Raw genomic sequence first — 48,590 nt, 5'->3', positions numbered from 1 at the left:
AAACAATGTTACCGAAAGTAATCTGAATAATGTTGTACTTAATTAAGTGATAAAGCCCATGATTAATCGCTAATGTTGCAAAGAAGACGATTATTAAGGCGAGAATTGCCGAGAAGAACCCAATAAACATTGATTCAGAAGTAAATAACCGCCGAATATCCTTCTTTCGTTCTCCGAGTGCCCGCAAGATTCCAATTTCCTTCGTTCGTTCTGAAACTGACATGTACATCGTCACAATGATCATCAATGCTGAAACTAATAAAGAAATTCCGGCAATTGCTGCCAAGAGAGTTGATGCCAACTTAACATAGGTGTTAACAGTCTTCAAAATCGATCCGACCGTCATTGCACCAAGGATCCGTTTATTCTGACTATTACGTAAGTTATTAATCTTGTCAGCAACAGTTTGTACCTGATCAAGATCCTTAACATTTACTGAAAGAAAGTTTGGTTGAACACTACCGTTAGCACTCCGGATCATCTTAACTAAGGTTGCAGAATTAAGCGATGTTCGAACACTAGTACCATTCGAGATTCCAGATACTTTAACATTGCCTTGAGCTTGAACCGGTTTCCCCGCATTATCAACCCAATTAAAACTAATTTGAACGTTCTTGCCGATCAATTGTTTATAATTTTTAGCACTACTTAATTGAATTGCTTGTTGTTTAGTAAGAACAATTTCACCATTTCCTGGTTTATGTCCTTTGGTGATGCCTCGAGTAGTAGTCGAATCGGTCCAGCTATCCAATGAAGTCCCACTCTGTTGAAGGTTTTCATACGATAATCGGTAGCTCGGTAACATATATCCCTTTTCTACTGATGAAACCCCCGCAATCTTCTTCACACGGTCAATCTCACTTTGTTTAATAAACATTGATTGAGGATCAGCCATCATATTTTGAGCAGACATTTGTAGCTGGTCCTGTGTCATCTTTTTCCCGCTTGTATTCTTCAAAACTGTCATGCTCCGCGGATTGGCTAATGAGTTAATCTGATCTTGCATATAACCATTTACCCCATTTCCTAACCCGCTAAACAAAAGAACCGCAAAAATCCCAATTGCAGTACCAAGCATGATTAGCGAATTCCGCCAAAAGTTATACATTAAGTGTTTAAATGCAGTTCGGTAACTTGCTAGTGCCCGGAGGACCCGTGATTGAAGTCGCTGTGGATCATCAGGAATTGGATAAGCTGGTCGAAGTCGCTCATCACCATCAATCTTACCGTCAACAAGGTGGACAATCCGTGTCCCGTGATCAGCCACTTCTTGAGAGTGAGTAACGGCAATCACCAATTTTCCATCCTTAGCAATATCATCCAACAGGGTTAATACTTCCTTAGTGTTTTCAGAATCGAGTGCCCCTGTTGGTTCATCAGCAATGATTAATTGTGGATCACTAGCTAACGCACGAGCGATCGCCACCCGCTGCTTTTGTCCCCCAGATAAGTGATTAGGATGCTTGTTAACTTGGTCAGCTAAGCCAACTCGTTCAAGTAACTCTAGTGCACGCTTTCGACGAGCATTCTTGTCCAAAGTTGTCATATCAAGGGCAATTAAAACATTATCAAGAACCGTTAAATGTGAAATCAGGTTATACGATTGGTAAATATAGCCAACAGTCGACCGCCGATAAGTATCTAGTTGCTTTTCCTTGCTATGATCGACCATCTTTCCGTCAACAATTACTTTCCCGGTGAAATTACGGTCAAGTCCACCAATGATGTTCATCAAAGTTGATTTCCCACCACCAGATTCACCAAGAATCGAGACAAATTCGCCACGTTCAAAAGAAAGATTAATCCCCTTTAGAACCGGAAATGCTTGTTTATCTAGGTAGTACGACTTGTGAATGTCCTTTAATTCTAAAAAGGCCATGACTTCCTCCTCATTTTCTATCTAAACGCTTATTATTAAATGATTATACCAAGATTTAAGTTTTTTCATAATTCCCCAAAAGGAATCTAAATTAAATCTTATTAACATTTCCCGGGAAATTATTGGTTGGTTTCCTCTTGTTTCAGCTTTCCATCCTCTAATTGATAAATTTTATCGGCAAATTGTCGTAAGCGAAGATCATGGGTTACCACAATCACTGCTTTATTTCGCTTAACCGCTAACTTCTTCAATAACCGACCCACCAGCTCAACTCTGTCACTATCTAGAGCTGAAGTTGGTTCATCGGCTAAGACAATTTGTGGTTCAGTATACAATGCTCGAGCAATCGCCACCCGTTGATTTTGACCCCCAGATAATTCAGCCGGGTATTGCTTTAATAGTTTTTCAATTCCAAGTTCTTCTAGTAGTTCATGAAATTCCTTTGGCTCTAAGTTGCCCTCCTTCTTCACCTGTTGGACTAACTTAAATTGGTCAGCAATATTTAGGTATGGCAGTAAGTTATATGATTGAAGGACAAAGCCGATTTTATTTAACCGAAACTGATCTCGCTCTTTATTCGATAGACTCAGAAAATCCTGACCATCAACAATCACCTTACCACTATCGGGTGTTTGTAACCCTCCAGCGATGGTTAGAAAAGTACTTTTTCCTGATCCTGATGGTCCTAAAACCAAGCATAGTTCACCAAGGTTTGCTGCAAAGTCAACGTCTTTTAATACGTGAACCTTACCGATGCCCTTACCAAAGGACTTATTTACATTTTCTAATTTAATTGCTGTTGTCATTTCTACCTCCTAACCGAGTGCTTTAGCAGGATCAATTTTCAAAATTAGCCTTACGGGTAATAGTGCTCCAACCATCCCTAAAATCACCATCACTACTGCAAGTAAGCCGATTAGTGGCCAATTCATTAAGATTGGCACAGCAGTCGGCAATATTAGCGATGTAAGTTCAGTTAGGATAACACCTCCTACATAACCAACCACTACCAGAATCAATGCCTGAGCCATCGTTGCCTTAACTAAGTGCTTCGCTGGAACTCCTTGAGCCCGGAGAACCGCAAAATGACTCATCTTTTGCATTGTTAAAATATACAGAAAGACTGCAATAATAATCAATGAAATTACCATTAAGAAGCCAATCATAAAGATAAAAGTCGTATTCTGAGCAGTATACCCCGGTAATTTTTCAATAAACTTTTGGACTGAATAACGTTGAAGCTGTGGAAAGGCACCTGTTAAGAGTTCTTGATTACTAATAACACCACTAGCTACTACGCTGTTGTTAATTCCTTTTAAGTCTCTCCAATCACTTAAACTACCGTAAACTACGGGAGAAATATTTAATTTAGCCCCACGACTGAAGCCAACAATTTGATAATTTTTTGAAGAATTAAGCATAATCTTTTGGCCTAAACGGTAACCCTGATCCTGTAAACTTTCATCGACAACTACTTCCTTGTTGTTCTGTGGACGATGACCACTCACTAGGTTCAATTTCTTTTGATAGATATACTGAGTCTCGTCCAGGCCAACAAATTGGACATTTTGTTTATTTCTTTCGTGATCAGTCGTTTTCATCACTACCGGGGTCACACCAATTAAAGCTGTATCGTTATCATTAAAATTTTTTATTTGTTCGCGGTTAATTAATGATTGGCTAAGATTATCGTTACTATTTTTATTTAAAAACACGGTTTCAGTATCCCAGCTCTTTATTGCTGCGGTGTTTTCATTAGCGAGTCCCAGCATCAGCCCCATTAAAATTATTATCAAGTAACTGATTAAGATGAACATCGCTAAAATCAAACCATAGCGTAGTTTTTCATGCATGATTTCCTTAATCGCTAAGAACATTTAGTTTTCCTCCTTAGTTAGTGGAACAATTGCTTGATAGTAACGCTTCAAAAGCTTTACAGACTGACTGGGCTTCTCTAAACATTCGCGAATTGTTTCATGACTCAAAAGCATAATTGCCCATTCATTAGCACTCTTTGGTCTCAAGTTACGGTTGCCAGCAATCTCAACAAGTTGTTCATTGATTTCAAAGTGAAGCTTCATCATTTCGTGATACTTACTCCCGTTCACAACGTTTACAAATGAAGAAACCTGCTGATAATAGTCCTCTGCTGATAGTTTTTGCTTACCAACAATTCCGGTATGGATCTCAATAACCGCTTGTTGGTAGAGGTAAATGTATGCTGTCTGAATATTTTCAAAGTACTTATAAAATGCACCCCGCGCAATTCCAGCATCCTTTACAATTCTTGCTACTTGAGCATCTGCAAGGCTATGACTACTAAATTCCTTTAAGAGAGCAGCCTCTATTTTTAACTGTTTCTCTTTTGGTAAATGCTGATATGTTGTACTTGGCATTGTTTTACGCCTCCTCAGTGACATCGTGTCATTTTAATTAGTTTCATCTTATAATTTAAAGTGACACCGTGTCAATAACATGATCAAAAAAAGAGACTGGATCAATTTCCCAGTCCCTAAATAAAATTCTAATTAAGCTTCTTCACCGGCTACCTTAACAACAGCCTTAGAAACACCCTTGATTCGACCGTTAACAAAGTCATCAACGTCCTTGAAATCAAATTCGTGTGAAAGCAATGGCAATACGTCAACCTTGCCTGAACCCATTAATGCGATAGCGTCCTCGAAGCAGTAAGGGTTAATGAAGGCCCCTTGAATAGTTAATTGCTTTTGGAAGACTTCGTAACTGTTAATGGAGAACTTATCATCTGGGTTACCCACACCGAACATCAATACTTGGCCACCACGAGCAGCTGCTTCAACGGCTTGTTCTTGAGTTTGTGGACGACCAACAGCCTCGATAACGATGTCATAAGTATCACGAGGAATTTCTTCACCCTTAGCAGTGTTGATGGTCTTGGCACCAAACTTATCGTGGTTTAATTTCAACTTATCTTCGGAAAGACCACTCAAAGTAACTTCCTTAACACCTTGTGCCAAGAGAGTTTGTACGAACAATTGACCCATGAAACCATCACCAATAACCAAAGCCTTTTGGTATGGGTGAAGAGTAAGCAAGTCAACACCGTGAACAGCACATGAAAGTGGTTCAGTAACAGCAGCAGCCTTCAATGAAAGACTGTCAGGAATTGGGTAAACAACCTTAGCAGGAGCAGTGAAGTAATCTTCAAAACCACCATCACGGGTAACACCAACTGCATCAAGGTGTTCACATAATTCTGGGCGTGAAGTCCGGCAGTACTTACATTCACCACAGTAAATGTTAGGGTCAACAGAAACACGGTCCCCAACCTTTACATTAGTAACTTCTGAACCAACCTTAGCAACTACACCAGAGTTTTCGTGTCCTAAAACAATTGGTGGAACAGCATCTGCAGAACCTGGTAACCCAGCGTAAAGGGCATGGTCAGTACCACAGATACCTGCATAAGCAGTGTGAACTAACACTTCATCAGGCTTGATTTCAGGCATGTCAACATCTTTAACTTCTAAGTTCTTAACAGCAGTTAATACAAGAGCTTTCATCATTAATACCTCGCTTGTGAAATCCTTCTTTTATCTTATGCGTTTGATTATAAGGGAATAATCATTTCGCTGTCAACCGGTTAACATAAATTTGCCATATCTTTTATAAAACTCTCACATTCTATTGTTGTTTTAGAAAGAATTAATTATTTTTATTAATTTTAAATTTTATTTTTGCTTTTTTGAAAGCGGTTCGATCCTTGTTAGGCCAACCAAAATTTGTCTTTTGAGGCTCCTCACCTCCCTAATAAAGCCCGTCAAATCGGCAATCTTCCATTGTCGTACATTATTTTTTATGTTAACCTAAAAAAGTAATCAATTTAAGTTAACCGATCTGTTCAATTTGTGTTAACAAAAAAAGATGAAAGGTGGATTTGGCGTGGACAACACAAAAAATCAACACCGTAAGCATCATTTAATTGAATATGCTAACGGTAAGTCTCTTGAAGAGATTAACGGAACTGTTAAGGTTCCACATGGTAAAGGTTTCTGGCGAACATTATTCGCTTATTCTGGTCCTGGTGCATTAGTTGCCGTGGGTTACATGGATCCCGGTAACTGGGCTACTTCAATCACCGGTGGTCAGAGTTTCCAATACACCTTAATGACTACTATCTTGATTTCAAGTTTGATTGCGATGTTACTTCAATACATGGCAGCTAAACTCGGGATCGTGAGTCAAATGGACTTGGCCCAGGCAACACGGGCCCGTACCGGTAAAGCATTAGGTGTTATTCTTTGGATTATGACTGAATTGGCAATCATGGCAACTGATATTGCCGAAGTTATTGGTGCCGCAATCGCTCTTAACTTACTGTTCCACATTCCGTTGATTCCATCAGTATTTATTACTGTTCTTGATGTTCTTGTATTGCTCTTATTAACAAAGATTGGTTTCCGGAAGATTGAAGCAATCGTTGCTTGCTTGATTCTAGTTATTTTATTTGTCTTTGCTTACCAAGTTGCATTGTCTCACCCTAACTGGGGTGCTGCTTTTGCGGGCTTGTTGCCTTCTACTAGGGCAATTGCAAAGTCACCAGAAATTGGTGGAATCACTCCATTAAGTGGTTCTTTAGGTATCATTGGTGCGACTGTTATGCCACACAACTTGTACCTTCACTCCGCAATTTCACAAACTCGTCAAATCGATCACAACGACTTGGACAGTATTCGCCAAACTGTTCGGTTTACAACTTGGGACTCTAACATTCAATTGTCATTGGCCTTCGTTGTTAACGCCTTACTATTAATCATGGGGGTTGCCGTATTTAAGACTGGTGCAGTTCAAGATAGTTCATTCTTTGGTCTTTACGATGCTTTGAACAACACTTCAATGCTTAGTAACCCAATCCTAATCGCAGTGGCTAAATCTGGTGTACTTTCAACACTGTTCGCTGTTGCCTTACTTGCTTCTGGTCAAAACTCAACCATTACTGGTACCTTAACTGGTCAAGTAATCATGGAAGGGTTCGTTCACATGAAGATGCCTCTTTGGGCACGTCGTCTTGTTACCCGGATCATTTCGGTTATCCCTGTTCTGATCTGTGTTGGTATGACTTCAGGTGAATCAACTATTCAACAACACACTGCTTTGAATCTTTTGATGGAAAATTCACAGGTCTTCTTGGCCTTTGCTCTTCCATTCTCAATGTTGCCATTACTAATGATGACCAACAGTGAAGTCGAAATGGGTGAGTTCCGTAACCGTTCATGGGTTAAGGTTTGTGGTTGGATTTCAGTTATTGCATTAACTTTCTTAAACCTTTACAACCTTCCTTCAACTTATGAAGGTTTCGATATTTGGTCAAAGGGTACTTCAGATGTATTAGCCTACATCACTATCGTTATTATCCTTGTTCTCTTAGCTTGGACATGTGTTGAATTATACCGTGGTGACAAGCGTTTTGCTGCTGAAGGTCGTGGATTTGGTCAAAAAGAAGAAAAGATGGCTGGTAACCATAACGATCTCGCTGAAGATTAACGATTCCTTTATCTTTCACTCATAATTTCTTCAAATTTTACCTGTATATTAGGAAGCATAAGATAACTCCTATATCTTTTCCTCCCTAAATAAAAGTAAAGATTAAATTAGGAGCTGGGTTTATCCCCGGCTCCTAATTTTTTGGTTTCAATTGTTGCTAATCCAGCTGATTACTCGGTTAAATGTTATAATATATCTTTGAAAATATAAATCTCATCCTTAACTCTGAGGTGAACTCATTGAATAACCAAAACAACAACGAACGCCCAACCCGTGTTCAACTATATGACTCAAATAATAATCGCCGTTCCTACCTTCATAAGGGAACAAAGAAGCCGAAGATGCCTCACTTTAACGGTAAGAATCGTCTTTTTAAAATTCTTCTTGCAATTTTATTAGCAATTCTCGTGATAATGATCATCGTCTTTTTAATTAAGCAACGTGATCCTGTTAATACTGATACTAATGACACTACCGTTTCCACTAGTAGCAAATCATCATCCCATAAGAAGAAGCACCACAAAAAGTATCATTCTTCTAGTACAACTGATGATGATAACCAGGATACCTACTCCTTCTCATACTCAACTGGAAATATTGGTGGCGGTTCACGAACCCAACACAGTAACCAGGGCCAACACCAAACTAACAATGGCAATGGTAATACGCATGATAATCAACCAAGTGCTCCACAACCAAGCCAAAATAATAACAATGGCGGAGATAATCACCAACAACCAAGTAACTCTGGCAATAGCCAAAGTAATAACAATGAAGCTAATAACGGTGGGCATCCTGCTTCTACCCCAGCACCAGCACCTGCTTCAAGTCCTAGTCACTAAAAATTTTTAAAAAGGGGGTTGCGCTCCGCTCTCCCAGTGATATAATCATAGACAATTAAAGGATATGCGCTTTAGTTACCCTCTACCAGGGAGTCGATGCCTAGGCTGGAAGCATCGTTGAGGATCTAACTTCTGTTGTACCACCTTTACTTATCATTCACCGAAATAAGGTGAGTCGGGTCGTGTCCGTTAATACACCTTAGAGAGGACGCTATTAGTACGTCCTGAACATGGGTGGAACCACGCTAATTATGAAATAATTGACGTCCCTAACGCTATTTAATTTAGTAGCGTTAGGGACGTTTTTTGTTTAACTACAAAGAAGGAGAGATTGTTTATGGCTCAAGTCGCTGTTATGTCACCAGATGGATCAGTTAAGAAGATCGATCGGGATTCAAAGGAAAGTTTACAAGCATTACGGAAGCTTTCAGCATTAATGTTGAAGGCAGCTTTAAAGCAAGAATTTAAGGGAATTCGTCTTGGTGAAGCTGTTGCCGATGAAGATGGCTTCCACGTTGATTCTGACAAGGATAACCAACAAGTTTCTGCTGATGAATTACCAGCTCTTGAAGATGTTATCAAGGGTCTTGCAAAGAACGATGCAAAGGTTGAATTTGTTGAAGTTGATCTTGAAGATGCTCTTGCTGAAGTTGAAGCTGATCCTTATTCAAGTGAATTGATTAAGGAAAGTGCTAAGGATGGTAAAGTTGCAATGTACCAACTTGGCGATGTTAAAGCTGTTGCTGATGCCGATATCCTCGTTTACGGTGACGTTGTTAAGAACCTTCGTCTTCTTTCCGTTGCTGGGGCTTACTGGAAGGGAATGTCTTCTAACCCAATGCTTCAACGGATCTACGGAACTGTCTTCTTCAAGAAGGATGCCCTAGAAGATGACTTAAAGAAGCGTCAAGAAGCTAAGGATCGTGATCACCGGGTTATCGGTAACCAACTTGACCTCTTCTTCGTTGATCCTAAGGTTGGTGCCGGTTTACCATACTGGATGCCAAAGGGTGCTACTATTCGTCGGACAATTGAACGTTACATCATTGACCGTGAAGTTGCGGATGGTTACAAGCACGTTTACACTCCAGTTTTGATGAACCTCGACGCCTACAAGACTTCTGGTCACTGGGAACACTACCGCGATGACATGTTCCCACCAATGGACATGGGTGATGGTGAAATGCTTGAATTACGGCCAATGAACTGCCCAAGTCACATCCAAGTATTTAAGCACCACATTCGTTCATACCGTGACCTTCCATTGCGGATTGCTGAACTTGGAATGATGCACCGTTATGAAAAGTCTGGTGCCCTTTCCGGCCTTCAACGGGTTCGTGAAATGACATTGAACGACGGTCACACATTCGTTGCCCTTGACCAAATTCGTTCAGAATTCGCTAAGATTTTGAAGTTAATCATGAGCGTTTACAAGGACTTTGATATTACTGATTACAGTTTCCGTCTTTCTCTTCGTGATCCAAAGAACACCAAGAAGTACTACGCTAACGATGAAATGTGGGAAAAGTCTCAATCAATGTTGAAGGCTGCCATGGACGACTTAAATCTTGACTACTACGAAGCAGAAGGTGAAGCTGCATTCTACGGTCCAAAGCTTGATATTCAAACTAAGACTGCTTTAGGAAACGACGAAACAATGTCAACCATCCAACTAGACTTCATGCTTCCAGAACGGTTTGGCTTAACCTATGTTGGTAACGATGGTCAAGAACACATGCCAGTTATGATTCACCGTGGTGTTGTTGGTACCATGGAACGGTTCATTGCTTACCTTACTGAAATTTACAAGGGTGCCTTCCCTACCTGGTTAGCTCCTGAACAAGTTCACATCATCCCCGTTAATGAAGATGCTCACGGTGAATATGCTGATGAACTTGCTAAGAAGTTCAAAGCTGCTAACATCCGTGTCGTTGTAGACCACCGGAACGAAAAGATGGGTTACAAGATTCGTGAAGCTCAAACTCAAAAGGTTCCATATACTCTTGTTGTCGGTGACGAAGAAAAGAACAACAATGGTGTTTCTGTACGGAAGTACGGTGAGAAGGAACAAAACGAAATGAGCCAAGATGCATTTATGAACGAAATTCTTGCTGATATTGCATCATACTCACGCGAAAAGTAAAGTTTGTGTAATTAAACATAAAAGAACGGTCAGCGAAAATTCGCTGACCGTTCTTTTATACTTTAAATTCCCTGCCACTGGCACTGCTTGATATCAACATGATTTTCGTCTTTAAATGGTACTCCCTCAGCTATTAACATCGGACGTTGATCAGTCCATCCCGGTACTAGTCTGCCAGTTGCTGTTACTACTCGGTGACAAGGATGCTTACCATAGCTAACGGACTTCCCAAGTGCTTTACCAACTAAGCGAGCGTTTCGTGGTCGCTCAATTATCTTAGCAATTTGACCATATGTGGCTACCCGTCCAAATGGGATAATATCAACAATGTTTAATACAGAACGCATAAATTGCTCATCAATCTTTACCATTCTAATTACCACTTTCTCTGGTTAACCGTGGAAGGAGTAGAAAAATAACTAAACCAATCAAAAAGAGAATACTCAATGATGCTGCTCCTACAGTTGACTTCCCCGTTAATTGGGTTACAAAGCCAACAATTACCGGTTCAAGAATCGCGGAAAATTTACCCAGAATATTATAAAAGCCAAAAAATTCGCTGCTTGAGTCTTTAGGAATTAGTTGACCAAAATAAGAGCGACTTAACGCTTGAAGTCCTCCTTGACTCGCCCCTACTAACACTGCAAGAACCCAAAAATCAGCTAACGATTTTAAATGTAGTGCATCTAGACAAATAAACAGGTAAACGATGATTCCTAATAAAATCGCTAACCGGTTAGATGTCTTTTGCGCTAGGAACCCGTATAAGATCGAAAAGGGAAACGCAATTAATTGAACCATAAGCAATACCAGCATTAACATGGTCGTTTCGATTCCTAAATCTTTTCCGATCGCGGTTGCCATTGTAAAAATAGTATCAACGCCATCAATATAAAAGGAGTAGGCCACAAGAAACCAGGAAATCTTTCGGTACCGTTTTATGTGGTGAAGCATTCTTCCTAAACGATGAAAACTATCCCTTACTGGATCAGTAACTGCCTGAACGTTATGGCTTTGGTGGCCGTACCTTAACAATAGCCATGCAAAAATGACCCACCAAATTGCTGCAAGGATAAAACTAAACTTAGCAATCCCGTAACTACTGAGAAGGCCATTAAAGTCACCAGACACTTGTGCAATGAGAAAAATAATAAATACAATCACACCACCAAGGTAGCCCATTCCGTAACCAGTAGTCGAAACTGCACCCATCTGCTGATCATCAGCAACATCCGTAAGAAAGCCGTCGTAAAACAGGTTTCCACCAGAGTAACCAATAATTGAAAAAACATAAATAAGCAGCAATACTCCCCACTGCTTTGGTGGAATTACTGCTAGGGCAAACGTCATTATAATTCCGATCCAGGTAAAAAAATTTAACCAGCGTCGTTTTGAGTTTGGGTAATCCGCTAATGCCCCGAGTAATGGCGCCATTAAAGAAACAACCAGCATCCCAAAACTATTTGCATACCCCCAAAGTGCCGTCGAATTGGCTGCATTAATACTGTTTTCACCTGCAATTGCCTTGAAATAAACTGGAAGAACAGCAGTTACCACTAAAATTCCGTAACCCGAATTAGCCCAGTCATAAAAGATCCATTGTCATTGTTGCTTAGTAAATTTCAAACAATTAACCCCACTTCTTAATCACTCCTGGAATTACCCGTCCTGCTGTAGGGGTTGGATAATGAAGTCCTAATATTTTTGCAAATGTTGGTCCTTCATCAACCAAGTGGGCCGTCTCAACCATTTTCCCTTGATTAATACTTGGCCCCGCAAAGATAGCTGTCGTGAAGTAATTTGGTTGGTTAGGACCATAACCATGAACAGCACGATAGCGATCATGAGTTCCCAGTGAGTTAGGATCAACCTTTTCAACAACTGCCGGTCGATTAACTTCATCTGTAAAGTAGTAACCAGGTTTAGCTTCAACAAGAAACGCACATCGAGGATCAGCGCCTAGTTTTACTGCTTCCGCTCCATCATAAATTCGTTCTACTCCTTCAACACCAGCGATTAACTGTTTTAGCTTGCTGAGGTTAACATAGTCCTTAGCATAGACATAGGTCTCACCATCACAGGTCTTAGCAGTGACTTGCCAATTATTCTTGTAAGTTGTTTTTCCTTTAATTGGAGTTAGTAACTCATGTTCTGCAAATACCATGTTAAGGTGGATCATTTTCTCAACATTAATCTGGTAGTGGTCCCCAAGAATTACAAAATCCGTATCACTGTACGTTCCCGCGTCTCGGCTTGCCTGAATAATTTTTGCTACACGACTGTCCAGGCGTTGAAGAGCAGCTTTAGCTTGTGGCGAACGAACCCCATTGCGGTGACGCATACTATCCATATCAACTAAGTGAATCAGCGTTAAATCTGGACGCTTATTTTTGATTGTATCTACCGCACATGCAGTTATAAAGTCATCAAGCCACGGTTGCTTAATTCCCCGCCGCAACTTTCCATAGCGGTGATTCATCTTATAAAGAAATAGTGGTGAACTGGCTTTAAGTGAAACTAAAACTTGGTTTGTCCAAATCCGGTTAGGAAAGATTTCCGCTAAATTATAATCAATCTTACTTCCGGCAGTAACCGGCCATAAGAAAGCTGCCGTTGTCAATCCAGATTGGCGAGCAACATCGTAAAGTGGCATTGCTTTAATATCTTTCCGGTACCAATACCAGTCAGGTGATTCTCGCCGTGGTTGGAGTTTAGTGTTATTTACAATCCCGTGAATTGCTGGATATTGACCAGTGATAATTGAAGTATGTGATGGGTAAGTTAATGTTGGGAAGATTCCCTTAACTCGTTTGACCCAGGTCCCTCTTTTGATTAATTGATCCAGGTGGGGAACAAATTCACGTAGCTCATTAAGATCCCGAAAGCCCATCGAATCAAGAGAAATTACTACTAACTTATGCAATGCCATTAATCCCATCCACTTTCTTTTTAAAGTCTTCCCTTCTATTTTAAGATAAAAAAGGCTAAATACGTAACTCTAACTATAAAATAATAAAAGTAATTCTTTATGAATTGCACCTAAAGCAAGCGGTTACAAAGAATAGCAATTTGATTCACAGCGTTTTTTAATGTAAAATTAAGATTCAGTTTTCTGTATTTTTTTGAAAGGAATCATCATTATGCAAAATCAGTTACCAAAGGGTAAAGAGCATGAGAAAACTCTCGGTCTCTTTGACCTTTCCATTTTAGGTATCGGCGCAATTATTGGTACGGGAATTCTAGTGTTAACTGGAATTGTCGCCGCAGAAGATTCTGGTCCCGCGATCGTCTTCTCCTTTTTAATTGCCGCGTTAGCTAGTGGATTAATTGGCCTCTGTTATTCTGAACTAACAACCAGTTTACCCAATTCTGGAAGTGCGTTTTTCTATGCATGGGTATCCATTGGTAAGTTTGTCGCATTTTTGGCTGGCTGGACTCTAATTGGAGTTTACGTTACCACTACGGCAACAGTTGCTAATGGTTGGACTGGTTACGTTCAATCATTTCTGGAAGTTATTGGGATCAACCTTCCTCACCGCTTCTTAGTTACCCCAGCTGCAGGTGGCTATGTTAACCTTCCTGCTGTTTTGATGATCTTTTTAATGACAATTATCCTAACCCGGGGAACGAGTGAGAGTAAGTTGATTAACAACTTCCTTGTTGGGGTCAAAATTTTTATTATCCTCCTATTCATTATTGTTAGCGTTTCTCACGTTAACCCAAGTAATTGGCACCCCTTCCTCCCATACGGTTATAAGGGAATCTTCACTGGTGCCTCCGCCGTCTTCTTCTCCTTCCTCGGCTTTGATGCATTAGCAACCTCGGCTGAAGATGCAAAAGACGTCGATAAAAATATTCCCCGGGCAATAATTTTATGTTTAGTAATCTCAACAACTCTCTACATCCTCGTTAGTCTTGTGATGACTGGGGTTGTTTCCTACACCAAATTAAATGTTTCAGAAGCCATGTCCTATGTCTTAATCGTTAAGGGACACAGCTTTGTTGCTGAAGTGGTTTCACTTGGAGCAGTCTTAGGGATCATGGCCGTCGTGTTTGCCTTTATTTACGCTGGCTCTAACATTCTTAAATCAATGAGTCGGAGTGCCTTTCTTCCTAAGGGACTTGCTAAGGTAAACGCTAAAACACAAAGTCCTAATCGTGCAATTTGGTTAGTTGGGATCTTCTCTGCCATTTTAGCGGGAGAATTTGACCTCCACTACTTAGCATTAATTGCTAATATTGGTTCACTAATGGTCTTTGCCTTAATTTCTTTAATCGTTATTATTCTTCGGTTACGTTACCCAGAACTTAAACGACCTTTCAAGGTACCATTTGACAAGACAATTCCAGTACTTTCAATCATCATTTGTATCGTCCTCCTTGTCAGCATTTCACTTACTGCCTGGTTGACATACCTTATCTGGATTGCCCTTGGACTAATCGTTTACTTCTGCTATTCACTTCGTCATGCGGGCGAATTTAACTTCACAAAAGAAGAATAATAAAAATGGTCAGGAAAAAATTTTCCTGACCATTTTTATTATTCCTTTAATTTTCGTTTGACCATTGTTGGATCAGCTTTTCCAGGATTTAATTCTACCAACTTACCTGAACCGCTATAAATAATCCACTCTGCAAGGTTAACGATATGATCACCAGCACGCTCAAGATAACGAATAACTGAAAGATAGTCGCCATAAGTCTTAACGTTTTGTCCAGCTTTAACTAACGCATCCATAATCGCATGTTGCTGCTGGACATAAATCAAATCAACCTTTAAATCTTCATTAGCAACCTCATAAGCCTTTTGTTCATCCGTATAAACATATGCATCAAGGACTCGTTCTAACATCTCGCGAACAATCATCATCATCTTTTCGATCTGTTCTTCAATTTCTTCATTGTGTTGTCGTTTACTTAGGTTAATGGCAGCACGCGCAATATGAGATGCGTAATCACCGAGTCGTTCAATGTCACTACTTGCCTTTAAGATACTAATAATCTTCCGAAAATCACTAGCAACCGGCTGCTGAAGAGCCATAAGTTTAAGAGCCTCTTTTTCGAGGTTAATTTCTTCATTATTAATTTTTGGATCGGCTTTCAAGACTTTATTAGCTAACTCCTTATCACTCTCCGTAAATGCTTTGGTAGCTTGATAAATCTGTTCGCTAGCGTCAATCCCCATTTCCATAAAGCGGCTCCGAAGACGCTTCAATTCATCATTAAAAATTGCACCCATTCTTTTGTCCTCCTAACCAAACTTACCACTCAAATAATCAGCAGTTTTTTTCTCGCGTGGGTTCATAAAGATCGTCGCCGTTTCATCAAATTCAATTAAGTGTCCCTGGTGCATAAAAGCAGTCCAATCGGCCGACCGGGACGCCTGTTGCATATTATGAGTCACCATAATAATTGTAAACTGCTCTTTTAATTGTACTAGGGTATCTTCAATTTGCGAAGTTGAGACCGGATCAAGAGCACTTGTTGGTTCATCCATTAAGATAATTTCTGGTCGAACTGCTAGTGTTCGGGCAATGCAAAGTCGCTGTTGTTGCCCTCCAGAAAGTGCAAGGGCACTCGCTTTTAATTGGTCCTTAACTTCGTCCCACAGTGCTGCTTGACGTAAACTTTCTTCGACGCGTTGGTCAAGCACTTTTCGATCCTTTTCACCTGCTAACCTAAGCCCATAAATCACATTTTCATAAATTGACATTGGAAACGGGGTTGGCTGTTGAAAAACCATCCCGATCTGTTGACGAACCCGGTAAACGTTCACTTTCGACTGGTTAATATTTACTCCATGAAAGTTAATTTCTCCCTTTACCGTCGCAAAATCATCATTCATTCGGTTAAGGCTCCGTAAAACAGTTGATTTTCCTGAACCAGAAGCACCAATTAAAGCAGTAATCTTATTTTTAGGAAACTTCAAGTTAATATCATGGGCCACATGTTTTTCGCCATACAAGACTTGAAGGTTCTTTGTTTCTAAGGCAGTACTTGTTTGCATACTCTTCTCCTTACTTTGTTAGTCGTTGTTTAATTCGGTGACCGACATGCCGGGCAACAAGGTTAAATAATAGTATTGTAATGATTAATACTGCAGCAGAACCATTGGAAACGGCTCGGGCATCCGGAACTAATCCTTCACTATTAACCTTCCAGATGTGAACAGCTAGCGTTTCTGCTGGTCGCATTGGATTTAAGAAACTTGTTGGACTAAAGGGATTCCAATCAGTATAACTAATGGCCGGGGAGCTTTGCCCAGCTGTATATATTAATGCGGCGGCTTCACCAAAAATTCGTCCAGCACTTAAAATCGCCCCGGTAATAATTCCTGGTAACGCCGCTGGAAGAACGATTTTAGTCGTTACTCGCCACTTTGACATTCCCAAACCAAGACCTGCTTGACGTTGTAAATACGGAACCTGCTGCAATGCATCTTCACAGCTCCGCGTTAAAATTGGTAGATTCAAAATCGTTAAAGCCAAAGCACCAGCTAATAACGAGAAATCAAGGCCAAATTGTAAAACAAAAACTAAGTAACCAAAGAGCCCAACCACTACAGATGGAAGTGAACTCAAGACTTCAATCGCTAACCGAAGCATCTGTGTCCACCTGTTTTGGGGTGCATATTCACTCAGGTAAATTGCTGCACAAAGCGCCAAGGGAACTGAAACAATTAGTGTAAGAACTACTAAATAAAGGGAGTTAAAAAGCTGATCACGGATTCCTCCACCCGCAGTAAATGATTCTGCATTAGTCGTTAGAAAGTGCCAGGAAATATGGGGAATTCCCATTGCTAAAATATAGATTAGTAGGCTGAGAATTATTAAACCAACTAACCCTGCCAGACCCAGAATTACTCCTGTTGCTATCTTATCAACTCGCTCTGGTCGCATTTACTTTGCCCCCTTCTTACTTGCTAAGCGCATTAATAGATTGAATGCCAAGGACATTACAAGAAGAATCAGTGCTAAAGACCACAGAGCGTTATTTGAAGCAGTACCCATTACGGTATTTCCAATTCCTGTCGTTAAAACACTCGTCAATGTCGCGGAAGATTCCATTAAGTTCTTAGGAATAACCGTTGTATTGCCAATCACCATCTGTACCGCTAACGCTTCACCAAAGGCGCGGGCCATTCCAAAGACCATCGCCGTTAATATTCCACTCTTAGCGCTGGGAATTATTACCCGGGAAATAGTTTGCCACCTAGTTGCGCCAAGTCCTGCTGATGCTTGCCGGTACTTTTGCGGTACCGCCTGTAAGCTATCAATTGTCATTGATGTCATTGTTGGTAAAATCATCAAAAAAAGAACACATGAGGCGGCTAGGATCCCAAAACCGGTTCCGCCAAATAGCTGTCGGAGATATGGAACGATCACGGTTAATCCAAGATACCCATACACCACTGACGGCATCCCAACCAGCAATTCAATTAATGGTTGAAAAAATTGATAAGTTTTCTTTGGTAATATCTCCGTGATCGCAATTGCAACCACTAACGCTAGTGGTAAGGCAACAATTCCTGATAAAACAGTCACACTGAATGACGTGATAATCATTGGCAATGCACCATAATGGTGGTGACTCGGCTGCCAATCGTTACTTGATAAAAAGTGCCAAACGGAAACCCCATTCTCCTTAAAGAGGGCGACTCCTTTAAAGGTCAGAAAAACTAAAATCGTCCCTACCAAGCCACCAATCAGAATAATCGCCAGGTAACTAATTAATTTACCAACCCATTCCTGCCTACTCTCAACTGATGGCTGGTTCAATCGCTTTTTTAAATCATCCATCGCTTACTCCTTCACCCTTGTTTCCCCACTTGCAGTTCGCTGAACTTTCATATCATGAATATTAATGTAATTTGCATCCTCAACTAATGTTTGTTGAATCTTCTTTGTCCGCATATAGTTGATAAATTCCCGAGTAGCCTTCGTCGTTTTCTTTTGAGTATACATATGTTCATAGGACCACAACTGCCACCGATTCGTTGTCACGTTCTTTGCAGTTGGCTTTACCCCGTCGATTTTTAACGGTTGAACATGCTTGTTAAGATAGGCAAACGAGATATAACTAATTGATCCCGGTGTATTCTTTACAATTTCCTTTACGGTTCCATTCGAGTCCTGCTCCTGAGCATTAATTGATCGTTCGCCTTTTTTCAAGACAACCTGCTCGAAAGCTACTCGAGTACCACTCCCTGCAGCACGATTAATCACTGTAATTGGCAAATTAGGACCACCAACTTGGGACCAGTTAGTTACTTTCCCCGTATAAATTTGTCGCAATTGTTTAAGTGAAAGATCGTCAATTCCTAATTGGGGATTAACTATTGGGACGATTCCCGAAACAGCAACAATATGATCAGTTAATTTTCTTTCATCGATCCCATCCTGCTGATCGGCAAAGATATCCGCTGCCCCAATATTGACTGCGCCGGCCTGTACCTGGCTTAAACCAGTTCCGGAACCACCACCCTGCACAGTAATGCTTGTTTGTGGTTTTACTTCTCGATAACTTTCAACTACCGCTTCCGTTAATGGCTGGAGGGCGGTCGAGCCAACAACTGTGACTTTCTCTTGAGGCGGTTGTTTTTGAGCGCTTACCCAACCAACACCCAAGCTAACAATAATTGTCGCTACAATAACTCCTGTAACTAATTTTTTCATCTTGTCTCCCTAGTTGTTTTCGTTAATTCCATATGGTACAAATAGAGAATATCAAGCCGATGTAAATTTTTTATCTTCGTATTGTAAAAGTTGTGTAAATTTTGGAGAAAAAAAATGACCAATAATTTTTTACTAATGAGTCAAAACACCGCCTTAGTTCAACAACTAACTCACCTCTGCAAAAAGGTCCAGTGGCAGTTCACACAAACTACCACCCCTACTGGACTAGTAGTGGAACTTGAAAAGCAAACAGCTACTGGGATTTGGTGGGATCTAGCCGACACAACATTAGATACCACAATTGCAACCATGACTTTAATTCGAGAACAAGTCCACGGTCCAATTACCATTTTTGTGCCAAAACTGACGGAAAGGCTCCAACGAAAACTTTATAAAGCATTGGTTGATGATATTATCGTTTTACCGTTCAACAACCAATTTTTTCTCCCGCTTATCAAGCAACGTCTCTGGCTATACCGTCACTTAAAACCGAAGACTACTACACCGACCCAAAAAGTTAGTCCCCATCAAACTGTCACAATCGGCAATTGGCAAATTAATTCACAAAATTACACTGTCACTAAAAATGGCAGTCTAGTTGATCTAACACCTAAAGAGTTTCAACTCCTCACTTACCTAGTTGACCACCATGATCAAGTCCTTAGCAGGGAGCAGTTGGTAAATGGTGTCTGGGGATACGATCTTCTCAACACTTCCCGAATCGTCGATATTCATATCAGTCACCTCCGCGATAAACTTGAAGATGATCCCCACCAGCCTCAGCACCTATTAACGGTCCGTGGCTTTGGCTATAAGCTAATAAAATAATAATTTTTATTTTCAGTTCCCCAAAAAGTGTAAAATAAAAGAAGATGGAGTTTTTGAAATATTTACAAAGGGGATCTGATTTAATGACTCGTTTTAAACAATCTGCATGTACTTCGATAATGGTTGGGAAAAAGGCCTCAATGGATGGTTCAACCTTTATCGCCCGAAACGAAGACCGAGTTTTAGCAATCGAGCCAAAGCGTTTCATTGTCCAGCCAGCAGTTTCTGGTCGAGATGAAACCTACGTCTCACCATACAATAAGCTCACCGTAAAATTGCCAGAAAATGGAATGCGCTATACCGCAACTCCAAGTGGTGACCAAAGTAAGGGTCCAAACGAAGAAGATGGCTTTAACGAAGCCAATGTTGGAGAAAGTGCAACCGAAAGTGTTTATGCCAACGATCGGGTCTTAGCTTATGATCCCTACGTCAAAAATGGTCTCGCTGAAGATTCAATGACTAACCTTGTCTTGCCATATATCCACAGTGCTCGAGAAGGGGTTGAATACCTTGGTAAGCTAATCGCTAAATACGGTTCTGCAGAATGTAACGGTGTCCAATTCAACGATCAAAATGAAGTCTGGTATATGGAAATTGCTACTGGACACCACTGGGTTGCCGTTCGAATTCCGGATGATTGCTATGCAGTAGCTGCAAACCAGATTGCTATTGAAAAAATTAACTTTGAAGATTCAGACAACTATATGTGGTCTGACGGAATTGAAGAATTTGTTAACCTCCACGGCCTAAATCCAGATAATGACCAATGGAATTTCCGCCACATCTTTGGTACTAACACCCAATTTGATCACCATTACAATACACCACGAGTTTGGTTCGCCCAACGTTACTTCAACACAGTTAAGACTGCAGATCAAACTCCTGAATCAGCAGATATGCCATTTATTCGAAAGCCAGAACGCAAGATCGCGGTTGAAGATATCCAGTATCTATTGAAGTCACACTACAACGAAACAAAGTATGATCCCCTAGGCGATGGATCTGAACATGATCGAAAAGTCTACCGGGCAATTTCTCTTTCCAGGACTGCCCAATCACATATTCTCCAAATGCGGAATAGTGTTGATCCAAAATACGCTGCCGTTCAATGGATTGAAATGGGGGTTCCTAGTTTCAATGCTTATGTTCCATTCTTTGCCAATGCAGATGACACCGACGCTTCATACCGTGAATTACCAGAGAAGATGGACTTAAAGAGTGCCTTTTGGCTTAATGAAGCCTTAGCAATGGTGGTTGAATCGCATTATAGCGACTTTAACCAAGCTGATCTCGACTTCCAAAAAGATCTCGGTGAATGGTGTCGCCGGAAGATCGAAGAAGTTGATGAACATGCAAAGAACCTTGAAGGGAAGCAACTGACAACCTACCTCACTGGCCAAAATCATGAAATTGCCAGTCACTGTAACGCTAAGGCTAAAGAACTACTTTTTGACTTAATCACTCAGGGTACGGAACTCTCTAACTTAACTTTTAAGATGGATCCTAATTTGTAAAATAAAGTCCCAAGTTCGACAAAATCGAACTTGGGACTTTTCCTATTCTTCTGCTAATGTGGTGTATGGATCTGGCAAGATAAGTCAGTAGCCTGTAGCTTATAAACTTGGACGTACGTTAAATGATCTTTCGGGAAAACAAAGTCAGTTGTTCCTGCATAGTGATTCATCATTAATTTTAATGCATCTTTTTTCTCGTTATTCGTTTCAAGGAGGGATACTTTTCCTTCCCCAAGAACACTTTGATAAGCCGCTGACCAATTAGAGGCAATGTTACCTCCTCGATGCAGTTGCTGACCACTATTTAATTCAAAGGCCGCATAATGTGTCTTTTGAATCAATTCATAACGACGCCCGTGAGGTCCTCCATGAAAATAAAACGTATACTGGCCGTTATTTTCCCCATAGGCAAAATGGACAGGAACAACGTAAACTCGCTCACCATCACGTAACCCTAAATGAATGGTATCACAGTGATCGAGCACCTGATTGATCATTTGAATATCAGTAACCGTATCCTTTTTACTCACTAGCATCGCCCTCTCATTGTTGCATTTACAACAAATATAACACATTTGCTATTTTTTGCAATTCCTCCTACCGGTGATTCCGTGTATGTTCGGCAAGATGAACTAAGTTAGTTACAAAATTATGTGTCTTGGCCTCGTAGTGATATTTTCGACCAAGTTTAACAAAATAGCCATTGATATAGTCAACTTCTACTGGTCGATTATGACTCATATCCTGGTACATTGATGGGTAGTGATGAGGATTACCAACCTTTGAAACATAATTGACGCTTTCTAGTTCTTCTTCCCGACTATTAACCAGTTGAACCCCGGCACGTTCACAAACGTCATATGCCTCATCAATTAACTGCCGAGATAATTCATCTGCTTTATCAAAAGAAGCATACTCACCCATTGTGATTTCAAACATCGTACATAGCGTATTCACAACAGAATTAAAGACTACTTTTGCCATTAATGTTCCCATAAAGTTTTCTTTTAATGATGGATTAAAGTTAGCTTTCTCCAATTGTTTCATTAATTGCTTAGTCTTTTCATCCGGCTTTTCAGTATAATTTGCCCAATTAGTCGTCCCCACTCCTGGTTTACCAACAAATTCAACTTCTCCTGGGCCCGTTAAGATCGTTGCAACCAGTGCTGTTCCGGCAACTAACTTTTCTTTAGGAAAGTACTTCAATAGTTTTTCAACATGTCCCATCCCGTTCATCGCCGTTAAAACATATTGATCCTTAAAGAAGTGTTGACACCGTTTCAGCATTTCATCCAACTGCATTTGCTTTAATTCAAAGAACACAAAGTCTGCATCAGTAGCTGTGTATTCTTCCGGTGTATAAACTTTGACTGGAACAAGATGTTTGTTTTGTCGCTCACGAGTAACATAAACGCCACCTTGCTTTTTCATTTGTTCATAGTGTGGTTGCCAACCTTCCACAAAATCGACTTCGTTTCCTGCTTCTTGTAGTAATACACCAAATCGGAGACCCATTGCTCCGGCACCAACAACTGTAAACTTCATAATCATGCAACTCCTTTTCTCAAATACGCAAGTTTGGTTGATAAGGTTTCACTTATTAACTAAAAAACGCCCTTAGATTATTTGACTAATCTAAGGACGTTTTCACGTGTTACCACCTTTTCATTCGTTAGCAGCTCACACCACTAACCTCAAATGTTCAACATTCATTGTTAAACACGGTAGCGATAATGGGCTACTCCCACCACAGATTACTAACTTCATCCTGGCACTCAAAGTGATTTTCATTAAAGTTGTGTTACCCCTTCTCACCAACCAGGAACTCTCTGCAAATACGAACTTTAATTACTCTTCTTATCAACGTGTTCTATAATTTATTTTTAATTGTATTTTAATTTAATTCGACTATTATAAATTGTCAATCATTTTTTAGAATTCCTTATTTATTACATCAAGCAACGCTTTAATTGTCATTAACAACGCTATTGAACTTATTTTTTCAAATAAAGCAAATATTTAGTTGACTTTAAAATGAGAATGTTCTAATATAACCACAATCAAATTTACAAATTGCTTTGAAAAGATGAGTAGTCTTAGAAAATCAGCACAGAGAGTTGCGTTAGATGAGAAGCAACCTGATGGATTTTGACGAAGATGGTCTTGGAGCTCTAAAGAACGATGAGCTACTTCTTAGTTAGTCGTTCACGATTGACGACCGATAAAACGTCTAGGTTTACTTTCGGGTGTACCTATTAAGGATCAGGTTGTGAAACCTGGTTAAATTAGGGTGGTAACACGTTAATTCTGAATAATGAAATTGACGTCCCTAGGAGAAGTTCAACTGCTTTTCCTAGGGACTTTTTTTATTTGCTCTAATCTCCTGAACTTATCTAAATCAAGAAAGGATGAATTTAACATGACTCAATTTACAACTCGTACTACTTCACCATTCCGCTATGATATCGTTGGTAGTTTTCTCCGCCCACAAGAACTGAAGGATGCCCGTGCAAAGTTTTCTCAAGGCAAGATTAGTCAAGCTGAACTTACTGAAGTAGAAGACCAATGCATTATCGATTTAATCCATAAGGAAGAAGCGGCCGGATTAAAAGCTGTTACTGATGGTGAATTTCGTCGAAGTTATTGGCACCTTGACTTCTTCTGGGGCCTTCAAGGTGTTAAGCACGTTAACCTTAAACATGGTTACTTCTTCCACGATGAAGAAACCCGGAATGATTCCGCTCAAGTTATTGGAAAAATTAGTGGTGAAAATCACCCATTTGTAAACTACTTCAAATTTGTCCGTGATCATGTTTCACATGGAACACAAGTTAAACAAACAATTCCGGCTCCTGCACAGTTTCTTGAAGAATTAATTCGTCCGGAAAACCAGGAAAGTGTTAAAGAAGTTTATCCTAACCTTGCCGACCTTGATCACGATGTGGCAAAGGCTTATCACCAAGTAATCGAAGACCTTTATGCTGCTGGCTGCCGAACTTTACAATTAGATGATTGTACTTGGGGAATTTCTGTTAATAACTTCGCTAACTTGAAAAGGAAGGATCCAAATGCAAATACCTCACAACTTAAAGAATTGCAAGAACGCTTCCTCCAAGTCAATAACGAAGCAATTGCAGACCTGCCTGATGATTTAACCATCAATACCCACATTTGCCGTGGTAACTACCATTCAACTTGGGCTGCTGCTGGTGGGTATGGTCCCGTTGCCGACACCTTATTCGCTCAAGAAAACGTTAATGCTTTTTATCTTGAATACGATTCCGAACGTGCTGGTGGCTTTGAACCGTTAGCAAAGGTTCCAGACAATAAATATGTTGTCCTTGGCCTTATTACCTCCAAGACCGGTGACCTTGAGGATCCAGAAGTAATTATTAACCGTATTAAAGAGGCGGCAAAATTCCATCCACTTGACCACCTTTGCTTAAGTCCTCAATGTGGCTTTGCGTCAACCGAAGAAGGAAATATCCTTACCGAGGAACAACAGTGGGCAAAGATTAACCTTGTTAAGGATATTGCCAAGCAAGTTTGGGACTAACTTTATCAAATACCAAATGAATATCTCCATATAAAAATTGAAGGGTGAGAAAAATTTTTTCTCATCCTTCAGCCTTTTTCTATACCAACTTACCAACAACCGGCAATCCTTTCAAAACTTTATCACCGTGGGGAGACTTATTATAAAGGACATCTGTTAAATCTTTTCCAGCAACATTGCCATGGTGCTTACCACCCTTCCAGGCATCCTTACCGGAAACATCATAAACCGTTCCCGAAACAGCAACATATGCTGGTTGACCATTTTCACCATTAAACTTCGCTAATTCTTCATGAGTAAACGTTTTTTCTTCCATTTTAATTAGCCTCCTTAACTTATGGTATTTTATACCAAATCTTACACTATCCATTCTCCAAGAACCAGTATTTTGCCTTAGATTGGGCAATTCTATAACACCTTTAAAGAAATTTAAGCTGTTATAATAAGGATAACAGTTTGAAAGGAGGTTCACTATGAAGAAGTATTTATTGTCAATCATCATCGCTGTCATGACGTTTTTCATTACTTTAACGATCACGGATAAACCTGCTCAAGCAATGACACAGAAGTCACTAAATAATCATGTCTACCTCGTTACCTTTATCAATTCAAATGGTTACACAACTGCCCATCAGTATGTCTTCTTCACAACTAATGGCAAGTCAGCCTACGTCAACGTTACTGATACCGATCAATCGGGTAAGCCAGTAGTTAATAAGGATTCCACTAAGGAGGAGAAGGCAGCTCCGAGAACAATTAATCGTTACCTTGTTGATCGTAAACTTCTTAATAAAGCCGCTAGCAAAAAATACTACAAGATTAAGGAAAATAAAGTTACGATCGATAATGGCTTAATTACCAAAAAATCTACCGGGAATATTGAAAAAGGCGGTAAAGTTGAAAAGTTTACCGTTAACTTCCCAGATGGTACCCAAAAGTATGATCGGGTTCTTTTCCAGATGGCCCAGCGAGATTACCAATACCGATAATGAATCTCACCCTCGTTCTGTTACTAATACCAGCTTGGCTTGTCACCATCAGTATTTGGCTTATTAACACCGAAATCTTTACGGGCATATGGATCAGGATTATCAATGATCTTTGCAACAAAATTACCAATTGATTTCCGTGAAACTTCTGTCCCCTTGAATGCTTCACCACGTTCCGTTGTTTCGTAATCAACTTCATCCTTATTCGTTAACCAAGCGGGACGAATAATAGTATAGTCAAGATCAGAAGCGGAAATGACATCGGCCGCACTCCGATAGGTACCAAGATAGCTATCCTTTTGACCACCACCAAGTTCAGCATTATTCCACTCGCCAAACTTTCCGGGAACTTCATCGTAGATCCCGATTGACGAAATCCAAACGAGTTGCTTTACCCCGTGCTTATCCATCGCATTAACGATGTTTTCGGCTTGCTGTTTAATTTCGGGGTTCCGCAAATTGGCGTAAACGACATCTGCTTTAGCAACTGCGGCATCAAGTTCAGCTTGTTTTAAAGTATCACCCTTAATAACTGTTTCGCGGTTTTCATCAATATTCTTCAAGTTTTGAGGATGGCGAGTATAAAGTAAAAGATGATCATCACTATTTGCCAGTAAGGCATCAATTGCATGTCCAGCAATTTGACCAGTGGCGCCTAAAATTAATACTTGTTTTGTCATTTTATCTTCCTCCTAATCGCTAATTCACCTTTAATTATAATTAGCACTCAGCTTATTAAAAGTAAGCACTTTCTCGTAAGATAGTTACCTAAAAGTAACATTCACTTTATTATCAAGCAGAAAATAACCTAACAAGTTTTTAGCAAATTGGCCGAATTAGTGTTTTCCCCACTCCTGCATCCCCTCAACTACCATTCGCAAATCTTTTCCGCGTTCAGTTAGTGAGTATTCAGTTTTCGGCGGGGTAACCGGATAAACCTTTTTTGTAATCAGACCATCTTGTTCCAATTCTTTTAATTGTAAAGCCAGCATTCGTCGCGAACAGTCAGGAATAAGCCTTTGCAATTCACTGAATCGACAAACGGGATATTTTAAGAGCATGTAAATAATAACGCTCTTCCACTTTCCCGATATTTGCTTCAACGTCTTTTCAATTGAGCATTGGCTAGTTTGGTTTGTCATTAACACCATTCCCTTCGCACTAGTAGGTGAAAAAATTTTCCCTTCTTGTATCCCAATTGGCATTTAGTTACTATTAGTAAGTGAAATCTCAGCAAATAAATTATTATAAGGAGGAATTATTATGCAATCAAAATTCAACGAAATCAGTGCTAAGCGTCGTTCAATCTATGCCCTCGGTGACAACATTACTATATCCCCAGACGAAATTTTCGACCTAGTTAAAACTACGGTTCGTAATTCACCAAGTGCCTTTAATAGTCAAACTGTTCGTGCAGTCGTCCTCTTCGGTAAGAATTCCGATAAGGTCTGGGACATCGTTGAAGAGACTCTCCAGAATATTGTTAAGGATCCCGCTGCTTTTCAGAAGAACAAGGACAAGATCGCAACATTCCGTGCTGGTTACGGGACGATCCTTTTCCTTACTGACACCAAGATTGTTCACCAATTAGAGGAACAATTCCCAAGTTATGCTGATAACTTTAAGGATTGGTCAGAACAGGCCCTTGGTGGTGCCCAACAAGCCGTTTGGACCGCCCTTGCAGAACATAATATTGGTGCTAGTCTGCAACACTATAATCCACTGATTGACGAAGCTATTCACCAAGCATTCGATCTTCCCGAAACATGGAAACTTCGTGCTGAAATGCCATTTGGTTCAATCGAGGCCCCTGCCGGTGAAAAGGACTACCTTGATGACAAAGCCGTTTTCAAACTAATTAAATAGTTCACCAACCCCTCTTCTCTCTTTCATAATATAATGAAAGTATGAAGGGAGGTCTTTCTTTGACCAAAATGTTTAATACTGGCGCCGATTACGCGCTTTCCATCATTGGCGGTAAATGGAAGCCGGTGATCCTTTACCTGCTAGCTAACCACCCCCGACGGACCGGAGAACTAGTCAAGCAGCTTGGAACATCGCACAAGGTTCTTAGCGATCAACTTCGCGAACTTAGCGATGCGGGAATTGTAGCCCGGAAAAGTTTTAACACCATTCCACCACACGTTGAGTACCGATTAACCCCCGAAGGAGAGAACCTCTACGCCGCCCTCCGTTACCTTAACTACTGGGGTGAGCAACAGGTTGCGTCCGATCCGAATATTAAAATCATGTGTACCGATAAAATGAAAGAACTCGGTGAGGAGGGCCTTTGTGTTGTTACTAAGCAGCACTTCCACCACTGGAAACAAGAGATTGTTAGATAATAATCTCTAGATCACAATGCCTGGATAAACTTATCAACGATTGGCTTTACTGGCTGGTCCTTTCGCCACACAACCATCGTTTGGGTATCCCAGCGCGAATAATCAACTAACCGCAACTGTTGATTCGAAAAGACTTGGCCGATCGATTGTGGAACAAGAGCAACTCCCATCCCCTGATCAGCCCAGTGAATTGCCGTCCGAGCATCATCACACTTGACCGCATAAAACGGTCGCAACCCATTTTGGGCAAAGCTCTCGTTAAACATTGATTCAAAACGTCGATAAAGGATCAATGGCTGCTGGCTAATTTCCTTTAAACTTAATTCGCCTTTTGGTAAGGCAAAGTACTGCGGGTTAGCGACCGCAACCATCCTGTCTTTGCCGATCTGTTTAGTCGCTAATCCCTGCATATTAAACGGTGCCCGGACAATTGCTAGATCAAGCAGGTTGTTATTAAGCTTATTGATTAAGGAGAACGTGTTTGCATCCGTGATTCGAATATTGACCTCTGGATAGTACTTGGTAAACTGACGAATTTTGGGATTGGGAATAATATTTCCCGCTGATGAAATAATTCCTAGGCGAATGCTTCCCATCGTTCCCTTACTTTCACGTTTCAGTTCCTCTTCAGCGTTTGTCGCTAAGTTAACGATCTGTTGAGCATAGCAATAAAAACTTTTTCCTGCGTTGGTTAACTCTAAGCCATGCGGTTTACGCGTGAAAAGATTAACGCCAACTTCTTTTTCCAGCTGCTTAATTTGGTACGACAATGGTGGCTGAGTTGTATACAATAGCTTAGCTGCGGCTGTAATTTGATGTTCTTGGGCGACTACGAGGAAACTACGAAGCTGCTTAATATTCATAATTAGTCTTCTCCCATATACAATTTTTATATATTCCATATTTTAAATTAGTATTTTCTTTGTCACAAGATCCCGATTAGAATTTTAAACTAGATATTCTAAAAATTAATAGAGAGGATCAATACTAATCATGAAAGAGTATGAGCCGAAGCATGGGGCACCGAAGACCAAAAGCCATTTACTTCGGTGGCTCGCGGTTGTTGTTTGCTTAGGAATTATCGTGACAGCTTTTCACGAGTTTCGAATCTGAAAAACATCAACGGATCAAGTTGTTGTCGGTAATAAAAAGGCCCTTCCTCAAAAACTAAAAGATAAACAACCATTCAGTATCCTAGTAATGGGGACCAACGTTGGTTCGCTTGGCCGGGGAACTTCCTATGCCGGGAATACTGATACGATGGAGTTAATCACCGTTAACCCCCAACGGAAAAAGATTTTAATGGTCGCCATTCCACGGGATATCTTGGTTAAGATTAATGCTAAGCAAGGTACCAAATACGCTAAGATTAATGCCGCTTATGCGATTGGTGGGCAAAGTTAGCTAAAAAGCAAGTATCAGAATTACTCGACGTCCCGGTCGACTACTATGCTTTGTTAAATATGGGAACCTTAAAGAAGGTTGTTAATGCTGTTGGTGGGGTTGACGTTGATAACCCATTTGCCTTTACTTATGAAGGTCACCACTTCAAGAAGGGAAAGCAACACCTTAACGGAAATGAAGCATTAAAGTATTCCCGGATGCGCTATGATGATCCAAATAATGATTACGGTCGGCAAAAGCGGGGTCAACAAATCCTTAGTTCAGCAATTGACTCGTTTAAGCAACACGGCTCAATTTCCGCTGCCAACAAAATCATCCTTGCGACTAAGGATGGGGTCCGGACTGACATGCCAATTAATAATATTGTTCCTTTGTACCTTAACTACCACAAGGCAATGGATAATACTGAACGGATCCATCTCCAAGGAAAGGATGCAATCATCGAAGGAACCAGTTTCCAAATTGCAACCCCAAAGGAAATGAACAAAACTTCTAAAGTTATTCGCTCATCCCTTGACCTTGATTCCACCACGGTTGATAATAATGAAACCGCAATGTACCACCAACAAACACACTGGAATGGTTATAATAAGCTTGCATTTAGACTTCCAAATAATGCTCGGTATAATGTTTTTGAATAGAAGCAAAAGACAAATAGCAAAAGGCTGGAAAAATGATTTTCCAGCCTCTTGCTGTTTTTATTTTGGATACTCTTTAATCCCGATCGAACATCAGGTGCATTCCCCCGTCACCTAATTTTTTCATTTGAGTAATATGGAATCGTTGATCAACGAAGGACCCAAGTGTATCAAATATCCCCTTCTTTTCTCGATCGCCAGAAATATATGGAGCCACAACTAGTGAAATTTGGTCTACCAGTTCCGCTTTAAGGAAGGCACCATTAATCAGCGCCCCACCACCGAGGACCATTGTTTTGATGCCAAAGTACTTTCGTAGTTTAACGAGTGATTCTGCAAAATCAATTTCTTGCTCACCACACACTAAGTACGGGATTTCCATTGATTGGAGAAAAGCAAGGTAACTCTTTGGTGCCTGTTTTGTAACAACTTCAATCGCCCGATTCTTTCTTCCGGCATACGGGAAATAATTCCTTTCCCAGCCAGCTCGTCCACGTCGGTCATAACTAACATCCCAGGTTTCTGACTGAATCCCATCTGGCACCCAATCTTGATACTCGATTTGCTGTCCATCGTATTTACTCAAATCTGGGTGGCCCTTGGCTGCATACATCACAATGGTATTACTGCCGTTCGCGTTCGCACTCCCTAGCTTAAATAATTGGTCATCATAGTAATCACCCGAAATTTTATCTCCCGGACGACCATCCCACTCACCATCAATTTTGCCGTCAATTGACGTGTACATATGAATAATTACTTTTGCCCGTTCCACTTCAATCACTCCTTTACCATCAGTCTACCCCTTTTCGTCGTAATAAAAAAAGCCGGAGAATTCTCACCCTCCAGCAACATCACTAAGTTAACCATTAGTCTTTTTAATATTTTTCCATGTAATAATTCCGGTTAAGAGTCCGGCAAAGATACCTAAGAGAACAGAACCGAGGATTACAATAACTCCAGGCATTACTCCCCACTTAATATCATAGCTTTGGTAAATAATTACCTGAGCAATAAATTCAATCACAGCGAAAATGATCCCCGTAATTATCCCCCGCCTAATAGCGATCTTTTGCTTTGCCTTCAGATCACTTGGACGAACTTCATTTACTAACACCCGTTGACGAATTGCAATAATGTAAAAGGACCAACTAACGATGATAAATAGTGCAAACAAACTAACGATCGCAAACCAAAATGCAACCTTATAACTAGCAACTATCGCAATTATAACTGACGCAAATAGAAGAAATGGTGCAAATAAGGTCAGTAATAAATAACCGGAATTACCGAGCCGGTCAAGCTCTCGTTCTTGGTATTCATCAATTGGGCCAGTAATCCCATATGATAATTCCAGTAGACGATTGCGGAATGTTTTTTTAGTCATTTTGTTTCCTCCCAAAAAAGTGAATTTAAATCGGTCTTCAATGCAATTGCTAACCGTCGACAAAGATCTAATGACGGGTTATATTTATCACTCTCAATCAAACTAATTGTTTGTCGTGCAACACCAATCTCCTGTGCTAATTCAAATTGCGATAACTGTTGTTGCTTACGGTATTGACGAACCCTGTTCAATAATAGTGCCGCCTCCTTTTGTCATATATAGATGACATCATTTGATAATTATATTACTAGAGTACAATATAGATGTCAATTATATATGACATATTTGAGTAAAATAATAAAGGTAAGAAAAAATGAAACTTTTTCTTATCCTTAATCTATTAATAGTTACCGAATTTATAAAGTCTAATCGCAGAAATTTTAATGATTACCAACCGCACTATTTAATTTTTGCCGATTGAAGAGATAAATTATGATAATTAACGGGATGATTATTAACATTACGGGATAGAACCACTTTACGGGCATCGTACTATCAATGATTCCACCAAGAATTGGTCCTAAAGTCATCCCAATATCAAGTCCCAAGAAGAAAGTTGAACTAGCTAATCCTCGTTCACTTTCGGGCGCCAACATCATTGCGGTCGACTGACAAACCGAGTAAATCAGGCCATAACCAAATGCCATCCCCGCAGCAGCGAGCGCCATTTCAATATTCGTCCTCATAATAGCAAGCATAATCAGGTAAAAGATGGTCGCAACTGTACTCGTGATTAACCATGGACCAAAGCGAACAGTATCAAACTGGTTCCGTAAAAATAGCCGAATAGCTAAGAGGACAATCGCATAAATCAGGAAATATGAACCCACAGCAATTGGTAAATGCCGCTGTTCCGTATAAGCAACAATATCCGCCTGCGTGGCAAAATACGGGATGGCGAATAATGCAGTTAATGCAGCAACCGGCAATGAATCACGCTGGATAATTTTCAAGTGAAATTTCTTTTTCTTTTCACTTTGCGGTTGAACTTTTGGTTGTGCACGATTACCCACAAATTGAACCGTCACCACAACCATTAACGCTGCTAATGCGGAAATAATGATCGCTGCCCGGTAACCGATTATCCGGTACAAGTTAATGGAGACAGCCGGGGCAAACGCCATCGCTAACGCATTCATTAGACCGTAAAAACTCATCGCTTCACCAACGTGGTTCAACGGGACTAAGTAAGAAAGCCAGGTTGTCATACAAACGGTACACAGTACATAACCGAGACCGTTAATTAACCGAAAAACAAGCAGAAGGCCACTATTGGGCGTGATCACGTAACCCATGACCCCCACAAAACATAGTAGACCACCAATGGAAGCTAACCTGTACTTCGAATAGTGATCCGTCATATTTCCGGCAATTGGACGGAGAAACATTGCGACAATGCTCATCATCCCCACAATAATTCCCGCGAACGCACTTGAAGCCCCTAACTCTTGGGCATACCCATTAATCAATGGATTACAGTACATATTACTAAAAATAAAGAAGAACGACGCTGCCATTACAAGGACAACATCTTTAGTAAAGATTGATTCTTTTTTCGCCATTCAGTTTCGGCCTCTTTCTGATGATTTAGTATTCATTATAGACTAATCATAAAGATTTGAAGCCAAAGTATGTTCATTATAGAGTAATAATTCCTGGTTTCACTTCTGGGTCGTGGTTGGCAAGTGTTGCAATATTATTACTTTCTTGAGATTTTTGTTTAACCCAGTTAAGTGAGTTAGCTGCTTCCTGGCGATTAATTACTACTCCTGGCGTTAGGCCTTCCTTCCACGACTTAGCAGCATAACCAACACCTGCAGCTAATAGCATGTATTGATTGGTATTATAACTTTGAATAATGGTTGCCGATAAACCTGCACTATGTCCTGGTACCCATACCTCTCTGATCGAACCGTCACCGAAGAGATCAAATGATCGTTGGTGGGGACCTTCACCAGTTTGCTAGTAAGCGAGTGTTCCCATTTTCACTCCCTTCCATTCATGCGGAAGGTAATGAAAATGATCAGTCCTGCCGGCGTGCCATTCCTCCTCACTTACTAATATTTGTTTAGCATCTTTTACTAATCGTAACCCATCAGCATGGTCGCAATGAAGGTGACTCATCAAGACATAATCAATATCTGAAGTCTGGTATCCTAACTTAGCTAATTGACAATCAATCGTTTCACCAGCTCGAAGATTGGCCTTATTAACTGGATATTGAAATGAAAGATTTCTAATCTGCCCCAACTTTGTTTGGTTTATTTTATTCCACCCCGTATCAATAAGAATTAGTCCCTTGGGATGCTCTATTAAATAAGCAGATACAGGGACACTGATTAAGTCGCTTTGAGGCCGAAGAAATCCCGTCCACGCTAATGGGCGATCCGTTGAATGATGAAAAGGGAGTGCCCTATCCACTGATATAATAGTATTCAATTATCATTTTTACTCATTGTGTGTAATAAGATCGATTAATCAGGGAGGTACTAATGAAACAAGATTTTCGAGTAGTAAAGACTACAAGACGAATTCAAATGGCTTTAATCAAAATGCTTCTTCATAAACCATTTGAAAAAGTTACAGTCATTGATTTAATTAAAATCGCTAAAATTAGTCGCCGAAGCTTCTATGTTCACTACACTGATAAATATGATTTATTAGCAAAAATAGAACAACAGATTATTCAAGAAATCCATTCGTCATTGGCAGAAGATCATCAACAACTCAAACCCGTAACTAGCTTTAAGGATCCCCAATTATTTAAGAATACGGAAGCAACTTTTCAGCGAATCCTTAGCGTGATTAACCAGCACCGTCAAAGTCTTGCCGTTCTTTTATCTAAAAATGGCGACTACCAATTTAAAAGCAAAATCTACAAATTAATCACAGACGAAATTAGCCATCGTTTATCTGACTATGGCGCCAAAATTAATACAGGAATCCCATCTGATTATGCTCAAGCAATTTTCGTCGGGAGTCTCATGGACCTAATGACTATCTGGATTCAAAAGAAAAGCCCTGAACCTATTCCCCAATTTTCAGCGCTTCTCACTAAGAGTCGGATGATTGCACCACTAGAATTGCTCAAATTCAACTAGTCTTTTAACTAAAAACAGCCGAGCAAAACTAAAATTTGCTCAGCTGTTTTTTCAATTTAATACTTTCCTTCTGGTTTTCATTTTTTATTGCAATGAATCCCATGCCGTCAACGTTACTGGTTCACTATCAGCAAGCTTCTTTAAGTCGTCACTTAAGTACTTCTTATTGATCACTGCTTCATAGGTGTATTGTTCGAACCAGTCTTGAGTCATAACAAAGTACCCATTATCACCGTTGTCCTTACCCCAACTGTTTTCGATCTTCCACCGGGTAGGTTCACCATTTTGAAGATCAAAACCAGTTAGCGTCATTGCGTGAGAAACCATGGCTTGCTTGGATTCAAGTCGGTCCTTCTTGTCCATGACAAAATCAACGTCTAACAATTGGGCACGTTGGAACAACTTGGCGTCCATTAAGCCACGCTTCCGGTCCATTTGTTGAAGAACATCGTTACCAACCCAAACAGTTTCCCCGGCCTTCAACTGCTTCATTGCGGTTTCTTGGAGGTACTTGAATGGAACGTTAACGAACTTAATTGGAATTCCACCAGCAACACTATCTTGAGTCGGCATTGCATAAACCTTGTTGTATTCATGATCTGGCGCGTTCGTAATGACAACATAATCATTCAGGTTTGTGTCAAAGTATTCCCGGTAGAACTTCAATGGTGTTAGTCCGAGAATCTGGTGGAACTTCTTATCGTCGTCGCGAAATTCAAGGTCAAACTTTGTTGGTGGCTCACCAAATGAGTAAGCCGCAACCTTGTAAACATCAGCCATCATCCGTTGTTGGGCTTCGGCTAATTCTTTTTCGTCAGCACCATCATTAACCATGTGCCGTAATTCCAATGTATCCTTACGCATCAGGTAGTTCATTACTTCCGCAACATCACTAGTATCCCGCGTATTATGCGTGTCTGGCATTACATATTCCGGTACAACCCCGTACTTTTCAATGATCGAAGCAGCATTTGCCCATTGACCACCATCATTCAAAGCAAAGCTCAAATAAAAGTCAACTGTCCGGTCATGGAGTGGCTTCTTAGCAGTTTCAATGATCTTTTGGAAGTACATGTTTGCCCGTTCGATCCGGTCCCAAAAGAATAAGTAGTTTTGGGAAAGTTCGAAGTCCTTAAAATTATACTTCTTCGCAAACTTATGCCGCATCGTGTTTAGGGTCGCAAATGACCAGCACCGACCACTGTGCCGTTGGTTACTTGGCTTCCCGGTTTTAATTTCATAGGAAAATGCCCGGTGGAGGCGTTGACTAGCTGTTGGATCTTCACTTGCATTCTTGATCCCGTTCTTTTGAACCGCTCGTGCAATTACTTCTGCATCTTTCCGGTCATGAAAGATCTTTTGATACTTTTTAACCATTTCTGTGGTTAAATGTTTTTCTTCTGTCACAATAATCCCTTCTTCTATTAATCTCTACGGTGACTATTACTCTTTAATCATAACTCACTTCTTCGTTGGTCGTCTATTAATTGCCCCAAGAAGTGTTATCGCTTTCTTGAAATTAATTTAACGGTTAAAATTGTACTAAGTGATAGAAAAGGAGGAATTATAATGAGTAAAGTATTTGTTGTCGGTGGCTCTGGCCGGGTTGCAACAGACCTAATTAAGGACCTCGTTGAAAATGGTAATGAAGTGGTTGCGGGCTCACGTAACCCAGAAAAAATTATCAAACTTGATGGTGTTTCAGCAGTCAAGCTTGATCTTAATGCTGAAATGGAAGAAATCGCTAAGATCATGGATGGTTGCGATGTGGTTTACTTCGTTGCTGGTTCACGAGGCAAGGATCTCCTCCAAACAGATGCGTTTGGTGCCGTTAAGACAATGATGGCTGCCGAACGTGATGGCATCGAACGTTACATTATGTTGAGCTCAATGTACGCTCTTCAGCCGCAAATGTGGTCAAAGTACAAGGCCCTCGCCGATATCACCGACTACAACATTGCGAAGTTCTTTGCGGACAACTACCTTATTCATAACACAAAGTTAGCCTACACCATTGTTCAACCGGCATCCCTTACTGAAGAACCGGGAACAGGAATGGTTACGTTTGGTGACGGTAAGGATACGACCAACCCAATTCCTGACGTTGCGAAGGTTCTTGCTGATACCCTCAAGTACAAGGACACCATCGGTCACATCATTATGATGCGTTCCGGTAAGACGCCAATTGACGACGCACTAAGCAACGTCGGCGATCCAGTTGCCTACAATAATGCTGGCTTGGCGGACTAAAAATTACTAAAACTATTAACTCCTAAAAAGAGGGGAGCGTGACAGAAGTCATTTATGACTTCGTCTTCACGCCCCCGCAAGCACAAATAGAGCTCCAGAGTTCGGATTTTCCGAGCTCTGAAGCTCATTTGTGTACTGCGCTGTTCGTGCTTTATCTATATAATAGGGCTTATATCACAGCCCCCTCTTTAATTTTAATCCCATCAAATGATTAACAATTCATCTGTGAAATTTTATTTTAAATAATTTTTCCTCCTCAAATTATCAATTGATAATTACTACTTAATCTGTTTCTACCATATAGTCAACATAGTCAACAATTTTAAAACGATATTCTCATCCCATCTTCATATTGGTCTATATATTAAATGCCAATTTGTCTTTATTTTTTGCAGGATAAGATTTAATTAGTACAGTTTAATTATCAGCTGATATAAATTATTTAATAAAAATGGAGTGATAGTTGTGTTAAATAAAATAGAGTATCCAAATCCTCAAATGATCAGGACCAAATGGTTAGATCTAAATGGCGATTGAGCTTTTTTTATGGCTAAAAATGAAAACGATTACAAAAAATCATCCAAAGAAGTTTCCTGACAAAATAACTGTCCCATACAGTTACACTTTCAAGAAAGCTAACGTTGACGAGGATGATTACCATCCAGTTGTTTGGTACCAGAAACACTTTGACATGGCGATTAATAAGGCTCATCACTACCTCCTCCACTTTGAAGCAGTCGATTATCAATGCCAAATTTGGTTAAATGGTCACCTTATCGGAAGTCACATTGGTGGTCACACTCCTTTCACGCTCGATATTAGCAAATGGGTAGCTACTTCAAATACACTTGAAGTCCGGGTTGAAAATTTTAACGCCACCGATCAACCAATCGGAAAGCAAGCATAGAAGGATCATAATTTTCTTTGTTGGTACACCCGGACAATTGGTATCTGGCAAAATGTCTGGCTAGAGGAAACAGGAAACCTATATTTAGAGCAAGTTAGGATGCTTCCTCACATTCACCAAGCCCAGTTGGAAATTGATGCTAAGTTAAATGCCCCCGCAACCGCTACTCTTCAGGCAGCGATTAGTTTTCAGGAACACCCAATCACTACTGCTACTTGTACAACGATTAATGGACGGGCACACTTTGCGGTCGATATTAGTAACGACGATCCTAATTTCCGCCTACATTACTGGTCCCCAGATGAACCGAACCTTTATGACGTTACTTTTAAGGTTATTGAAGATCATTCAGTTACTGACACCGTCTATTCGTATTTTGGAATGCGACAAATCGAAACACGAAATTATTCTGTTTACCTTAACGATCAGGGTCTTTATCAGAAACTAATCTTAAACCAGGGCTACTATCCTAACGCTGGTTTAACCGGTTCGGTAGAAGATTACAAATCTGATCTTACCAGACTTAAGGCAATGGGCTTTAACGGTAACCGGATCCACCAGCACGTTGAAAGTCACCGAATGCTCTACCTTTGTGATCAACTAGGAGTTCTTGCTTGGGCAGAATTCCCGAGCTCCTTTAGCTTTTCACCAACCATGATGAAACACATGCTGAATGAACTTCCCGCTTTCATCGCTAAGCACTTTAACCACCCAAGTGTAATTGCATATGTCCTTATGAATGAATCATGGGGCGTTAACGAAATTGCCCATAACCGCGAAGAACAGGCATTCGCTGACAGCTTATATTACCTCACTAAAGGATTTGATAGCTCTCGCCTCGTCATCGCTAATGATGGTTGGGAACAGGTCAAGACAGACCTTTGCACAATCCACGACTATAATGGTGACCTCCAATCCTTGCTGGCTAGTTACCAAGACCAGTCCAGGATATTCACCGGTAGTCCATCCCTCACCAGTGGTAGACGAGTATTCTGCGATCACTATGAGCACCAAGACATGCCATTTATGATTAGTGAATACGGTGGAATTGCCTATGAAGAAAATGCCCAGCAAGAATCGTGGGGCTACGGCAAACGAATGGAATCCAAAAAGGCTGTTATTGATAAGATCAGGCAACTCACCAATGCAGTGATGAGCATTCCTGACTGTGTTGGCTTCTGCTACACCCAACTATCTGACGTGGAGCAAGAAGTTAACGGTCTCTTGGACCACGATCATCAATATAAGTTCGATCCGGAAGTCATTAGGAAAATAATGACCGCTACGCACCAAAATGGTTTTGATTTTAATTAGGAGATTACAATGGAAAATCAAGTTAATTCACAACATGTTTCGATATCAGAATATCTCGCCTACTTCTCGTACGGCTTTGGTCAATGTTTTAGTTTTGGAATCATCGGTAGCTTTATTTTGATCTACTACACCGATATTGTCGGTATCTCATCCGTTATTGCCAGTGCGATCTTCCTGATCGCCCGACTTTGGGACGCAATTTTTGACCCAATCGTTTCCGGTTGGATTGATGCCCATAAGTCAACTAAGGGGAAGTTTCGTAAATACATGCACTTTGCCCCAATTTTCGTGATCACTTCTACGATTCTCTGTTTCGTTAATCCAGACATTAGTCTAGCAGGAAAAATTGTCTACGCTGCGGTAACCTACATTCTCTGGGGAACCTGCTACGCCTTCTCGGATATTCCCTTCTGGTCTCTTTCAACCGTAATTTCAAAGAGCGGTCAAGCACGAACTAACTTAATTACCACCGCTAACCTGGGTGCTTTCGGTGGAATTGGAATGGTCAGTTTAGTTTTGCCACTAATGCTTGCCTACTTTAATCAACATGGTTCACCCCAAACTAGTTACTTAATCTCCGTTAGTATCCTGATGCTGTTTGGCTTTGTCCTCATGGAGTTAGGATACAAGTTTACAAAGGAACGGGTTGTTGCCAAGAAGGCTGAAAAACTTGCAGCTCGTGATATTTGGGAAACCGTAAAGGCAAATAAATACATGCTAATGATCCTGATCCTCTTCTTCCTCAAGATTGCGATGGAAATGGTTAACAACATTATTATCTACTTCTTCACCTACAACATGTTTAACGCCAAATTCATGAGTATCTACGGGTTAATCGGAACTTTCAGTGCCCTTGGATTCTTCTTTATTCCTCTCTTAACTAAACACTTTAAAAAGCTATATATTTTACGGGTGCTGTTAATCACCGACGTCATCGTCCGGATCTTCTTCTTCATGTCTGGTTACAAAAACGTTATCCTCGTCTTTATCTTCCTGGCAATTACCCAAACTCTTTACTCAGCTACTAGTCCAATTATTTCCGCAATGTTGGCCGAAACGGTTGAATACAGTGAAGTGAAAACCGGTAAGCGGTGTGAAGCGATCGTCTTTGGTGGTCAGACATTTGCTAGCAAAGTAGCAGCCGTTGCTGGTGCTACAACCGGACTTGTCCTTTCGTTCATCGGATACAAAGCCAATGCAGTTTAATCACAGACTACTCTAACAGGCATTTTTGTCATCGTTTCAATTATCCCAGCTATTGCTTCACTGCTACGTCTTCTCGTTCTTGCTAAATACAACTATACAGAAACCGAATTTCATAAGTGTCAAGCAATTCTTGAAAAGCGACAGGAAGAAGACTAGTTTGAATAGTAAACATATTAATTGGAGTTGATTAAGATGGATAACCGCAAACTAATTCATTCTGGAGATATTTATTCACCAGAAGATCCCACAATTCTTGCTGATCAAACCCAAGCAATGCTACCAATGTATGAATACAATCAAACCTTACCTACTGAGGGGCAGAAACGACAGGCGTTACTTAAAAAGATGTCTGCAGAAGTTGGGAAGGATTGCTATATTGAACCACCTTTCCATGCAAATTAGGGTGGTCACCACATTAAACTTTGTAACCATGTCTACGCTAATTTCAATCTTACAATTGCCGATGATACTTATGTAACCATTGGTGATAACACAATGATTGGCCCGAATGTCACTATGTCGTCTGCCACTCACCCAATTCTTCCTGAACTGCGAAAAAAGGGTTACCAATATAACCTCCCCATTAAAATTGGCAATAACTGCTGGCTTGGCGCTGGGGTAATCGTGCTTCCCGGTGTTACCATTGGCGACAATTCGGTTATCGGTGCTGGCGCTGTCGTCACCCGTGATATTCCGGCTAAGGTTGTTGCGATGGGCGTGCCGGCTAAGGTTTCTCGGCAAATTTCTGAACATGATCGTAAATTTTATTACCGTGATCGCCAGATCAATCCCCAACTTTTAAAATAAGATTAATGATTCACAAAGTCTGGGCCAAATGCTTGCGAGGGCCTTTTTTTCTCGTTAAACTAGTACAGTAATTTTATTTTGTGGGGAGAAATAATTGATGGAAAAAGTTTATATTGTTGCAGCCCAACGGACACCAATCGGTAAATTTGGTGGTGCTCTTTCATCAAAGTCTGCAATTGACTTAGGAGCATCCGTAATTAAAGATACCGTGCACAAGTCTGGTATTCCCGCTAATCAAGTTGATCAAGTATTAATGGGTAATGTTCTCCAAGCTGGTGCCGGTCAAAATCCCGCTCGTCAAGCTTCCATAGCTGCTGGATTAGATCAATCAATTCCAGCAATTACAATCAATGATGTCTGCGGCTCTGGACTCTCCAGCATTATTCTTGGCACCTCATTAATTCAATCTGGACAAGCCCAAGTAATTGTTGCTGGAGGAATGGAAAGCATGTCGCGCGCACCATATGTCCTTTTAAACGCCCGCCATGGTTATAAATTCGGAAATGGTGAGTTAGTAGATACCATGCAAAATGATGCTCTTCAAGATGCTTGGGGTGGTTATGCAATGGGGATTACCGCTGAAAACGTTAATGAACGCTACCATATTGCTCGTTACCAACAGGACGAATTTGCTTTTCGTAGTCATCAAAAAGCTGTCAAAGCACAGCAAAAACACGCTTTTGACGATGAGATTACTCCTGTTAACATCACTGTCCATCATCAAGATACTGCTATTGATACTGACGAAGCCCCTCGCGCCAATACTTCCTTAGCTGCCCTTCAAGGATTGAAACCAGCTTTCAAAAAAGATGGTTCAGTTACAGCCGGTAATGCTTCTGGATTAAATGATGGTGCTGCGGCAATCATCCTTGCTAGTGAATCAACAGTTAAGAAGTACCACCTTACGCCACTTGCGGAATGGCAAACTTCCACCACTGTCGGTCTTGATCCTGCAGTAATGGGACTTGGCCCATACTACGCCATTAATAAGTTATTCAACCAAACTGGTCTTGATAAAGATGCTGTTGAGCTGTTTGAACTAAACGAAGCCTTTGCCGGACAGTCAATTGCCTGTGAGCAACTATTAAAACTTGATGATCATAAGGTTAACCCTCGTGGCGGTGCCATTGCTCTTGGTCACCCTGTTGGCTGTTCTGGAGCCCGGATCGTTGTTACCCTTGTCCACGAAATGCAGGATCTAAATAAACAAACCGGTGTTGCTTCACTCTGTGTTGGTGGTGGCATGGGGATCGCTGCTTTATTGACGCTACCTAATTAATATGCGTCTAATACAACTCTTTCCGCCATTCGTTGTACAATAAAACAAATAGTCACTAGGTAAACTTAGTTTATAATTATTAGGCTTACCTAGTACTCACTTCTACTATTATTTTCATAACAAATAGAAAGAGGATGAAGTTTTGCTTTCATCTGTAAGTCACTTTTTCAGTGCTTTTGGTGCCACTGTTGTTGTGCCAATCATGATCTTGATCATCGCCCTTTTCCTCAAGGTCAAGCCAAAAACAGCAATTATGTCTGCCCTATACGCTGGGGTCGGATTAACCGGATTTTCCTGGATTATTGGTGAGTTTACTCCAGTTGTCACTAAAATCATCCACCAAATGGTTAATAATGTCGGTATCAAACTTCCAGTAGTTGATATTGGCTGGCAAGCAGGGTCCTTGGCGAGTTTTAACTCTTCTGTTGGCTTAGCCTTTTTTGTCTTCGGCCTTATTGCGGAATTTATTCTCTTCGCGGTTGGCATTACCAAGGTGTTTATGCCCTCCAATTTGTGGAATAATTTTGGCTTTATGATTTGGGGAACTCTTGCATATTATGCTACCCACAATTTTTGGCTGGCAATAGGATTATCATTTTTCATGCTTCTCTATACTCTTGAGTTAGCTGAAATCCAAGCAGATCGCTGGTCATCATACTATCAAATCGAAAATACAACAGTCTGTGCTGTCCAAAATATCGTCCAGACTGTTCCAGCGATTTTATTAGATCCGCTGTGGAACATGCTTGGTTTCAATAAAGTACACTTAACCCCTAAAACATTTCAACGTAAGTTTGGTGTCTTTGGTCAGCCAACTACTCTTGGGGCAATCCTTGGCCTGCTAATTGGCATTCTCGGCAACCTTAATCGACTCACTAGTTACCATGCTTGGGGACAGATATTCCAATTTGCCGTGCAATTAGCTGCCGTAATGACTATTTTTCCGTTGGTTACTGATGTCTTTGCCAAAGCATTTAAACCGCTCGCTAAAAGCATTGATCAACAACGAAAAGCAGGCAGCCAACAATCGCAAACGGATGATCCCGTTAACGATCGTAAGCGTTGGTTCCTTGCTGTTGATGACGGTGTTGGTTACGGTGAATCCGCAACAATTATTTCAGGGATTATCTTAATTCCGATTATGGTAGTAATTGCTTTTATTCTTCCGGGCAACCGGACCTTACCGGTAGTCGATTTAATCGCTCTCCCCTTTATGGTGGAATCAATTGTTGCGATCACCAACGGAAATATTCTTAAAGTAATTGCTAACGGAATCGTCTGGTTCAGTATCGGGCTGTACTGTTCTAGTTGGTTAGCTCCGATCTATACTGGTGCTATTTCACATTACGGGGCCGCAATCCCTGCTGGAATTATTCTCGTAACAAGCTTTAACTTAATGGCGCGTCCCCTCAATGCACTAGTTTTTGCCGCCTTTATTTCACAAAATCCGCTCTGGATCGGTTTATGTATTTTAGTTTACCTACTGTTGTTATTCTGCCTTCGTCGTTACCGTTCCCAAATTTGGCGCTACCTTAACCGCATGGCAGATAAAAACACTATTAATCCATCAAAGGAGTAATTTTAAATGTCAAAATTAAATTTAAAAACCGCTTTAATCGCTGGAACTGCTGCTGGAGTAATCTCCGGGCTGGTTAAACTTGGCTGGGAAAATATTCTCCCCCCAAGAACCCCAGAACGGGATAAGGTTAATCCACCCCAAACCCTGCTTCAACAACTCGGGGTTCCCGCTAAACTTACTCAAGCTACCTATACATACTCTGGTCAGCAACTTCCTTGGGTATCGTACCTAGTTCACTTTGGCTTCTCGATTTCATTTGCGACTGCCTATGCTGCTCTGCTAGAAAAGAAAGTTAAACTATTAACCCTTGGTGATGGCATTCCATTTGGAATCGCTGTTTGGATTGCCTTTCACTTAGTAATTATGCCCGCAATGAAGACTGTCCCCGATGCTAAAGATCAGCCTTTCGAAGAACACCTTTCTGAAAGTTTTGGTCACGCAATTTGGATGTGGACTAACCATGAAATTGCTGATGAAGTTTTATCTCAATTAAAAAATCAAAAAATTCTAAAAAGTAGTTGCAATTTCTAAAAATTCAGTTAGAATACAATTAAGATTTCAAAAGCGATGAGAAAGACGAGTAAATAATTTTCAGTCTAACAGTGAGTCGGTGATAGTGGGAGACCGATAGCACCTGGATTATTGAAAAACCCTTTTTCCATGCTACTAACCCAAATAACCTCGTTTAAAGTAGGCTTAGTCGTCACCGGTACGTTATCTTGCCGGGAGAGTATTCTTGTACTCGATAAGATGGTCTAATATTATTTTAGACAATTTGGGTGGTACCGCGGAACAAAAGCCTTTCGTCCCTTAGATGTTGGGGATGAAGGGCTTTTTTATTTATCTCCGATTCTAAACATATTAAGGAGTTGCTAATTATGAACTTAATTATTCCAAAGGACTACGATCCAAAATTGTCTATTCGCGAAACCGAAGCTGCCATTCGTTACATTCGGGAAACTTTCCAAGATGAATTTGGTAAGCAACTAAACTTGCAACGGATGTCTGCACCAATGTTTGTTGAAAAGAGTACCGGGTTGAACGATAACCTGAACGGGATTGAAAAGCCTGTTTCATTTGAAATGAAGGATATGCCTGGCGAAACAATCGAAATTGTCCATTCCCTTGCAAAGTGGAAGCGGATGGCATTAAAGAAGTACGGATTTGGTCTTCACGAAGGCCTTTACACCAACATGAACGCCATTCGGAAAGATGAAGATTTAGATAACTTCCACTCAATCTACGTTGATCAATGGGATTGGGAAAAAGTGATTAGTAAAGAAGAACGGACTGAAGAAACCCTTAAGGATACCGTTCGCCAAATCTTTAAGGTAATCAAGCACATGGAAGATGAAGTTTGGTACAAGTATCCTCAAGCGGTTTACCACTTACCAGACGATATTCACTTCGTTACAACCCAAGAGCTTGAAGATCGTTGGCCAGACCTTACGCCAATGGAACGTGAAGATAAGATTGCTAAGGAAATGGGTGCAGTCTTTGTAATGAAGATTGGTGACAAACTAAAGCGGTCCGGTAAGCCTCACGATGGTCGGGCACCTGACTACGATGACTGGAGCCTTAACGGTGATATTATTTTCTGGTATGAACCCCTTCAAAAGAAGCTTGAAATCTCTAGCATGGGGATCCGGGTTAGCCCAGGATCAATGAAGTACCAACTCGAACAAGCCGGTGCAACTGATCGGGAAAAATTACTATTCCATAAGATGTTGCTCAATGGCGAATTACCATATACAATTGGTGGAGGAATTGGTCAATCTCGGCTATGCATGCTCCTTCTTGGCAAGGCCCATGTTGGTGAAGTCCAAGCAAGTATCTGGCCAGATGAGATGTTGAAAAAGTGTCAAGCAGCACACATTCAAATTCTATAAAAATAACTGATTAAGGGAGAGTTAAACACAGTGGAAACAATTAAGATTAGTGAAGCTCCTCAACACGTTGGGGAAACCGTTAAGATTGGCGTTTGGTTAACCGATAAGCGGTCTAGTGGGAAGATCGCTTTCTTACAATTACGTGACGGAACTGGCTTTTTCCAAGGAATCATCCGGAAAAATGATGTTCCTGAAGAAAAGTTTGATATGGCAAAGCACGATTTGCACCAAGAAACTAGTTTTGTAGTAACTGGTGAAATCGCTGAAGATAAGCGGTCCAAGTTTGGCTACGAAATCCATATTAAAGACTTCGAAATCGTTGGCGAAAGTGAAGATTACCCAATCGGTAACAAGGAACACGGGATTGACTTCTTACTTGATCACCGTCACTTATGGTTGCGTTCCCGTAAGCCTTGGGCATTAATGCGGATCCGGAGTCGGGTAAAGTTAGCGACAATGGAATTCTTTGACAAGCATGGTTTTGTTCAATTTGATGCTCCAGAATTAACTGCCAGTGCTCCAGAAGGCACTACCGAATTATTCGATGTTAAGTACTTTGATGAAGATGCTTACCTATCTCAATCAGGTCAGCTTTATGGTGAAGCTGGTGCCATGGCATTAAACCGGATTTACACAATGGGACCAACCTTCCGGGCTGAAAAGTCAAAGACCCGTCGTCACATGACTGAATTCTGGATGATCGAACCAGAAATGGCCTGGATGCATCAAGATGAAAGTTTGAAGATTCAAGAACAATACGTTGCTTACCTTGTGCAAGACTTAATTGACCACTGTGCAACCGAACTTGAAATGGTTGGTCGTTCTGTTGAAAGTTTGAAGCCATTTACTGAATTGCCATACCCACGGATCACTTACAAGAAGGCCATCGAAATGTTGCAAGAAGGTGGCTTCGATTCCAAGTACGGTGATGACTTTGGTTCTCCAGAAGAAACCTACTTGGCTGATCAATTTAACAAGCCTGTCTTCATCATGAACTACCCACGGGCAATCAAGGCCTTCTACATGCCTACTGATCCAGAAGATGACCGTCAAGTTATCTGTGCTGACTTGTTAGCTCCAGAAGGTTATGGTGAAATCATCGGTGGTTCTGAACGTTCATACGACTACGAATACATCACCAGCAAATTGGAAGAGAATGGTTTAAGCAAGAAGGACTACGGTTGGTACGATGATCTCCGGAAGTACGGTTCTGTTCCTCACTCTGGATTCGGGATGGGACTTGAACGATTCCTTTCATGGATTACCCTTCAAGATCATATTCGTCAAAACATTCCGTTCCCACGGATGCTTAACCGTTTGCGCCCATAATACTATCTAAAATAGATAAGAGAGAGTGAAGTCCGTAACAGAAGTCGTTAAAGACCTCTGTCCGCACCCCACTCTCTTTTTGAATTACATTGAAAGGATTGATCAAATGGTTCGGGCAATCGCTACAGATATTGACGGCACTTTTCTTCGTTCCGACAGGACATATGATCGGGAGCTTTTCAAAAAGGTTTACACAGCAATGCAAGCGCAGGGAATTCGGTTCATCATTGCGAGTGGTGACCAATATGACTTCCTCCGTTCCCTTTTCCCTGATGAAGCTGATTACTTAGCTTATGTCGCCGAAAATGGTGTCCTCACAATTGACTACAATACGGAAATTGCTTTTGATCACTTAAGCACTGAAAATATTTCCGCAATTACTCATTTTCTCGATTCTTTAGAAGGTGTTGATTACTGCGCAAGCGGCAAAAAAGCAGCTTATGTACGTCACAATGCCTCTCCAGAATTCAAAAAATTAATCCCTAATTTTTACACTAAGATTAAGGAAGTTGCGGATATCAACCAGGTAACTGATGATCCAATTTTTAAATTTGCCATGAGTGTCCCTCCAGTTAAAATGCGCGAGATCCAAGCAACAATTAATCATCGCTTTGAGGGAATCATCCACGCAACGGCCAGTGGTTACGGCGCCGTTGACCTCATTATTCCTGGTCGCGATAAATCTTATGGATTGCACAAGTTGTTAGACCGTTGGCACCTGACTCCAGAGCAATTAGTAGTCTTTGGGGATGGTGAAAACGACCTCGAAATGTTTAACTTTGCCAAAACAAGTTATGCCATGGAAAATGCCCCTAAAAATGTTAAGCAAGCCGCAAGTAAGGTCATTGGGACAAACGAGGAACAAGCCGTTCTCCACCAAATTACAAAATTAGTTATTTAGAAATATAAAGAGGCCGGGGAAAGACAAAATATTTTCCCGGCCTCAACCTTTTACTAATAATCTCACTGTCTTCATTAAGGTTACGTCTACGAAAAGCCAGATTAACTCTAACACGCTTTTATTAAATTAATTATCTTTTTATAAAGAAATCGCTTGCAAAGGTTCAGACCAAAGACTATAGTAAAGATGTACAGGAAATCAAATATATTTGACTCTCCTCTAGTTAGTGTCTTTGTTTTTAGAATTAGGAGATATTCAGAATGAAAGCTGCTGTAGTACGTGACGCCTGTGATGGCTACTTTGAT

47 protein-coding genes, 2 pseudogenes and 2 other annotated features are annotated in these 48,590 nt (G+C 40.7%); of the genes and pseudogenes, 23 read left to right on the top strand and 26 right to left on the bottom strand.

Features of this window, described 5'->3' with window-relative positions:
• The 5 genes from NFR46_RS02760 to NFR46_RS02740 form a co-directional block, all read right to left on the bottom strand.
• Nucleotides 1-1,879, bottom strand: a 1,879-nt coding sequence (locus NFR46_RS02760) for an ABC transporter ATP-binding protein/permease (protein ID WP_251574470.1), incomplete at its 3' end; no start/stop codon positions are given.
• Nucleotides 1,880-1,998: 119 nt separating this feature from the next.
• On the bottom strand, nucleotides 1,999-2,685 hold the full coding sequence (locus NFR46_RS02755; protein WP_251574468.1) for an ABC transporter ATP-binding protein: 687 nt from the start codon (nucleotides 2,683-2,685) through the stop codon (nucleotides 1,999-2,001).
• 9 nt (nucleotides 2,686-2,694) lie between these two features.
• On the bottom strand, nucleotides 2,695-3,756 hold the full coding sequence (locus NFR46_RS02750) for an ABC transporter permease (RefSeq protein ID WP_251574466.1): 1,062 nt from the start codon (nucleotides 3,754-3,756) through the stop codon (nucleotides 2,695-2,697).
• Nucleotides 3,757-4,275: a TetR/AcrR family transcriptional regulator gene (locus tag NFR46_RS02745; protein ID WP_251574464.1), complete on the bottom strand. Its 519-nt coding sequence runs from the start codon at nucleotides 4,273-4,275 to the stop codon at nucleotides 3,757-3,759. It abuts the gene before it with no gap.
• Between the two features lie 132 nt (nucleotides 4,276-4,407).
• On the bottom strand, nucleotides 4,408-5,421 hold the full coding sequence (locus tag NFR46_RS02740; protein ID WP_182580362.1) for a zinc-dependent alcohol dehydrogenase family protein: 1,014 nt from the start codon (nucleotides 5,419-5,421) through the stop codon (nucleotides 4,408-4,410).
• A gap of 361 nt (nucleotides 5,422-5,782) precedes the next feature.
• On the opposite strand from NFR46_RS02740, the gene NFR46_RS02735 reads away from it, so the two are divergent.
• From NFR46_RS02735 to thrS, 3 genes are all read left to right on the top strand, one after another.
• Entirely contained in the window at nucleotides 5,783-7,402 is a 1,620-nt protein-coding gene (locus NFR46_RS02735) for an Nramp family divalent metal transporter (RefSeq protein WP_251574462.1), read from the top strand.
• A gap of 239 nt (nucleotides 7,403-7,641) precedes the next feature.
• Nucleotides 7,642-8,244, top strand: coding sequence for a hypothetical protein (locus tag NFR46_RS02730; RefSeq protein WP_251574460.1), 603 nt, complete (start codon nucleotides 7,642-7,644; stop codon nucleotides 8,242-8,244).
• A 337-nt stretch (nucleotides 8,245-8,581) separates the two neighbouring features.
• Nucleotides 8,582-10,387, top strand: a complete 1,806-nt coding sequence (gene thrS, locus NFR46_RS02725) for a threonine--tRNA ligase (RefSeq protein ID WP_251574458.1) — start codon at nucleotides 8,582-8,584, stop codon at nucleotides 10,385-10,387.
• Nucleotides 10,388-10,449: 62 nt separating this feature from the next.
• On the opposite strand, the gene NFR46_RS02720 is transcribed toward thrS, so the two are convergent.
• From NFR46_RS02720 to NFR46_RS02710, 3 genes are read right to left on the bottom strand one after another with little or no spacing between them, the layout of a single operon-like run.
• Nucleotides 10,450-10,758 carry an MGMT family protein gene (locus tag NFR46_RS02720; protein ID WP_251574456.1) on the bottom strand — a complete coding sequence of 103 codons (309 nt, stop codon included), beginning with the start codon at nucleotides 10,756-10,758 and terminating at the stop codon, nucleotides 10,450-10,452.
• 1 nt (nucleotide 10,759) lies between these two features.
• Nucleotides 10,760-11,983, bottom strand: coding sequence for an MFS transporter (locus tag NFR46_RS02715; protein WP_251574493.1), 1,224 nt, complete (start codon nucleotides 11,981-11,983; stop codon nucleotides 10,760-10,762).
• A gap of 34 nt (nucleotides 11,984-12,017) precedes the next feature.
• The gene (locus NFR46_RS02710) at nucleotides 12,018-13,316 is read right to left on the bottom strand and encodes an alkaline phosphatase family protein (protein ID WP_251574454.1); all 1,299 of its coding nucleotides are present in this window, start codon (nucleotides 13,314-13,316) and stop codon (nucleotides 12,018-12,020) included.
• Between the two features lie 211 nt (nucleotides 13,317-13,527).
• On the opposite strand from NFR46_RS02710, the gene NFR46_RS02705 reads away from it, so the two are divergent.
• Entirely contained in the window at nucleotides 13,528-14,889 is a 1,362-nt protein-coding gene (locus NFR46_RS02705) for an APC family permease (RefSeq protein ID WP_251574452.1), read from the top strand.
• 38 nt (nucleotides 14,890-14,927) lie between these two features.
• Here NFR46_RS02705 and phoU read toward each other — a convergent pair whose 3' ends face one another.
• Genes phoU through NFR46_RS02680 form a run of 5 tightly spaced genes read right to left on the bottom strand, consistent with a single transcriptional unit; the run spans nucleotide 14,928 to nucleotide 19,062 of the window.
• Nucleotides 14,928-15,626 (bottom strand): phosphate signaling complex protein PhoU, encoded by a 699-nt coding sequence (phoU, locus tag NFR46_RS02700; protein ID WP_251574450.1) that lies wholly within the window; start codon nucleotides 15,624-15,626, stop codon nucleotides 14,928-14,930.
• A 12-nt stretch (nucleotides 15,627-15,638) separates the two neighbouring features.
• Complete coding sequence (gene pstB, locus NFR46_RS02695; RefSeq protein ID WP_251574448.1) at nucleotides 15,639-16,394, bottom strand: phosphate ABC transporter ATP-binding protein PstB; 756 nt, start codon at nucleotides 16,392-16,394, stop codon at nucleotides 15,639-15,641.
• A 10-nt stretch (nucleotides 16,395-16,404) separates the two neighbouring features.
• Nucleotides 16,405-17,286, bottom strand: coding sequence for a phosphate ABC transporter permease PstA (gene pstA, locus NFR46_RS02690; RefSeq protein WP_251574446.1), 882 nt, complete (start codon nucleotides 17,284-17,286; stop codon nucleotides 16,405-16,407).
• On the bottom strand, nucleotides 17,287-18,186 hold the full coding sequence (gene pstC / locus NFR46_RS02685; protein ID WP_251574444.1) for a phosphate ABC transporter permease subunit PstC: 900 nt from the start codon (nucleotides 18,184-18,186) through the stop codon (nucleotides 17,287-17,289).
• A 3-nt stretch (nucleotides 18,187-18,189) separates the two neighbouring features.
• A complete protein-coding gene (locus NFR46_RS02680) occupies nucleotides 18,190-19,062 on the bottom strand; it encodes a phosphate ABC transporter substrate-binding protein (protein ID WP_251574443.1) in 873 nt (290 codons plus the stop codon).
• A gap of 114 nt (nucleotides 19,063-19,176) precedes the next feature.
• Here NFR46_RS02680 and NFR46_RS02675 point away from each other — a divergent pair, with 114 nt between their 5' ends.
• Both NFR46_RS02675 and NFR46_RS02670 read left to right on the top strand, forming a co-directional pair.
• Nucleotides 19,177-19,890: a winged helix-turn-helix transcriptional regulator gene (locus NFR46_RS02675; protein WP_251574442.1), complete on the top strand. Its 714-nt coding sequence runs from the start codon at nucleotides 19,177-19,179 to the stop codon at nucleotides 19,888-19,890.
• 83 nt (nucleotides 19,891-19,973) lie between these two features.
• A complete protein-coding gene (locus NFR46_RS02670) occupies nucleotides 19,974-21,404 on the top strand; it encodes a C69 family dipeptidase (protein ID WP_251574441.1) in 1,431 nt (476 codons plus the stop codon).
• A 53-nt stretch (nucleotides 21,405-21,457) separates the two neighbouring features.
• On the opposite strand, the gene NFR46_RS02665 is transcribed toward NFR46_RS02670, so the two are convergent.
• Nucleotides 21,458-21,934, bottom strand: a complete 477-nt coding sequence (locus tag NFR46_RS02665; RefSeq protein WP_251574440.1) for a pyridoxamine 5'-phosphate oxidase family protein — start codon at nucleotides 21,932-21,934, stop codon at nucleotides 21,458-21,460.
• 67 nt (nucleotides 21,935-22,001) lie between these two features.
• A complete protein-coding gene (locus tag NFR46_RS02660; protein ID WP_251574439.1) occupies nucleotides 22,002-22,949 on the bottom strand; it encodes a ketopantoate reductase family protein in 948 nt (315 codons plus the stop codon).
• Nucleotides 22,950-23,038: 89 nt separating this feature from the next.
• Nucleotides 23,039-23,277: a binding site (T-box leader), on the bottom strand.
• A 546-nt stretch (nucleotides 23,278-23,823) separates the two neighbouring features.
• Here NFR46_RS02660 and NFR46_RS02655 point away from each other — a divergent pair.
• Nucleotides 23,824-24,960 carry a 5-methyltetrahydropteroyltriglutamate--homocysteine S-methyltransferase gene (locus NFR46_RS02655; RefSeq protein ID WP_251574438.1) on the top strand — a complete coding sequence of 379 codons (1,137 nt, stop codon included), beginning with the start codon at nucleotides 23,824-23,826 and terminating at the stop codon, nucleotides 24,958-24,960.
• A gap of 79 nt (nucleotides 24,961-25,039) precedes the next feature.
• Here NFR46_RS02655 and NFR46_RS02650 read toward each other — a convergent pair whose 3' ends face one another.
• Nucleotides 25,040-25,276, bottom strand: a complete 237-nt coding sequence (locus tag NFR46_RS02650) for a cytochrome b5 domain-containing protein (protein ID WP_251574437.1) — start codon at nucleotides 25,274-25,276, stop codon at nucleotides 25,040-25,042.
• A 157-nt stretch (nucleotides 25,277-25,433) separates the two neighbouring features.
• Here NFR46_RS02650 and NFR46_RS02645 point away from each other — a divergent pair, with 157 nt between their 5' ends.
• Nucleotides 25,434-25,949, top strand: coding sequence for a hypothetical protein (locus NFR46_RS02645; RefSeq protein WP_251574435.1), 516 nt, complete (start codon nucleotides 25,434-25,436; stop codon nucleotides 25,947-25,949).
• Nucleotides 25,950-25,972: 23 nt separating this feature from the next.
• Here NFR46_RS02645 and NFR46_RS02640 read toward each other — a convergent pair whose 3' ends face one another.
• Both NFR46_RS02640 and NFR46_RS02635 read right to left on the bottom strand, forming a co-directional pair.
• Nucleotides 25,973-26,629 carry an NAD(P)H-binding protein gene (locus tag NFR46_RS02640; protein ID WP_251574433.1) on the bottom strand — a complete coding sequence of 219 codons (657 nt, stop codon included), beginning with the start codon at nucleotides 26,627-26,629 and terminating at the stop codon, nucleotides 25,973-25,975.
• A gap of 156 nt (nucleotides 26,630-26,785) precedes the next feature.
• Entirely contained in the window at nucleotides 26,786-27,091 is a 306-nt protein-coding gene (locus tag NFR46_RS02635) for a winged helix-turn-helix transcriptional regulator (RefSeq protein ID WP_251574491.1), read from the bottom strand.
• Between the two features lie 121 nt (nucleotides 27,092-27,212).
• Between NFR46_RS02635 and NFR46_RS02630 the strand changes: the two genes are divergently transcribed.
• Both NFR46_RS02630 and NFR46_RS02625 read left to right on the top strand, forming a co-directional pair.
• On the top strand, nucleotides 27,213-27,815 hold the full coding sequence (locus tag NFR46_RS02630; RefSeq protein ID WP_251574431.1) for a nitroreductase family protein: 603 nt from the start codon (nucleotides 27,213-27,215) through the stop codon (nucleotides 27,813-27,815).
• A 68-nt stretch (nucleotides 27,816-27,883) separates the two neighbouring features.
• A complete protein-coding gene (locus NFR46_RS02625; protein WP_251574489.1) occupies nucleotides 27,884-28,294 on the top strand; it encodes a winged helix-turn-helix transcriptional regulator in 411 nt (136 codons plus the stop codon).
• An 11-nt stretch (nucleotides 28,295-28,305) separates the two neighbouring features.
• Here NFR46_RS02625 and NFR46_RS02620 read toward each other — a convergent pair whose 3' ends face one another.
• On the bottom strand, nucleotides 28,306-29,157 hold the full coding sequence (locus NFR46_RS02620) for a LysR family transcriptional regulator (RefSeq protein ID WP_251574429.1): 852 nt from the start codon (nucleotides 29,155-29,157) through the stop codon (nucleotides 28,306-28,308).
• Nucleotides 29,158-29,449: 292 nt separating this feature from the next.
• Between NFR46_RS02620 and NFR46_RS02615 the strand changes: the two are divergent.
• Nucleotides 29,450-30,327, top strand: a pseudogene (locus NFR46_RS02615) (LCP family protein); the annotation flags it as partial.
• Nucleotides 30,328-30,412: 85 nt separating this feature from the next.
• Here NFR46_RS02615 and NFR46_RS02610 read toward each other — a convergent pair.
• The 6 genes from NFR46_RS02610 to NFR46_RS02585 all read right to left on the bottom strand — a co-directional run bounded on the left by NFR46_RS02610 (nucleotide 30,413) and on the right by NFR46_RS02585 (nucleotide 34,162).
• The gene (locus NFR46_RS02610; protein ID WP_251574427.1) at nucleotides 30,413-31,111 is read right to left on the bottom strand and encodes a dihydrofolate reductase family protein; all 699 of its coding nucleotides are present in this window, start codon (nucleotides 31,109-31,111) and stop codon (nucleotides 30,413-30,415) included.
• An 87-nt stretch (nucleotides 31,112-31,198) separates the two neighbouring features.
• Nucleotides 31,199-31,723, bottom strand: coding sequence for a DUF3278 domain-containing protein (locus tag NFR46_RS02605; RefSeq protein ID WP_251574425.1), 525 nt, complete (start codon nucleotides 31,721-31,723; stop codon nucleotides 31,199-31,201).
• Nucleotides 31,720-31,914, bottom strand: coding sequence for a helix-turn-helix transcriptional regulator (locus NFR46_RS02600; RefSeq protein ID WP_251574423.1), 195 nt, complete (start codon nucleotides 31,912-31,914; stop codon nucleotides 31,720-31,722). The genes NFR46_RS02605 and NFR46_RS02600 overlap by 4 nt, the downstream gene beginning before the upstream one ends.
• A 189-nt stretch (nucleotides 31,915-32,103) precedes the next feature.
• Nucleotides 32,104-33,285: an MFS transporter gene (locus tag NFR46_RS02595; protein ID WP_251574422.1), complete on the bottom strand. Its 1,182-nt coding sequence runs from the start codon at nucleotides 33,283-33,285 to the stop codon at nucleotides 32,104-32,106.
• A gap of 76 nt (nucleotides 33,286-33,361) precedes the next feature.
• Entirely contained in the window at nucleotides 33,362-33,553 is a 192-nt protein-coding gene (locus NFR46_RS02590; protein ID WP_251574420.1) for a hypothetical protein, read from the bottom strand.
• A gap of 132 nt (nucleotides 33,554-33,685) precedes the next feature.
• Nucleotides 33,686-34,162 (bottom strand): MBL fold metallo-hydrolase, encoded by a 477-nt coding sequence (locus tag NFR46_RS02585; protein WP_251574418.1) that lies wholly within the window; start codon nucleotides 34,160-34,162, stop codon nucleotides 33,686-33,688.
• Nucleotides 34,163-34,215: 53 nt separating this feature from the next.
• Here NFR46_RS02585 and NFR46_RS02580 point away from each other — a divergent pair, with 53 nt between their 5' ends.
• The gene (locus NFR46_RS02580; RefSeq protein WP_251574416.1) at nucleotides 34,216-34,824 is read left to right on the top strand and encodes a TetR/AcrR family transcriptional regulator; all 609 of its coding nucleotides are present in this window, start codon (nucleotides 34,216-34,218) and stop codon (nucleotides 34,822-34,824) included.
• 84 nt (nucleotides 34,825-34,908) lie between these two features.
• Here the strand turns inward: NFR46_RS02580 and NFR46_RS02575 are convergent, their stop codons facing one another.
• A complete protein-coding gene (locus NFR46_RS02575; RefSeq protein ID WP_251574415.1) occupies nucleotides 34,909-36,231 on the bottom strand; it encodes a C1 family peptidase in 1,323 nt (440 codons plus the stop codon).
• 162 nt (nucleotides 36,232-36,393) lie between these two features.
• On the opposite strand from NFR46_RS02575, the gene NFR46_RS02570 reads away from it, so the two are divergent.
• The 11 genes and pseudogenes from NFR46_RS02570 (at nucleotide 36,394) to NFR46_RS02520 (ending at nucleotide 48,285) form a co-directional block, all read left to right on the top strand.
• Nucleotides 36,394-37,074 (top strand): NAD(P)H-binding protein, encoded by a 681-nt coding sequence (locus NFR46_RS02570; RefSeq protein WP_251574413.1) that lies wholly within the window; start codon nucleotides 36,394-36,396, stop codon nucleotides 37,072-37,074.
• Between the two features lie 556 nt (nucleotides 37,075-37,630).
• Nucleotides 37,631-37,981 (top strand): sugar-binding domain-containing protein, encoded by a 351-nt coding sequence (locus NFR46_RS02565; RefSeq protein WP_251574411.1) that lies wholly within the window; start codon nucleotides 37,631-37,633, stop codon nucleotides 37,979-37,981.
• Between the two features lie 36 nt (nucleotides 37,982-38,017).
• Nucleotides 38,018-39,295 carry a glycoside hydrolase family 2 TIM barrel-domain containing protein gene (locus NFR46_RS02560; RefSeq protein ID WP_338146921.1) on the top strand — a complete coding sequence of 426 codons (1,278 nt, stop codon included), beginning with the start codon at nucleotides 38,018-38,020 and terminating at the stop codon, nucleotides 39,293-39,295.
• A gap of 9 nt (nucleotides 39,296-39,304) precedes the next feature.
• Nucleotides 39,305-40,501: an MFS transporter gene (locus NFR46_RS02555; protein WP_251574408.1), complete on the top strand. Its 1,197-nt coding sequence runs from the start codon at nucleotides 39,305-39,307 to the stop codon at nucleotides 40,499-40,501.
• A gap of 192 nt (nucleotides 40,502-40,693) precedes the next feature.
• Nucleotides 40,694-41,308, top strand: a pseudogene (locus tag NFR46_RS02550) (sugar O-acetyltransferase).
• 97 nt (nucleotides 41,309-41,405) lie between these two features.
• Nucleotides 41,406-42,587 (top strand): acetyl-CoA C-acetyltransferase, encoded by a 1,182-nt coding sequence (locus NFR46_RS02545; RefSeq protein ID WP_251574406.1) that lies wholly within the window; start codon nucleotides 41,406-41,408, stop codon nucleotides 42,585-42,587.
• A gap of 142 nt (nucleotides 42,588-42,729) precedes the next feature.
• The gene (locus NFR46_RS02540) at nucleotides 42,730-44,166 is read left to right on the top strand and encodes a PTS transporter subunit IIC (RefSeq protein WP_251574405.1); all 1,437 of its coding nucleotides are present in this window, start codon (nucleotides 42,730-42,732) and stop codon (nucleotides 44,164-44,166) included.
• Between the two features lie 6 nt (nucleotides 44,167-44,172).
• Nucleotides 44,173-44,697 carry a DUF1440 domain-containing protein gene (locus NFR46_RS02535; protein ID WP_251574403.1) on the top strand — a complete coding sequence of 175 codons (525 nt, stop codon included), beginning with the start codon at nucleotides 44,173-44,175 and terminating at the stop codon, nucleotides 44,695-44,697.
• Nucleotides 44,698-44,724: 27 nt separating this feature from the next.
• Nucleotides 44,725-44,980: a binding site (T-box leader), on the top strand.
• 64 nt (nucleotides 44,981-45,044) lie between these two features.
• Nucleotides 45,045-46,055: an aspartate--ammonia ligase gene (gene asnA, locus NFR46_RS02530; protein ID WP_251574401.1), complete on the top strand. Its 1,011-nt coding sequence runs from the start codon at nucleotides 45,045-45,047 to the stop codon at nucleotides 46,053-46,055.
• 30 nt (nucleotides 46,056-46,085) lie between these two features.
• Nucleotides 46,086-47,384 carry an asparagine--tRNA ligase gene (gene asnS / locus NFR46_RS02525; RefSeq protein WP_251574400.1) on the top strand — a complete coding sequence of 433 codons (1,299 nt, stop codon included), beginning with the start codon at nucleotides 46,086-46,088 and terminating at the stop codon, nucleotides 47,382-47,384.
• Between the two features lie 25 nt (nucleotides 47,385-47,409).
• On the top strand, nucleotides 47,410-48,285 hold the full coding sequence (locus tag NFR46_RS02520) for a Cof-type HAD-IIB family hydrolase (protein ID WP_251574398.1): 876 nt from the start codon (nucleotides 47,410-47,412) through the stop codon (nucleotides 48,283-48,285).
• Nucleotides 48,286-48,590: the final 305 nt, after the last annotated feature.

The organism is Limosilactobacillus agrestimuris (assembly GCF_943193105.1).
Classification (GTDB): domain Bacteria; phylum Bacillota; class Bacilli; order Lactobacillales; family Lactobacillaceae; genus Limosilactobacillus; species Limosilactobacillus agrestimuris.
The sequence above is the reverse complement of the archived record's forward strand: the minus strand, read 5'-3'. Positions and strand labels throughout refer to the sequence as shown.

Coding starts and splice junctions, on each gene's coding strand:
- pstA (WP_251574446.1), bottom strand. CDS start 17,286: ATGCGACCAGAGCGAGTTGATAAGATAGCAACAGGAGTAATTCTGGGT.
- NFR46_RS02705 (WP_251574452.1), top strand. CDS start 13,528: ATGCAAAATCAGTTACCAAAGGGTAAAGAGCATGAGAAAACTCTCGGT.
- thrS (WP_251574458.1), top strand. CDS start 8,582: ATGGCTCAAGTCGCTGTTATGTCACCAGATGGATCAGTTAAGAAGATC.
- NFR46_RS02595 (WP_251574422.1), bottom strand. CDS start 33,285: ATGGCGAAAAAAGAATCAATCTTTACTAAAGATGTTGTCCTTGTAATG.
- pstC (WP_251574444.1), bottom strand. CDS start 18,186: ATGGATGATTTAAAAAAGCGATTGAACCAGCCATCAGTTGAGAGTAGG.
- NFR46_RS02565 (WP_251574411.1), top strand. CDS start 37,631: ATGAAAACGATTACAAAAAATCATCCAAAGAAGTTTCCTGACAAAATA.
- NFR46_RS02675 (WP_251574442.1), top strand. CDS start 19,177: ATGACCAATAATTTTTTACTAATGAGTCAAAACACCGCCTTAGTTCAA.
- NFR46_RS02555 (WP_251574408.1), top strand. CDS start 39,305: ATGGAAAATCAAGTTAATTCACAACATGTTTCGATATCAGAATATCTC.
- NFR46_RS02535 (WP_251574403.1), top strand. CDS start 44,173: ATGTCAAAATTAAATTTAAAAACCGCTTTAATCGCTGGAACTGCTGCT.
- NFR46_RS02570 (WP_251574413.1), top strand. CDS start 36,394: ATGAGTAAAGTATTTGTTGTCGGTGGCTCTGGCCGGGTTGCAACAGAC.
- NFR46_RS02680 (WP_251574443.1), bottom strand. CDS start 19,062: ATGAAAAAATTAGTTACAGGAGTTATTGTAGCGACAATTATTGTTAGC.
- phoU (WP_251574450.1), bottom strand. CDS start 15,626: ATGGGTGCAATTTTTAATGATGAATTGAAGCGTCTTCGGAGCCGCTTT.
- NFR46_RS02580 (WP_251574416.1), top strand. CDS start 34,216: ATGAAACAAGATTTTCGAGTAGTAAAGACTACAAGACGAATTCAAATG.
- NFR46_RS02670 (WP_251574441.1), top strand. CDS start 19,974: ATGACTCGTTTTAAACAATCTGCATGTACTTCGATAATGGTTGGGAAA.
- NFR46_RS02710 (WP_251574454.1), bottom strand. CDS start 13,316: ATGGCATTGCATAAGTTAGTAGTAATTTCTCTTGATTCGATGGGCTTT.
- NFR46_RS02630 (WP_251574431.1), top strand. CDS start 27,213: ATGCAATCAAAATTCAACGAAATCAGTGCTAAGCGTCGTTCAATCTAT.
- NFR46_RS02740 (WP_182580362.1), bottom strand. CDS start 5,421: ATGAAAGCTCTTGTATTAACTGCTGTTAAGAACTTAGAAGTTAAAGAT.
- NFR46_RS02720 (WP_251574456.1), bottom strand. CDS start 10,758: ATGGTAAAGATTGATGAGCAATTTATGCGTTCTGTATTAAACATTGTT.
- NFR46_RS02660 (WP_251574439.1), bottom strand. CDS start 22,949: ATGAAGTTTACAGTTGTTGGTGCCGGAGCAATGGGTCTCCGATTTGGT.
- NFR46_RS02735 (WP_251574462.1), top strand. CDS start 5,783: ATGAAAGGTGGATTTGGCGTGGACAACACAAAAAATCAACACCGTAAG.
- NFR46_RS02590 (WP_251574420.1), bottom strand. CDS start 33,553: ATGCTATTAGCTGCAGGTGTTGGTTATGCTGCTAAGTCGTGGAAGGAA.
- NFR46_RS02745 (WP_251574464.1), bottom strand. CDS start 4,275: ATGCCAAGTACAACATATCAGCATTTACCAAAAGAGAAACAGTTAAAA.
- NFR46_RS02635 (WP_251574491.1), bottom strand. CDS start 27,091: ATGACAAACCAAACTAGCCAATGCTCAATTGAAAAGACGTTGAAGCAA.
- NFR46_RS02620 (WP_251574429.1), bottom strand. CDS start 29,157: ATGAATATTAAGCAGCTTCGTAGTTTCCTCGTAGTCGCCCAAGAACAT.
- pstB (WP_251574448.1), bottom strand. CDS start 16,394: ATGCAAACAAGTACTGCCTTAGAAACAAAGAACCTTCAAGTCTTGTAT.
- NFR46_RS02545 (WP_251574406.1), top strand. CDS start 41,406: ATGGAAAAAGTTTATATTGTTGCAGCCCAACGGACACCAATCGGTAAA.
- NFR46_RS02755 (WP_251574468.1), bottom strand. CDS start 2,685: ATGACAACAGCAATTAAATTAGAAAATGTAAATAAGTCCTTTGGTAAG.
- NFR46_RS02625 (WP_251574489.1), top strand. CDS start 27,884: ATGTTTAATACTGGCGCCGATTACGCGCTTTCCATCATTGGCGGTAAA.
- NFR46_RS02640 (WP_251574433.1), bottom strand. CDS start 26,629: ATGACAAAACAAGTATTAATTTTAGGCGCCACTGGTCAAATTGCTGGA.
- NFR46_RS02650 (WP_251574437.1), bottom strand. CDS start 25,276: ATGGAAGAAAAAACGTTTACTCATGAAGAATTAGCGAAGTTTAATGGT.
- NFR46_RS02605 (WP_251574425.1), bottom strand. CDS start 31,723: ATGACTAAAAAAACATTCCGCAATCGTCTACTGGAATTATCATATGGG.
- asnA (WP_251574401.1), top strand. CDS start 45,045: ATGAACTTAATTATTCCAAAGGACTACGATCCAAAATTGTCTATTCGC.
- NFR46_RS02750 (WP_251574466.1), bottom strand. CDS start 3,756: ATGTTCTTAGCGATTAAGGAAATCATGCATGAAAAACTACGCTATGGT.
- NFR46_RS02645 (WP_251574435.1), top strand. CDS start 25,434: ATGAAGAAGTATTTATTGTCAATCATCATCGCTGTCATGACGTTTTTC.
- NFR46_RS02655 (WP_251574438.1), top strand. CDS start 23,824: ATGACTCAATTTACAACTCGTACTACTTCACCATTCCGCTATGATATC.